Below are 56,930 nucleotides of genomic sequence, written 5' to 3'. Positions count from 1 at the left end.
GCCTTCCGCGTCCTGCGGGAACGCGCAGGCAAGCTGCTTGCGCGTGTCGAACAGCATCCACCACACGTCCGACACGAACGGCCCCTGGTCGTTGGTCTCGATCGCCACCGCGCCGAGTGCGGACAGCGCGATTCCGCGTATCGCGCCTTGCGGGTCGATTGCGCTGATCTGCGTGTCGGTCGCGGTGACGGTCCATCCGCCCGGCTTGCCGATCGAGCGGATCGGCACCGTGCCGGCATTCGACGCATCGGCGGCGCCGTTTTCGGCCGCGGCGGAAACCTCGCCCGCCGCGACAGCGCCTCTCATCTTGCGCTCACCGACCCACGGCAATGCCGCCGCGCCGACCATCGCCGCGATCCACAGGTAGTACCCGAATCCGAAATCGCTGATCGTTTCGACCCGTGCGTCGGTCGGCAGCGTGTGCCACGCGAGCGCGAGCACCACGACGATGCCGAGCAGCCCCGACACCGTCCGGTTCGGCTTGACCAGCGCGGCGACGAGCAGCGGATTGCCGAGCCAGGCGAACTGCAGGTCGAGCATCCCGAGCCAGCCGAGCGCGAGCACCGTGTAGCCGTGCCACCAGCTCACCGCACCGGCCCCATTGGGCGGCTCGGCGAACGCGGGCAGCAGCAGCGACGCGACATACACGGCGATGACGACGATGCGCGCGCGTTTCAGGGAAGGAGGTGAAGCGGTGCGGGTCTGCATGTCTGCCTTCTTGTTTCTTGTCGTGCAGGGGCGTGCGAAACGATGAATGCCTGACGGCCATGCCGGCATTCACAAAGCGAAGCGGGTGTCACAAGTGTCGAGTGCGATTGTGTGCGATTCGCGCGGCGATGTCGAACCACCTCAAAGCGCCTCGACCAGCAACCGGTTGCTCTTCTCGCAATACTCGTGACAAGCGGCCCGCGCCGCGATCGACGCCCCGTGCACGAACTTCGGCGCGTCCGCCCGCCGCGACATCGACACGACGATCGACGGCGGCGACGGCTGCAGCGGTAGCTCGACGACCTCGCCGCTGGCGATCAACGCATCGACGAACAGCACCGGAATTGCCGCCACGCCGTAGCCGTCGCGCACGAGCTGCACGATCACCGAGATCGACGGCGAGCCGGTGATGCGCGTCTCCGACAGCGGCACGCCATGCGCGTGCGCCAGCGTGCGCACGATGTCCTCGAGCGCGCGGTGGGGCGCGGTGCCGCGACCGTAGGTCAGGATCGGCTGGCGCAGCACCTGCCGTGCGAGGCCCGTGCGCGTGGTCGGTAGCAGCCCCGCGCGCGCGATCCAGCGCACCGGATAGTTCGCGAGCGCGTCGCAGACGACCGATGCCTCGTCGCTGCCTTCCACGCGAATGATCAGGTCGAGTTCGCCGGCCATCAGCCGGCGCTGCAGCACGACGCTGACGTCGACGGTCAGGTCGATCTCCAGCTGCGGATAGTCGGCGGCGAGGCGGCGCAGGTAATGCGGCAGCCAGCTGTGCACGACCGTCTCGATCACGCCGAGCCGCAGCTTGCCGCGCAGCGCGCTTTCGCCGGCAGCGGCGGCCTGCAGCTCGTGCGTGGCCTCGACGACGGCCTTCGCATAGCCGAGCAGATATTCGCCGTTCGGCGTGAGCCGGAACTCGCGGCTGTCGCGATCGACGAGCACGGTCTGCAATTCGTCCTCGAGCGCCTTCAGGCGCTGCGAGATCGCGGCCGGTGTCGCGTGCAGTGCGGCGGCCGTCGTGCGGAAGTTGCGCAGCTTCGCGAGCGTGACGAAGGTTTCGAGGAAACGCGTGTTCATGGCGATCGGGCGGACGGTGGATGCGCAGCTTGCCGGTGAAGAAAAGTGAACGGGACCGGGGAAAACCCCGAGATCCGTTAAGAAATTCTATACACGCGGTGCAAAAAAACTCGTTGGCGACGAAATTTTTTCTTTTCTATTCTTCGCCGTATCCGCTGACGCAACCGTCATCCCGACGACATATCGATCTGCCAACGACCATCATGACGCCTACCGAATTCCGCCAGTCCGTACGCAACGGCGCATTCCGCAGCCCGACGGCCGGCCAATGCGGCCCGTTCGCGCAAGCGAACCTCGCGATCCTGCCGGACGCGTACGCGCACGATTTCCTGCGCTTCTGCCAGGCGAACCCGAAGGCGTGCCCGCTGCTGGGCGTGGGCGAACCGGGTGCGTTCCGGCTCGACGTGCTCGGCGAGGATCTCGACATCCGCACCGACGTGCCGAGCTACAACGTATACCGCGACGGCCGCCTGACCGAGCGGGTCGAATCGATCGAAGCGCTGTGGCGCGACGATTTCGTCGTGTTCGCGATCGGTTGCTCGTTCTCGTTCGAGGACATGCTGGCGCGCGAAGGGATCGGGCTGCGCCACATCGAGGAGGGGCGCAACGTGCCGATGTACCGCACGTCGATTCCGAATCGCCGCGCGGGGATCTTCGGCGGCCAACTGGTCGTGTCGATGCGCCCGCTGCGCGGCGCTGACGCGGTCCGCGCGGTGCAGATCACGAGCCGGTTCCCGGGCGTGCACGGCGCGCCGGTCCATATCGGCCATCCGGGTGAGCTCGGCATCGCCGATCTCGGCGCCCCCGATTTCGGCGACGCGGTGACGGTGCGCGACGACGAACTGCCGGTGTTCTGGGCGTGCGGCGTGACGCCGCAAACCGCGCTGATGGAGGCGAAGCTGCCGCTCGCGATCGCGCATACGCCCGGCTACATGCTGATGACGGACATCACGAACGCGTCGCTGGCCGTGTTCTGATCCGGCTGGCGCCGGCGGCCCGCACGGTTGCTGGTCTGGCCCCGACGGGGCGGCGCGCCGCGACCGCAGACGATCCGGCCGACCGGAGGGCGGCGCGCAGCCGCAGCCCGGCGATCGCTAGCACGACGTACGACACACCACGCACCACGCACCACGCACCACGCACGACACGCACGACACGCACGACACGCACGACACGCACGGTTTCGACCGCACATTTCGACAGGAGCTTCACCATGGAAAGCAAGACCCTCGCGGCGCCCGCCGCCGACCCCTCGGGCCCCGCGCGCAACGGCCTGTTCGGATGGTATGCGGACGCGCAGCCGCGCGAGCGACGCGCGTTCTGGAGCTGCAAGGTTGGCTACATGCTCGACGGGATGGACACGCAGATGCTGTCGTTCGTGATCCCGACGCTCGTCGCGACCTGGGGCATCTCGCTCGCGGACGCCGGCTTCATCGGCACGATGACGCTGCTCGCGTCGGCGGCGGGCGGCTGGATGGCGGGCATCCTGTCCGACCGGATCGGCCGCGTGCGCACGCTGCAGCTGACGGTGCTGTGGTTCGCGGTGTTCACCGCGCTGTGCGGGCTCGCGCAGAACTACCACCAGCTGCTCGCGGCGCGCGCGCTGATGGGCTTCGGCTTCGGCGGCGAATGGACGGCCGGTGCGGTACTGATCGGCGAAGTGATCCGCGCGCGCGATCGCGGCAAGGCGGTCGGCCTCGTGCAGTCGGGCTGGGCGATCGGCTGGGGGCTGTCCGCGCTGCTGTATGCGCTGCTGTTTTCGGTGCTGCCGGCCGAGCAGGCCTGGCGCGCGCTGTTCCTCGTCGGCCTCGCGCCCGCGCTGCTGGTGGTCGTGATCCGTCGCTACGTGAAGGAGCCCGACGTCTACGAGAAGGAGAAAGCCACGCAGGCGAAGGTGGCGGACGCGCCGCGCCTCACCGAGATCTTCGCGCCGAAGCTGCTGTCGACGACGCTGCGCGCGGCGCTGCTGACGACCGGCGCGCAAGGCGGCTACTACGCGATCACGACCTGGCTGCCGACGTTCCTCAAGACCGAGCGGCACCTGACCGTGATGGGCACCGGCGGCTATCTCGCGATGATCATCCTCGGCTCGTGGGTCGGCTACCTGACGAGCGCATACCTGACCGACCGCCTCGGCCGCAAGCCGAACTTCATCCTGTTCGCGGTCGGCTCGATGGTGATCGCGTTCTCGTACACGTCGCTGAACCTGACCAACGCGTCGATGCTGTGGCTCGGCTTCCCGCTCGGCTTCTTCGCATCGGGCATCTTCTCCGGGATGGGGGCGTTCCTCACCGAACTGTTCCCGACTCGCGTGCGCGGCTCAGGGCAAGGCTTCTGCTACAACGTCGGCCGCGCGATCGGCGCACTGTTCCCGTTCCTGATCGGCGCGCTGTCCAAACAGTACGGGCTCGGCATGAGCATCGGCATCTTCGCGGTCGCCGCGTACGGCGTGGTGATCGTCGCCGCGCTGACGCTGCCTGAGACGCGCGGCCGCGAACTCGACGCTGCCTGACCAACCCCGGCGGCAGGGCCGCCGGCCCTTCGTTTTTCTTCCCCCTCGATCGACACCGTGACACGGCGCGCGACGCGCGCCGTGCGGCGGCGCTCGTCTTTCGAATCAACGACGCATCGAGTTCATCGCCATGACTGATCGACACATCTTCCCCGTTTCCTCCGACGCCGCGCGCTGGCAATTCTGGATCGACCGCGGCGGCACCTTCACCGACATCGTCGCGCGCCGGCCCGACGGCTCGCTCGTCACGCACAAGCTGCTGTCGGAGAACCCCGAGCAGTATCGCGATGCGGCCGTGGCCGGCATCCGCCACCTGCTCGGCCTCGCCGACGGCGAGCCGATTACGCCCGAACGCGTCGACATGGTGAAGATGGGCACGACGGTGGCGACCAATGCGCTGCTCGAACGCAAGGGCGAACGCATTGCGCTCGCGACGACGCGCGGCTTTCGCGACGTGCTGCGCATCGCGTACCAGAACCGCCCGCGCCTGTTCGACCTCGACATCGTGCTGCCCGATGCGCTGTACGAGACCGTCGTCGAAATCGACGAGCGGATCGGCGCGCACGGCGACGTCGTCGTGCCGCTCGACGTGCAGGGTGCGCAAGCAGCGTTGCGCCGCGTGTTCGACTCGGGCGTGCAGGCACTGGCCATCGTGCTCATCCACGGCTATCGCTACACGGCGCACGAACGCGCGCTGGCCGACCTCGCGCGCCGGATCGGCTTCACGCAAGTGTCGGTGTCGCACGAGGTGTCGCCGCTGATGAAGATGGTGTCGCGCGGCGATACGACCGTGGTCGACGCGTACCTGTCGCCCATCCTGCGCCGCTACGTCGAGCAGGTCGCGCACGAGATGCCCGGCGTGAACCTGCAGTTCATGCAGAGCAGCGGCGGCCTGACGCGCGCCGATGCGTTCCAGGGCAAGGACGCGATCCTGTCCGGCCCGGCCGGCGGCATCGTCGGAATGGTGCGCGCCGCGCGCGCGGCCGGCTTCGACCGCGTGATCGGCTTCGACATGGGCGGCACGTCGACCGACGTGTCGCACTACAACGGCGAATTCGAGCGCGTGTTCGAGACGCAGGTGGCCGGCGTGCGGATGCGCGCGCCGATGATGAGCATCCACACGGTCGCGGCCGGCGGCGGCTCGGTGCTCGGTTTCGACGGCGCGCGCCTGCGCGTCGGGCCCGAATCGGCCGGCGCGAACCCGGGGCCGGCCGCGTACCGGCGCGGCGGCCCGCTGACGGTGACCGACTGCAACGTGATGCTCGGCAAGATCCAGCCCGATCACTTCCCGCGCGTATTCGGCCCGCATGCGGACGAACCGCTCGACCGCGACGCCGTGGTCGCGAAATTCGCCGCGCTCGCCGACGAGATCCACGCGGCGACCGGGCGGCGCGACACGCCCGAGGCGCTGGCCGAAGGGTTCCTGGAAATCGCGATCGGCAGCATGGCGAACGCGATCAAGAAGATCTCGGTGCAGCGCGGCCACGACGTGTCGCGCTACGTGCTGATGACGTTCGGCGGCGCGGGCGGCCAGCACGCGTGCGGCGTGGCCGACGCGCTCGGGATGACGCAGGTGTTCGCACATCCGCTCGCGGGCGTGCTGTCCGCCTACGGGATGGGGCTTGCCGACCAGACCGCGATGCGCGAGCGCGCGGTGGAGGCCGTGCTGTCCGATGAATCGTTGCCGGCGCTGAATGCCGCGCTCGACCGGCTGACCGACGAAGCCGTCGGCGCGCTGCTCGAACAGGGCGTGCCGCCGGAGCGCATCGCGACCGAGCGTCGCGTGCACCTGCGCTATCAGGGCACCGATTCCGCGCTCGACGTGCCGGCCGGCAGCGTCGCGGCGATGCAGCGGGCGTTCGAAGCCGCTTACCGGCAGCGTTACGCGTTCCTGATGCCCGGCACGCCGCTGGTCGCCGAACTGGCATCGGTCGAGGCGATCGGCCGCTCCGATGCGCCGGTCGAGATCGCACCGCTCGTGCCGCGCGACGAGGGCGCGGCGCCGCACGCGCACGGCGCCGTGCGTTTCTATTCCGGCGGCCAATGGCATGACGCGGCGCTGTACGTGCGCGACACGCTGCTCGCCGGCGACGCGATCGATGGCCCCGCGATCGTCGCGGAGAAGAACGGCACGACCGTCGTCGAACCCGGCTGGCGCGCGCGGATGACCGCGCAGGGCAATCTCGTGCTGACGCGCACGACGCCGCTGCCGACGCGCCGCTCGCTCGGCACCGACGCCGACCCGGTGCGGCTCGAGATCTTCAACAACCTGTTCATGTCGATCGCCGAGCAGATGGGGCTGCGGCTGCAGAACACCGCGTATTCGGTGAACATCAAGGAGCGGCTCGACTTCTCGTGCGCGATCTTCGACGGCGACGGCAACCTGATCGCGAACGCGCCGCACATGCCCGTGCACCTGGGCTCGATGGGCGAGAGCATCCGCACGGTGATCGAGCGCAACCGCGGCCGCATGCGCGACGGCGACGTGTTCATGCTGAACGACCCGTATCACGGCGGCACGCATCTGCCGGACGTGACCGTCATCACGCCGGTGTTCGCGGACGGCTCGGACACACCGCTGTTCTACGTCGGCTCGCGCGGCCACCACGCGGACATCGGCGGCACCACGCCGGGCTCGATGCCGCCCGATTCGACGCACATCGACGAAGAGGGTGTTCTGATCGACAACTGGCAGCTCGTGTCGGCGGGCGCGCTGCGCGATGCCGACACACGCGCGCTGCTCGCGTCGGGCCGCTATCCGGCGCGCAACGTCGAGCAGAACATGGCCGACCTGCGCGCGCAGATCGCGGCGAACCAGAAGGGCGTCGACGAACTGCGGCGGATGGTCGAGCAGTTCGGCCGCGACGTCGTGCTCGCGTTCATGCGACACGTGCAGGACAACGCGGAGGAGGCGGTGCGGCGCGTGATCGGTGCGCTGCAGGACGGCGCGTACCGCTATCCGCTCGACAACGGCGCGGAAATCCATGTCGCGATCCGCGTCGATCGCACGGCGCGCCGTGCGGAGATCGACTTCACCGGCACGTCCGCGCAGCTCGACAACAACTTCAACGCGCCGAAGGCCGTCTGCATGGCCGCGGTGCTGTACGTGTTCCGTACGCTGGTCGGCGACGACATCCCGCTGAACGCCGGCTGCCTGAAGCCGCTGACGGTGATCGTGCCGGCGCGATCGATGCTGAACCCCGAGTATCCGGCGGCGGTCGTGTCGGGCAACGTCGAGACGTCGTCGGCGATCACCAATGCGCTGTACGGCGCGCTCGGCTGCGTCGCATCGAGCCAGGGAACGATGAACAACTTCACGTTCGGCAACGATCGCTACCAGTACTACGAGACCATCGCCGGCGGCAGCGGCGCGGGCGACGGTTTCGCGGGCGTCGGCGCGGTGCAGACGCACATGACGAACTCGCGGCTGACCGACCCGGAGGTGCTCGAATGGCGCTTCCCGGTGCGGCTCGACTCGCATCGGCTGCGCGCGGGCTCCGGCGGCGGCGGACGCTGGCGCGGCGGCGACGGCGCGGTGCGGCGGATCCGCTTCCTCGAGCCGATGACCGCGTCGATCCTGTCGAACAACCGGATCCACGCACCGTTCGGCGCGGCGGGGGGCGAGGCCGGCGCGCTCGGCCGCAACACGATCGAGCGGGCGGACGGCACGGTCGAGACGCTCGAGCACGTCGGCCGCGCGCAGATGGCGCCGGGTGACGTGTTCGTCGTCGAAACGCCGGGCGGCGGCGGTTACGGCGTGGCGGGCTGAGCGGCGCGGCGAGGCAATGCAACGCGCGGAAGCGGTGCGGCGGCGCGCCCGCCGGACGGTTTTTGCGCGTCGCGGCCGGGTAATCGCACCGGTTCCATCACATGCCGCCGCCGTGCCTGCGCGAGGCGGCGATATAGTCGCTCGCACTGATCGGCCCGCTATTGCACGAGTCATGGGAATAATGACGCGCATTCCCGCATGAGCGGAAATGGAAATTCCCCATTCCGCGTGCCGCCCAACGCGATCCGACCCCGCCAGAAGGCAATTGGGGGCAGATCGTTGACGGGCGATGGCGATTCCCCGAAAACGCCCGCCTGGCAAGGCGCGCCGAGGGATCCGCCGGCCCCGCTCAGGGCCGCTGCGAGCACCCGCGCGCCGGTCGCCGATCACGAAAAATCCCGCGTGCCAATCGAGTGCCGATTCCTTGACACCCCGTGTCAAATGTGAGTGCCAATCCTTGTCGTCATTTGATAAGATGGCTTCCATCATTCGCTTGGAAACCTGCGCGCGACATGCGCGAACGCCGGTTCGCATTGGTTGGAAACAAGTACGGAACGAGGGCCGCTGGCACAGTCATCACGACTGCCCCGCCGGGTACCCGCGCAGCGCGCCCGGGGATCGGTGGCGGCCGGCTCGCCTCCGTCTACACTGTGCGTTTTTTCTGGATCGGGGCGTGTCCATGGATGACGAAAACGATAGCGCCGTGCTCGAAGCGCATCTCGGTACGCGTAGCCCATGCTGGCGTCTCGGCAGCGACAGCAATGCGCTCGAACTGGCCGCCGTTCGCGGCATGACCAATGTCGCGGTGGCACTGACCGGCGAGCAGGCTGCGCGGATCCGCGTGCTGACCGGCGTCACGTCGCACCTCGTGCTCGAACTCGCGCTGTTCGGCGATCCGGTCAGCCTCCATCTGGTCGGCCGGAAGGTCGATACCGCCAATTGGGCCGGCACGGCCTCCGCCTATTCCGATACCGCGTCCGTCGCGAGCGACCTCGCGCACGGGCTCGCGTTCGCCGAGCAGGTCGTGTCCGAAGTGAATTCGCTCGTCGTGATCCTCGACCGCAACGGCATGGTGCAGCGCTTCAACCGCCTGTGCGAGGAAGTGACGGGCAAGCGCGAGGTCGACGTGATCGGCCGCAGCGCGTTCGAGCTGTTCATGAGTCCCGAGCAGGGGGCGCAGTCACGCAGCAACATCACCGGCTTTTTCGAGAGCAACCGCTCGTTCGCGGTCGAGCGCTACATCAACACGGTCAACGGCCCGCGCCTGTTCCAGTTCCGCAACAAGTTCGTGCAGAGCGGCAGCGGTGTCGACGAGCAATATCTGATCTGCTCGGGCATCGATGTCACCGAGGAGCGCAAAGCGCAGCAGCGGCTCACCGAGCTCGCGAATACCGACGTGCTGACCGGCTTGCCGAACCGTCATGCAATCAGCGAGCGCATTCGTGTCGCGCTGGCCGCGGACCGCACCGACGTGCGCGGCCAGGTCGGCATACTGTTCCTCGATCTCGACAACTTCAAGCGCGTCAACGACCACTACGGGCACATCACCGGCGATCGCCTGCTGCAGGACGTGTCCGCGGTCATCGGCGGCTGCCTGCCGTCCGGCGCGACGCTCGCGCGGCTCGGCGGCGACGAATTCCTGGTGCTGTTCGAGCACGGCACGCGGCCGCTGCTCGAGGCGACCGCGCAGATCATCCTCGAGCGGCTGCGTACGCCGATCCACCTCGGGCTGGTGGAGGTCTACACGAGCTGCTCGATCGGCATCGCGATGTATCCGCAGCATGGCGATTCGCTCGAAACGCTGATCCGCAGCGCCGACACCGCGATGTACGTCGCGAAGGAAGAGGGCAAGCATACGTACCGCGTGTTCTCGCTGGAGATGAACCAGAAGGTCGCGAAGTACATGTGGCTCGACACGAACCTGCGCAAGGCGCTCGAGGAAGAGCAGTTCGTGCTGCACTACCAGCCGGTCGTCGACATCGCAACCGGCGACGTGCACAGCGTCGAGGCGCTGATCCGCTGGCAGTCGCCGGATCGCGGGCTCGTCGCGCCGATCGAGTTCATCCGTTTCGCGGAGGAGTCGGGGCTGATCGGGCCGCTCGGCCGCTGGGTGATGCGCACCGCGGCCGCGCAGGCCGCCGCGTGGAAGGCGAAGGGGCTCGGCGTGCGGATCGCGGTGAACGTGTCGGCGCGGCAGTTGCAGGACATGAACATCGTCGACCAGTTCGCGTCGATCCTCGACGGCGCGGGGCTGAAGCCGAGCCTCGTCGACATCGAGCTCACCGAAAGCAGCTTCATCGAGGACGAGGAATCGGCGCACGAGCTGATGAAGCAGTTCCGCCAGCTCGGCGCGGAGATTCACCTCGACGATTTCGGCACCGGCTATTCGTCGCTGTCGCAGTTGTCGCGGCTGCCGCTCGATTCGATCAAGCTCGATCGCACCTTCATCACGGGCATCGACCGCAACCCGCGCTCGCAGGCGCTGGTGCGCTCGGTCGTGTCGCTCGCGAAGGCGCTCAGTTTCTCGGTGGTCGCCGAAGGTGTCGAGACGCACGCGGAAGCCGAATTCCTGAAACAGATCAACGTCGATCACGCGCAGGGGTTCTACTTCGCGCGGCCGATGCCGGCCCAGGCGTTCGAGGCCTGGCTCGCGGAAACGAGAAAGCTCAGGCTGATCGCCTGAGCTCCACCGCATGACGGGCGCCGCTGCTTTCGCGGCGGCGCTTCGCTCACATCACACCGTGCGCAGCTTCGACACGCGCCGGTTCTGCAGCATCACCAGACGTTCCATGTAAGCGAGATCCTTCGGCTCGATCGTGAACGCCGCGTGAACCCATTGCTCGGTGATGTCCATCAGCTCTGAACGCGTGAGATTGAACACGCGCTCGCGTGCGCGCAGCATCGCGCGGATGCCGTTCAGCTTCGGCTTCATCACGTCGATGAAGGTGCGCGTTGCGAGATACGCGTCGCCCGCGTCGAACGTCTGGTCGATCAGCCCGCGATCCTCGTACCACTCGGCCGCATGCGCCTCGCCGGACGAGATCAGCGATTCCGCGACCCCTCGGTCCGCCTTCCGTGCGACCAGCGAATAACCGCCCATGCCCGGGAACAGGTTGAACGCGATCTCGGGAAAGCCGAGTTTCACGCCCTTCTGCGCGAGCATGTAGTGGTGCGCGAGGGCGGCCTCGAAGCCGCCGCCCAGCGCGCTGCCCTCGACCATCGCGATCGAGATCGAACCGGTGCCGAAGCCCGTGTAGATCTCGTACACGCCGTCGATGCACGAGCGCGCGTAGGCCATCAGCTGGTCGCGGCGGCCGCTGCGGATCGCGTCGACGAAGAAGCTCAGGTCGCCGCCGACGTTGAACAGCTCGGGGACGAGCGAGCCCGTCACCCAGAAGTCGAACGGCAGGCCCGAGTCGCGTGCGACGCGCGCGAGATGGATGATGTCGGTGACGAGTTGCTGGTTGAAACACGGCCGCGGCTCCGATCGCAGCATCATCCACATGACGTTGCGGCCTTCTTCGTAGAACGCGGTCAGTTGCGTGAGTTCGCCGGCTTCGTAAAACGGACGGCACGCCGGATGGGATTGGAGTTGCATGGTATGTCCTCGTGAGATGTGGTTTTCAAGAACCGCCGCGGCCGGCGTCGTGGAAACATGCCCCCGGGCGGCGCCGGCCGCGAGGCACCGCCATTGTTGCGCGCGCACAAATGTCGAATTGCGCGGAGCAACGCATGAACGGGACGCGAGTGGGCAGCGCGTTCGGCGCGAACCGTGCGAGCCATGCGAATGACGCAATCGATGTGATCGTTCGGCGGGAAAACGACGACGAGGAAGGCCGGGATTGGGCGCGGGGTCCGGGGCGCGCGGCGGTGAGGGTGGTCGGTGTGACGATGCGGTGAGCGTTCGCGCGACCGGGCCGTCGGCCGGTGCGGTTACGCGGCCGAGGGGCGGCGCGACATGTCGGTCGCTTACGCGTTGAAAGCGGCGCCGCGCCGTCGGTCGCGTCTCATGGAATGTGCGGACTGGTGCGGCGGCCGGGCGTCGGCTAGCGTTAGAGGATGACGCCGCCGCGCCCGGCGTTCCGGGAGGGGACCATGACCGCATTCCAGAAGATGTGGCAGCTGCTCGTCGGAAAGCCGCTGGACCCGCTCGATCCGCGCACGCGCCACGCGATCGCCGTGACGCCGTTGCTGGCCTGGGTCGGGCTCGGCGCCGACGGGTTGTCGTCGTCGTGCTACGGCCCGGAGGAGGCGTTCCTCGCGCTCGCGCACCACACGCCGCTCGCGCTGTTTCTCGCGTGTGCCACCGCGGCGACCGTGCTCGTCATCACGCTGGTCGAGAAATTCACGGCCGGCGGCTGGCTCACGGTGCTCGTGACGAGCGCGGTGATCGCGCTGTGCTTCATGATCAACCGCCACTACGCGTACACGCGCGCGCAGCTCGCGAAGGAGGACGCGCTGTTCTCGGGGGCGCCGCCGGAAGTCGACGAAGCGACCGCGCCCGGCAAGCCCGATCCATCGCAACCGACGGCCGTGCTGCTGGTCGGCAAGCATCGCGGCGCGAGCATGCATGCGCTGCTTTGGGTCAACCGGCTGTTTCCCGGGCACTTCCGCAACGTGATCTTCCTCGCGGTCGGCGAGGTCGATGCGAAGGCGTACGACGGGCACGAACATCTCGAACGGCTGCGTCACTCGATCACCGAAGCGCTCGAATACTACGTCGCGCACTGTCGCCGCCACGGCATCGCCGCCGACTACCGGATCGCGTTCGGTACGAATCCCGTCGTGGAATTCATGAACCTCGCATCGTCGACGCTCGACGACTATCCGAACGCCGTGTGCTTCGCGAGCAAGCTGATCTTCAGGCGCGTGAATTTCCTGACCGCGTGGTTGCACAACCAGACACCGGTCGAGTTGCAGGCGCGCCTGCATGTCGAGGGCAAGCAGATGGTGCTGCTGCCGATGAACGTCGGGTAGCGGTGGCGCGGCAAGCGCGTGAGCGACTGCCGGTGGCAGCCGTCAGGGTTGATGATGCCGATGCGGGCGGTTGGGCCGCCGCAGCGGCGGATGACGGAATTTGGCTCTCAGCCGGTCGCGCCCCGGACGCTTGACGAAGAACAGCACGGCGAGCGCGACGAACGCCAGCAGCACGACGATTTCCACGATCCCGTTTTCCATGGTGCCTCCTCGTCGCGCGCGGACGCACGCGATGACGCTTCCATGTCTCATTGTAGGTCGGCGCGCAACGGCTTGACGCGTGCGGATGCGGCGCCCACACTGGCCGACACGAGGGGTGCGCGGTCAGCCCTGTCCGCTGCGTGACCGCGCTTTCCTTGAACCGCGACGAGGTGCGATGTGGTGCGCTTTTCTGTCGGCCTGGCCGGCTGGATGCTGGCATGCGCCGCCGCGTTCGGCGCATCGAATGCCGTCGGTGCGACGCCGGGCGCGGGCCCGGCCGTGGACGCAGCGAACGACGTGGCCGACGAAGCGCCCGTCACGCTCGTCAGCGATGTCCACGAATTCGTAATTCAGCACGACGGTTCGCTCGACGAGCACGACGATTCGACCTTGCGCGCGAACAACGCGAACGGCATCGATGCGGTCGCGCAGCGCTACGTGTGGTTCGACAAGAACCTGGAGAAGGTCGACCTGCTCGCGGCCGAGACGATCGATCGCGACGGCGTCGCGCATCCGGTCGGCCCCGACGGCATCCGCGACGTCCAGGAGCCGCGCTCGGCCGGCGCGCCGACGTTCCAGGACGGGTTGCTGCGCACTGTCGTGTTTCCGGGCATCGAAGCCGGTTCGAGCACGCGCGTGGCGTTCCGCAAGACGCGCACGAAGCCTGTCAATCGCGGCTACTTCGGCTATTACGTCGAGCCGTCGCGCGAACCGGTCGACAATCAGCGGTTGATCTTCGACGTACCAGCCGACATGCCGCTGTATGCGGACGCGCGCGGCTACGTCGCGCTACCGCCCGTGACCGCGAACGGCCGCACGCGCTACGAATTCGACTACCGGCACGGCCCTTACGAGCGCATCGAGAGCGGCGCGGTCGGCTACCCGACCTACGGCGACCGGCTCATGGTGTCCACCCTGCCCGACCACGCGGCGTTCGCCGCGCGCTACCGCAACGCGGCCGTCGACCCGAGCGCAAACGATCCGGCCGTCGTGCAACTCGCACGCGCGCTCACCGCCGACGCCGCCGATCCGCACGACAAGGCGCGCATCCTGTACGACTGGGTGCAGGCGAACGTGCGCTACGTCGCGCTCTTTCTCGGCGAGACGGCCGCCGCGCCGCATCGCGTGACCGACATCCTGCGCAACCGCTACGGCGACTGCAAGGACCACGTCGCGCTGTTCGGCGCGTTGCTCGCGGCGGTCGGCATCCGCAGCGAACCGGTGCTGATCAATCTCGGCTCCGTGTACACGCTGCCGTCGGTGCCCGGTTACGGCGGCGGCGCGATCAATCACGCGATCACGTGGCTGCCCGATCTCGGCCTCTACGCCGACACGACGACGGCCGGCATCGCGTTCGGCTACCTGCCGCCGATCGTGATGGATCGGCCGGCGCTACTCGTCGACACCGGCGTGCTGTCGCGCACGCCCGCCATGCAGCCGAAGCGCCGCACCGCGCGCGTGGCGATCGATGCCGCGCAACCGGGCGCCGCGCGGTTTCACGCGCTCGTCGAGGACGACGGCTGGACCGCCGAGCTCGAACGCACGCTGTTTCGCCGCGCAGCGCCCGACCGCATCCGGCAGCTCGCGAACGAACGCCTGCGGCAAAGCGGGCTGCGCGGTAGCGCGCGGATCACGACGAGCGATCGCCGTGCGACGGGCGGCCCGTTCGATGTGACGTATGACGGCACGCTCGATCACTTCGTGTGGCCGGACGGCACGACCGCCGTGCCCGTGCTGTCGAGCCTCACGGGCGGCATCGCGACGCAGGTCGAGGGCTGGCTGGCCGAACCCGTACGCACGCAGCCGTGGACGTGCATCGGCGGCCGTTTCGAGGAGACCGGCCAGATCGCGCTGCCGGCCGACGTTGCGGTGAGCGACCTGCCGACCGATGCGGCCGTGCACGACCGCTTCGTCGACTTCGCGTCGCATTACGTGTTCGATGCGGCCACGCGCATCGTGCAGGTCACGCGGCGGATGACGGCCGAATTCGGCCGCCAGGTCTGCACGTCCGACGAATTCACGGCGCTGCGCGCGTCGCTCGAACGCATCGAACGCGACACGCAGGCGCAGATCGTCGTGCGGGCGAAAGGGCATTGAGCGGGCAGCGGCAATGAGCGCGTCGCCGTCATCGGCCGGCGCGCAGGAGCGACATCATGACGGAACGGGAACACGAGATCGCCGACCTGGCGAAGGAATTGCTGGGCCGGATCGTGCAGGGCGCGATGACGAACGGCGAGCCGGTCGATGCGCAACAGTGCGCGGCATTGGCCGTGGAGTGCGCGACGGCGCTGGTGGACACGCTCGACGCGCACAGCGGTTGAACGCAATCGTCACGGGCGACGGCGCATCGAGCGATGCCGGCGTGACTCGGCAGGCGTTCGCTTGGCCCCGCGCTGCACGCGAAGCGTTACACGTCACACGTCGGCGTGCGTGTCGCCTTCGGCACGCACGGCGCCCGGCGGCCTGCCGACCACGCGCTTGAACGCACGGCTGAACGCGGCCAGCGAACCATAGCCGAGCCGGTACGCGACGGCTTCGATCGTCTCGCCCTCGCGCGCGATCCACTGCGCGGCGAGCCGCATCCGCAGCTCGGTCAGGTAGCGCACGGGCGTCATCCCGGTCGCCGCGAGAAAGCGCTCGGCGAACACCGAGCGCGACACGCCCGCTTCGGCGGCCAGCTCCGCGACGCTCCAGTTGCGGCCCGGGTCGCGATGCAGCGCGACGATCGCGCGGCCCAGCTTCGGCTCGCGCAGCGCCTGCACCCAGCCCGCCGCGTCGCCGCATCCGCACTCGACCCAGCCGCGCACGATGAACGCCGCGACCACGTCCGCGAGCCGCGCGAGGATGCCCGCGAAGCCCGCGCGCTCGGAGCACGATTCACGTTCCATCGCGTCGAGCATCGGGCGGATTTCCGGGTAGCGCGCGAGCAGCGTGCCGACGTGCATGAACTCGGGCATCGCGCCGACCAGCGGCTGCATGCCGCCGAGGTCGAGCTCCATGCATGCGCTGAAGATCAGCGCGTCGCCGGCGCCCGGCTCCGTCGTTGCGCAGGCCGCGGGCGACGTGCCGGCCGATGCCACCGATGCGACCGTATCGCAGATCTTCGCGGCTTCGAAGCCGTGGATCTCGCGGCACGGCGCATCCGGATCGGACACCAGCGCATGCATGCGCCCGTGCGGCAGCAGGATTGCATCGCCGGCCTCGAGCCGCATCGTTGCGCCGGCTTCGTCGCGCAGCAGCACGGGCCCGCGCCCGACGAAATGGAACTGCGCGCGGCCCGGCGCCTGGCCGAAGCTCAGCCCGAACGGCCGTGCGACCTGGATGCGGCGGTACTGGACGCCGCTCAGGCGCATCCCCAGCAGCAGCTCGCTGACGAGGTCGTGCACGTCGGGGACGGGAGGAAGCAGGGGCTCGGACATCGCGAAATTCGGACGATCGATCAATAAGAACGGATTGTATGTCATAGACCGTCCTGTCGTCGTTCCTTACGATACGCCGTCATCAGTATTTTCCCTACACGACTCGGAACGACGCATGAATCCCGGAATCTCCTCTGCCGCCAGCACGGCGGCCCCCCGCGAGCCGGCCTGGGGCGCGGTCTTCGCGATGACGCTTGGCGTGTTCGGTCTCGTCACCGCCGAATTCCTGCCCGCGAGCCTGCTCACGCCGATGGCCGACAGCCTCGGCGTGACCGAAGGCGTGGCCGGCCAGGCCGTCACGGCCACCGCGACGGTCGCGCTCGTCACGAGCCTGCTGATCTCGGCGCTGACGCGCACGATCGACCGCCGGCGCGTGCTGCTCGCATTCTCGCTGCTGCTCGTCGCGTCCAATCTCGCGGTCGCGTTCGCGCCCAACCTGACGACGCTGCTGATCGGCCGCGTCGTGCTCGGCGTCGCGCTCGGCGGCTTCTGGACGATGGCGACCGCCACCGCGATGCGGCTCGTGCCGACGGCGATGGTGCCGCGCGCGCTGTCGATCATCTTCAGCGGCGTGGCGGTCGCGACGATCGCCTCCGCGCCGATGGGCAGTTATTTCGGGCACCTGATCGGCTGGCGCAACGTGTTCCTGATCGCGGCCGGGCTCGGCGGTCTCGCGTTCGCGTCGCAGGTGATGACGCTGCCGTCGATGCCGCCGAGCGGCACGACGCGGCTGCGCACGCTCGTCGACGTGCTGCGCCGGCCGACCGTCGGCCTCGGGATGTTCGCGACGATCCTCGTGTTCACCGGTCATTTCGCGTTCTTCACGTATCTGCGGCCGTTCCTCGAACAGGTCGCCGGCGTTGGCGTGAACGGGCTGTCGGCGATCCTGCTCGGCTACGGCATTGCCAATTTCGTCGGCACGTCGCTCGCGGGCCGCGTGCTCGAACACCGGCTGCGGCCGATGCTGATCGGGATGCCCGCGCTGATGGTCGTGCTCGGCGTCGCGCTCGTTGCGCTCGGCCGCGCACCGATGATCGACGCGGTGCTCGTGGCGTTGTGGGGGATGGCGTTCGGCGGCGTGCCGGTCGCTTGGTCGACGTGGGTCACGCGCACCGTGCCCGATGAGGCCGAAAGCGCGGGCGGGCTGATCGTCGCGGCGATCCAGCTCGCGATCGCGACGGGCGCGGCGGCAGGCGGCGTCGTGTTCGACGCGAACGGCGCGGGCGGCGTGTTCCTGGGCGCGGCCGCGGTGCTGGCCGTGGCGGTCGCGACGATCGTGACCGGCGTGCCGAAGCGGGTGGGCGTGGCGCCGGCGCTCGCCGAGTGAGATGCATGCGGGCGATCGACGCGAGCGCGGATCGGCCTGCTGTTCGGACCGGGGAGAAACCGGCGTGTCTGGATGAAGTGACCCGCGCGGGCACGCTGCACGTTGCGGCGCGCCCGCTGTCACCGCGTGCGCGCCGCGTCAGCCGCGCGTAGCCGGATCCTCCGACAGCGCGCGCAACTGCCCGCGCAACACATCGACTTCGCCCGCTGCGAACGGCCGTTCGATCTCGGCGTGCGTTTGCTGCCATCGCGGGAATGCTTCGGCCAGCAACTGATGGCCGGCCGGCGTGAGTTCGAGCAGGCGGCTGCGCTTGTCGTTCGGATCCTGCGTGATTTTGAGCAGCCCGCGCCGCTCGAGCGGCTTGAGCGCGGCGGTTAGCGTGGTGCGGTCCATCGCGAGCAATGACGCGACCGATTTCATCGCGGCCGGCTGCGGCCGGTTCAGCGACATCAACAGCGAAAACTGGCCGTTGGTGAGATCCAGCGGACGCAGCACATCGTCGAAGATGCGCGCGAGATTACGCGCCGCGCGCTGCATGTGCAGGCACAGGCAGCAATCGCGCACCATCAGCGTCGTTTCGAAGGGGAGCTGTTCTTTGCGTGCCATGTTGCAATTGTGTTGATATCAACCTATTGTGTCAAGGGCGGGGAGCGGCAGCCCGTCGTTCCCGCCATCGGACGGAGGAAGCATGAGTGCGCAACAACAGTTGTATCTCGCGGTATTCCTCGGCAGCAAGGATAGCCCGGGCATGAAGGCGTGGATGGCGCTGCCCGAGGACGAGCGGCGTGCGCGGGAGCGCGAGGGGATCGCCGCGTGGCACGCGTGGGTCGACCGGCATCGCGATGCGATCGTCGAGCTCGGCGGGCCGCTCGGCAAGACCAAGACCATCGGCGCGGGCGGCGTGACGGACACCACCAATGCGATGAGCGGCTTCACCGTCGTGCGCGCCGCATCGCACGACGCGGCCGCCGCGCTGTTCGAAGGCCATCCGCATTTCACGCTGTTCCCTGGCGACGCGATCGACGTGATGCCGGTGCTCGCGGTGCCGGGCATGTGAGCGGCGACAGGCGCTGCGTGCGCGGTCGTCGCGGCCGATGGGCCGTCGCCTGCGCGCGGCGATTTTCCCCGACATTATCGATGGAGACATTGCGATGAAGCTTTACGGATTCGCCGGCACGCGCTCGCAACGCGCGCTCTGGGGGCTCAAGGAACTGGATGCGGATTTCGAGTTCGTGTCGGTCAACCTGCTCGAGGGCGAGCACAAGCGGCCCGATTTCCTGCGCCTCAATCCCGCCGGCAAGGTGCCCGTGCTCGTGGACGGCGACCTGGTGATTCCCGAGTCGGCCGCGATCGTGCTGTATCTCGCGGACAAGTACCCGGAGAAGGCGCTGTTGCCCGTCGATCTGGCGCTGCGCGCGCAGGCCTATCGGTGGGTGATGTTCGCGGTGACGGAGCTTGAACAGCCGCTGTGGCGGATTACGCGCCATTCGTTCCTCTATCCGCCCGAAAAGCGCTCGCCGGCCGATATCGAGCTGGCGCGTGAGGATTTCGCGACGATGGCCGCGATCCTCGACAAGCATCTCGAAGGACGCGAATTCATCGTCGGCGACGCGTTGACGGTGGCCGATTGCGTGACGGTCTACCTGATCGACTGGGCGAGCGAATGCCACCTGATCGAACCGTTCCCGCAATTGCGCGCGTATCTCGAGCGGCTTTATGCGCGACCGATGGCGCCGCAACGGATCGCGGACGCGCGCAAGGCGGCGTGAAACGGTAGTCGGTCGTGCCGATGGGGGCGATCGACCTCGACCGCGCGAACTCGCAGTCTTGCGGGCTCGCGGTTACGACGCGTCGACGGGGCCGCCGAGCGCACGGCACAGCGCCGACAAGTCGCGAACGGTCAGATGCGGGGACGGGGCACGTCGCGCGGCGTGCTCCGCTTCCGTCCCCGGGTGGCGCACGACCCATGCTGCCTGCAGCCCCGCATTCAACGCGCCGACGATATCGAGGTGAAAGTCGTCGCCGACGTGGAGCAGTTCCGCCGCAGGCACGCCGAGTTTCGCGGCGGCCGCATGGAAGATTTCCGGCTCGGGTTTCGCGAACCCGCACGCACGCGCGCTGAGCGTTTCGCGGAAGAACTCGCCGCCGCCGGTCAGCCGAAGGTCCGCATTGCCGTTCGTCACCGCGATCAGCGGAAATCGCGCGCTCAACCACTCGAGCGCCGGCAATGCATCGTCGAAGAACTCGACCTGGTTTCGCATGGAATAGAACACGTCGTACGCGCGGTCGGTCAGCGTGAGGTCTTCGTTCGCGCGTTCGAGCGCAAGCCGGATCGATCCGATGCGCAACGCGCGAAAGTCGCTGACGAGGTCCGGCCGCGAGCGTTCGTATTCGATGCGCAGCTGGCCCAGTGCCTGCGACGTGGGCACGACGCTCGCGGTAGCAGGCGCGTGCGCGATCAGCCACGCATGCAGCGACGCCTCGGCCCGTTCGACGGACGGTCCGAACGGCCAAAGCGTGTCGTCGAGATCGAACGAGAGGGCGGAAACTCTGGATAGGCGCATGGCGATGGAAGATACCACGCAGTGCCGTTCACCACGGCCACGGGATCGAACGTCCCGCGTCGTTTTCGAGGGCCTGCCGGTACAGGAAACGCGCAACGGTCAGGTCTTGCAGCGCGAGTCCCGTCATGTCGAACACGGTGATCTCGTCCGGCGATCGATCAACGGGCACGGTGCCGGCCAGCACGTCGCCGATTTCAGCACGCGGCAGATCGGGCGCCCATTGGCATTCGCCGATGCTGCGCGCCTGCTCGCGATCGTCCACGAAAATGCGCGCGCGCGCCAATACGCCTTCGGGAAGCTCGCGCTTGCCCGCGGTGTCCGCGCCGACGCAGGTCAGGTGGGTGCCGGGCTGAACCGCGTCCGCGTCGAACAGCGGGCCGCCGCCCGGCGTTGCCGTGATGACCACATCGCTGTCGGCCACGGCATCGTTCCGGTCCCGTGCGACACGGATGTCGCAACGTTCGCGAAATGCCGATTCGAACACCGCGTCCGGTTCGCCGCTGACGTTCACATACTGCACCGAGCATCGTTGCGGCAGCAGACTGAGCGCGTAGTCGAGCTGGACGCGCGCCTGCACGCCGGTGCCGAACACGCAGATGCGGGTACTGTCGCGGCGTGCCAGCGCCTGCAGGCCGAGGCCGCCGGCCGCACCGGTCCGGGCGGTGGTGATCGCATTGCCGTCCATGATGCAGAGCGGACGGCCGGTGGCCGGATCGAACAGCGCGATCGTCGCCTGATGCGGCTCGCCGCCCCGGGTTCGATTACCGGGCCAGAAACCGGCTGCCTTGAAGCCGAGCAGATCCTGGCCCGCGACGTCGCCGGACTTGATGCCGAACACGCCGCCGGTGTGCAATCTTTCGCGCACGACCGGGAACACGCGCCCCGCACGTCGACTGTGCAGCACGAAGGCTTCGCGCACCGCCGCCATCACCGGTTCGGCTTGAAGGGCCGGTTCGACGACATCCCGGTCGAGAAGAAGGAGGTGGGCGTCAGTCGGCATGGTGGGAGAGCCTGTCGGATGCGATGCGAATCGCGATCTTTAAAGTTTGTATAGTTTTGGAAAAATAGTCAATTCCGATCGGGCGACGGTGCGGTGGCCGGTTTCTTCGTTCGACATCCGCCGCTGCACCGGTCGTCGCCTTCAGGTGTCCTACCATCCGTAGAAGCGCGGCCAGGTCTGCACGGTGCCGTCGCTGCCCAGCGCGTGGTATTCCGGGTGCTGCGCACCGGTCGCGCATGCGTGGTTCGGGAGGATCCGCAAACGGGTGCCGATCGGAAACCGCTTTGCGATCGCGGTGTCGGCCATTCCCGCGCGAGACACGATGCCGTGCTCCTGGTTGGCCGCGCTCATCACGTACTCGCCGAGCACTTCACCGTCTTCGGTACACACCTGCCCGTAGCCGAAATCCCGCGCCTGCCGCTGCGTGCCGCGATCGCGGCTCATCGCCATCCAGCCCGCGTCGACGATGGCCCAGCCTTTTTCTTCCTGGTGTCCGATGACGGTGGTCAGCACCGACAGCGCGATGTCGGACAGCGCGCACACTCCGACGTTGTGCATCACGAGGTCGAACAGCACGTACACGCCCGCGCGGACTTCCGTCACGCCGTCGAGGTGCTCCGCGGACAACGCGGTCGGCGTCGAACCGATGCTCACGATCGGGCAGGGCAACCCCGCGGCCCTGAGGCGTTCCGCGGCGCGCACGGTCCGGCTGCGCTCCTGTTCGGCGATCGCGACCAGCGCGTCGCGGGTGTCGTAGTCGTAGCTGGAGCCGGCATGCGCGAGCACGCCGCCGAGCGTCATCCCGCCGTCGACCAGCGCGCGGCCGACGTCGATCAGCAGGTCGTCGTCGGGCACGATCCCCGAGCGGTGACCGTCGACGTCGACTTCGATCCAGACTTCGAAACGCTCGCCGTGCTCGCGCCCGAATTCGGCGATGGCGTGCGCGGTCTGCAGGCTGTCGGCGACGATCTTCAGGTCGCAGCCCTGCCGGCGCAGCGCGAGCGCCTGGCCGAGCCTGGCGGGAATCATCCCGACCGCATAGACGATGTCGCGTACGCCGCCCGCGAAGAATTGTTCGGCCTCCTTAAGCGTCGACACCGTGATGCCCTGCGCACCGGCCGCGATCTGCGCGTCGACGACATGCTGGCATTTGGTGGTCTTCACGTGCGGCCGGAACCTGACGCCGAGCGCGTCCAGATGCGCCTGCATGCGCGCGATGTTATGACGCATGCGACCGACGTCGATCAATGCGGCGGGGGTATTCGGAAGCGGGATGCCCATGGTGCGTTGCCTCGGTGGTTTGCCGACAGCGAACACTGTAGGGTGTTTGGCCAGCAGCGTGTTTAACGTGTGCCAAATCGATCATTAAGCGCGATTTAATCGCGGGAAGCCGCTCATGCCTTGCCGCGCCACGGCGGCGGATCGAAAAATCGCGTCGCGGCTTCGAGGAAGACCCGTTGTCGCGCGGAGCGGCCGGTGCGCGACGGCAGCAGCGCGGTCACTGGCGCGGGCGGCAGATGCCAGTCGGGCAGCAACCTGACCAGCTTGCCGCTGGCCAGCAGCGGCGCGACGTCCCACTCGGAGCGTTCGACGATGCCGAGCCCGCCCAGTGCCCAGTCGGTGATGACGGTGCCGTCGTTCGACGAAAGCGCGCCCGTGACGCGAATCACCGCCGATCGCCTGGATTCGCCCTTGCCATCGCCGGCTTGCGAGAAGCGCCAGCGCGGAACGTCCTCGTCGTTTTCGCGCAGGCACAGGCAGTCGTAGCGGGCGAGATCGGACGGATGGTCCAGTTCGTTGATGCGCCGCGCGTAACCGGGGCTCGCGCACAGGAAGCGCTCGTTGGGCGCGAGCGGATAGCCGATCCACGACGACGACTTCAGGCTGCCGACATGGACGACCACGTCGGCCCCCGACGCGCTGGTCAGCGGACTCTCCGACAGGTGCAGCGAGATTTCGAGCTTCGGATGCGCGCGTTGGACGTCACGCACGATCCGCGCGACGTACTTGCGCCCGAAGCCGAACGGCGCGACGACGCGCAGCGTGCCCTGCACGTCGCCGTGATCGCCGGAGATGTTGGCCGACAGTGCCTCGACACGCTCGAGAATCCCGACGGCTTCCTGGTACAGCCGCTGACCCTCGTCGGTCAACGCGATCCCTTTCGGCCGCCGCACGGCGAGCCGGACATTGAGTCGCGCCTCCATCCGCTGCAGGCGGATCGTGACCGCGGGCGGGGTGAGGTCGAGCAGGCGCGCGGCGGATGCCAACGAGTGCGACGCGCCGATCGCGCGCACGAGTCGAAGATCGTCGAGGTCGAGCATTTCGTATCTTTTAATGCTGATGTTGCCGAGCATTAAACACCACATCGCATGATGAATCCATCGACGCATGTTCGGATATCGACAAGCGTTTGTGAGGATCGACGTGCGGGAATGCCTGCCCGGCGAACGGGATTGGCGTTGACCGGGCCATCGCGCAGGGAAAGCGGGATGACGCTGCGTCACCCCGCACGCCGCTTCGTTCACTTCACGCGTCGAGCCCGAAAATCAACGACCGATGCGCGCCCACGCCGGCCGCGACGCCGGATGCCGACGCGAACGTCGCATTCGTCATCAGGCTCGACGCATCGCCGGCCGCGAACACACCGGGAACGCTCGTCTGCTTCCACGTATCGACGCGAATCGCCGTGCCCAGCGGCCCGTCGTCGAACGCACAGCCGAGCTGTCGGGCGAGATCGCTCGCCATCTCCGTGCGCGCGCCGATGAACAACGCATCGATCGGCACGACTTTCCCGTCGGCGAGCCGCAGCGCGTCGATCCGCGGCGCTTCGCCGAGGATCTCGACGACCGGCGACCGTTCGATACGCACGCCTCGCGCGGCGAGCAATGCGGCTTCCTCCTCGTTCGCTTCGACTACGCGTTGCGTGAACCACGTCGTCGGTCCCCAGTCAGGAATCAGGATCGCCTGATGCACGGAAAGCGGATGCGTCGCCAGCACGCCGAGTTGCCGGCCCGACACCTCGTAGCCATGGCAATACGGACAATGCAGCACGGTGACGCCCCAGCGTTCCGCGAGCCCCGGCAGCGCGGGCAGTTCGTCGCGGATGCCGGTCGCGAGGATCAGCCGCTCGGCGCTTGCACGGCTGCCGTCCGCCAGTGTCACGTGAAAGCGGCCGTTCGCATCGCGCTCGGCGGTGCGCGCCTCGCCGGCGATCCGCTGCACGGTCGGATAGGTCGCGAGTTGCGCGGCGGCTTCCGCGACGATCTGCGCAGGCGGCTTGCCGTCCTGCCCGAAAAATCCGTGCGCATGTTCGGCAAAACGATTACGCGGCCGCCCGGCATCGATCACGAGCACGCGGCGCCGTGCGCGTGCGAGCTGCATCGCGGCCGACAGCCCGGCAAAGCTGCCGCCGATCACGATCACTTCATGATGGCTCTGCATGTGTTCACTCCTTTCCTGAATCCGTATCAAGCGAAGAACGTGCTCCGATGGCGGCCAACTCATGAAACACGAGAAGTTGCATGATAGGCCGATGGTATCATTCATGCAACTTCATAAGTTTCGAGAGTGGGAGCCAACCGTCCGTGAGAACCGATAGCCGTTTGTCGCGCATGCTGCATGCGCTGATCCACATGGACCAGGCCGACGGCCCGCTGACGTCGGAGGCGATCGCGGCGATGCTGTGCACGAATCCGGTCGTCGTGCGGCGATTGCTCGGCGGGCTGCGCGACTGCGGCTACGTGCAGTCGGAGAAAGGGCATGGCGGCGGGTGGGCGCTCAGCGTCGCGCTCGACGACATCACGCTGCTCGACGTCTATCGCGCGGTGGGCGAGCCGCCGGTATTTTCCGATCTGGTGGCCGAGGATGCACCCGAATGCCTGGTCGAACAGGCGGTCAACGCGCATCTGTCGGCCACGCTGAAGGAGGCCGAAGCGGTGCTGCTTGCGCGCTTCGGGGAGGTCACGCTCGGCATGCTGTCGCGCGATTTCGAGGCGAAGGCGGCGCGCCGCCGCAAGCCGCGCTGACGCGCCGCAACATCGCGACCGTCACCCGACCGTCACCCTGTAGCCGGCAGTCCGACGCAATCCGGCGCGGCGCGAAACCCGCGCGCCGCCGCGTTCTGTCCCCCAACTTCTGCCCGGTTTGCCCGCCACAGGGCAAAATACGGGTTTTCCGCACCCGAGAGGGCGCGCCCGAATCATGCGCCGGGCGGTGGCAGTGCGCAATCGCACGCCGCCACCGGGCGCCCAGGCAAGATGCTCGCCGTGTCGCGAGCCCACAGGAGTCCAGACCCCATGCCCGAATCCAACCTGTCCTTCTTCGGCCGGCTGTCGCTGGCCGTCGGCACGTTCTTCTCCGTGCTCGGCAACCGCGAGTTCGCGGCCGGCGTGCTGCGCGTGCGCGACGGCGCGCCGGCACCGGTCGCCCCGGCGCCGGTTGCGCCGGCCCCCGCCGCGGCTCCGGCGCCCGCGCCCGTGAAGGCCCCGGCCCCCGAGCTGCGCGAAGCGAGCCCGCAAGCCGCGCTGCAACTGCTCGGCCTGTTGCAGCGCGATGCGCGCTTCATCGACTTCGTCGAGGAAGACATCGCCGGCTATGCGGACGCCGACATCGGCGCTGCCGCACGCCTCGTGCACGACGGCTGCCGCGCTGCGCTGCGCGAGCACTTCACGATCGTGCCGGTGCGCGATGAAGCCGAAGGCAGCCGCGTGACGCTGCCGGCCGGCTTCGACGCGACGGCCGTGCGCGTGACGGGCAACGTGGTCGGTTCCGCGCCGTTCACGGGTACGGTCAGCCATCGCGGCTGGCGCGTGGCCGACGTGCGCCTGCCGAAGCTGACGGGCAGTCACGACGCATCGGTGGTTGCACCGGCGGAGGTGGAACTGTGAGCGATCCGCGCTATTCGATCGGTATCGACCTCGGTACGACCCATTGCGCGCTGTCGTACGTCGACAGCGCCGCGAGCGACGGCGAAAAGATCACGCAGCAGGTGCTGCCGATCGCGCAGCTGACCGCGCCCGGCGCGCTGGAGTCGCGCGACCTGCTGCCGTCGTTCCTCTATCTTCCGCATGAAAGCGAGCTGACGCAGGGCGACCTGACGCTGCCGTGGACGGCCTCGCGCGGCTTCGCGGTCGGCGAAATGGCGCGCACGCGCGGCGCGGGCACGCCAATCCGCCTCGTCTCGAGCGCGAAGAGCTGGCTGTGCCACCCGGGCGTCGACCGCCGCGCGGCGATTCTGCCGAGCGATGCGCCGCCCGAGGTGTCGCGCGTGTCGCCGCTGGAAAGCTCGATCCGTTATCTGACGCACCTGCGCGAAGCGTGGGATCACGCGCATCCCGACGCGCCGTTCGCCGACCAGGACGTGACGGTCACGATCCCCGCGTCGTTCGACCCGGCCGCGCGCGAACTGACGGCGGAAGCCGCGCGTGCCGCCGGCTATTCGCGGATGACGCTTCTCGAGGAGCCGCAGGCGGCGCTCTACAGCTGGATCCAGAAGAGCGAAGGCGGCTGGCGCAAGCAGGTGCAGGTCGGCGACCTGATCCTGTGCGTGGACGTCGGCGGCGGCACGACCGACCTGTCGCTGATCGCGGTGGTCGAGCGCGAAGGCAACCTGGAACTGCATCGCGTGGCGGTCGGCGAGCACATCCTGCTCGGCGGCGACAACATGGACCTCGCGCTCGCGCACGTGGTCGCGCGCAAGCTCGCGCAGCAGGGCACGCAGGCCGATCCGTGGCAACTGCGTGCGCTGACCTACGCATGCCGCTCCGCGAAGGAAACGCTGCTGTCCGACCCGACGACCGATGCGGTGCCGCTCGTCGTGCCGAGTCGCGGCTCGAAGCTGATCGGCGGCTCGATCCGCACGGAACTGACGCGCGCTGAACTCACGCAGACGATCCTCGAAGGCTTCTTCCCGCAGGTCGATGCGGCCGCGCGCCCGGTGAGCCGCGCGCGCGTCGGCCTGACGCAACTCGGCCTGCCGTATGCGCAGGACGCGGGCATCACGCGCCATCTCGCGGCGTTCCTCGGCCGCCAGGTCGCGGCGCTCGACACGCTCGAAGGCGTGCAGCGCACGCTGCCGCAAGGCGCGACGTTCCTGCATCCGACGGCCGTGCTGTTCAACGGCGGCGTGTTCAAGTCGACGCTGCTCACGCAACGCGTGCTCGATACGCTCAACAGCTGGCTCGCCGCCGAAGGCGCGCCGCCCGCCCGCCTGCTCGAAGGCGCCGATCTCGATCTGGCGGTCGCGCGCGGCGCGGCTTACTACGGTTACGTGAAGCGCGGCCGTGGCGTGCGTATTCGCGGCGGCACGGCGCGTGCGTACTACGTCGCGATCGAGTCGGCGATGCCCGCGGTGCCGGGGCTGGAGCCGCCGGTGCAGGCGCTGTGCGTCGCGCCGTTCGGGATGGAGGAAGGCTCGGACGCGGCGCTGCCGCCGCAGGAGTTCGGCCTCGTCGTCGGCGAGCCGGTGCAGTTCCGCTTCTTCGGATCGTCGGTGCGCCGCCAGGACCAGGTCGGCACGCTGCTCGATTACTGGTCGCCGGAAGAACTTCAGGAACTCGAGGAAATCCAGGCGACGCTGCCCGCCGAAGGGCGCACGGTCGGCGAGATCGTGCCCGTGAAGCTGCATGCGCGCGTGACCGAAGCCGGCACGCTCGAACTCGAGGCGATCCCGAGCGGCACGGACGAGCGCTGGAAGGTCGAGTTCGACGTGCGCGGCGCCGCCTGAGCACGATGAAGCGCTATACGGTCGGCATCGACCTCGGCACGAGCAATACGGTCGTCGCGTACGTCGAAGCCGGCTCCGACGCGATCCGCGTGTTCGACGTCGAGCAACTGGTCGGCCCCGGCGCGGTGGCCGCGCAGCCGCTGCTGCCGTCGGTGCGCTATCACCCGGCGGCCGGTGAGCTCGCGGCGGACGCGCTGAGGTTGCCGTGGCAGGCGGCCGGCGCGCGCGACGCGGCCGCCCGTTCGGGTGGCGGCCGTGACGGCGCCGCTGGTGACGCGCTGCCGCCCGTGATCGGCCGCTATGCGCGCACGCTCGGCGCGCAGGTGCCGGGCCGGCTCGTGACGAGCGCGAAGAGCTGGCTGTCGCACGCATCGGTCGACCGGCTCGCCGCGATCCTGCCATGGGGCGCGGCCGACGGCGTCGACAAGGTGTCGCCGGTCGACGCGAGCGCCAGCTATCTCGCGCATGTGCGCGACGCGTGGGATGCCCGTTTTCCCGATGCGCCGCTCGCGAAGCAGGACGTGATCCTGACGGTGCCCGCGTCGTTCGACGACGGCGCGCGCGCGTTGACGGTCGAGGCCGCGCGGCGCGCGAAGCTGCCCGCGCTGCGGCTGCTGGAAGAGCCGCAGGCCGCGTTCTACGACTGGCTGTACGGCCGGCGCGAAACGCTGCGCGACACGTTCGCCGACGCGCGGCGCGTGCTGATCTGCGACGTCGGCGGCGGCACGACCGATCTCACGCTCGTCGATGTCGCACCGGGCGACGGCGGCGAGCCGACCTTTACGCGCGTCGGCGTCGGCAATCACCTGATGCTCGGCGGCGACAACATGGACCTCGCGCTTGCGCGCCTGGTCGAAACGCGGCTGACCGAGCCCGGCACGCGGCTGTCGGCCGCGAGCCTGTCGCAGCTCGTCGAGCGCTGCCGTGCCGCGAAGGAGCGGCTGCTCGGCGACGATGCACCGGCGTCCGTCACCGTCACGCTGCTCGGCGCGGGCAGCAAGCTCGTCGGCGGTGCACGTTCGGCCGAACTGACACGGCAGGAAGTCGAACAGATCGTCGTCGACGGTTTCTTTCCGCAGGTCGAGGCCGGCGAACTGCCGCGCCGCGCGCGGGCGGCGATCGTCGAATTCGGGTTGCCGTATGCGAGCGACCCTGCCGTCACGCGGCACGTCGCCGCGTTCCTGAACCGTCACGCGGAAGGCCCGCTGCCCGACACGCTGCTGCTCAACGGCGGCGTGTTCCGTGCGGGCGCGCTCGCGGGCCGTCTCGCGCAGACGCTCGGCGCGTGGCGCGGCGCGCCGCTCGACGTGCTGCACAACGCGCATCCGGACGTGGCCGTCGCGCGCGGCGCGGTGGCGTATGGCCTCGCGCGCGCCGGGCATGCGCCGCGCATCGGCGGCGGTTCCGCGCGCAGCTATTTCCTCGTGCTGGACGACGGCGCCGGCGACGCAGCCGCGCGCGGTGTCTGCCTGCTGCCGCGCGGAGCGGAAGAGGGCCGCGAGATCCGGCTGGAGGATCGTACCTTCGCGCTGCAGCTCGGGCAGCCGGTGCGTTTCCACCTCGTGTCGACGGTGGCCGACACCGCGTACCGGCCCGGCGATCTCGTCGCACTCGACGGCGGCGATTTCGTGCGGCTGCCGCCGATCGCGACGGTCGTCGAGCGGCAGGCGGGCAGCGATGCGCGCGAAACGCCGGTGAAGCTCACCGCGTCGCTGACCGAGGTCGGCACGCTCGAAATGCATTGCATCGCGACCGACGACGCGGCACGCCGCTGGCGGCTCGAATTCCAGTTGCGCGGCGACGCGCCGGCGCACGGCGGCGACGATGCATCCGCGCGGCATCCGCGTCTCGACCACGCGATCGAACTGATCGAGCGCTCGTTCGGCAGCAAGGCCGCGGACGTCACGCCGAAGGACACGCGCCGGTTGCGCGCGCAGCTCGAACAGGTGCTCGGCCCGCGCGAAGAGTGGGACGTCGCGCTCGCGCGCGAACTGTTCGACGCGCTGCTTGCGCGGGCGCGGCGCCGCCGTCGCTCGGCCGATCACGAACGCGCGTGGCTGAACCTCGCCGGTTATTGCCTGCGCCCGGGCTTCGGCCATCCGCTCGACGCATGGCGCATCGAGCAGCTGTGGCCGCTGTTCGACGACGGCATTCAATACGTGAACGACGGGCAGGTGTGGTCCGAGTGGTGGACGCTGTGGCGGCGCGTGGCCGGCGGCCTCGACGACGATGCGCAGACGCAGGTGCGCGACGCGATCGCGTTCCTCGAACCGTCCGACGACAAGCGGCGCAAGCTGCCGTTCGATCCGGGCAAGGTCGGCCCGGCCGACATGACGCGGCTGTCCGCGTCGCTCGAACGATTGCCCGTCGAGCGCAAGGTCGAGCTGGCCGAGCGCCTGATCGCGCAATTGCAGAAGCCGGCCGAGCGTGCGCTGTGTGCGTGGGCGCTCGGGCGCATCGGTGCGCGCCGGCCGTTCTACGGCAGCGCGCATAGCGTCGTGCCTGCGGAAGTCGTCAATGGCTGGCTCGACGCGCTGTTCGCGCTCGACTGGAAGCAGGTCGAGCCGGCCGCGTTCGCGGCCGCGCAGATTGCCCGGATGACGGGCGACCGTTCACGCGACCTGCCGGACGATACGCGCGACGCGGTGATCAAGCGTCTGTCGGCCGCGAATGCGTCGGCCGCATGGATCGACATGGTGCGCGAAGCGATCGCGTTCGACGAAGCCGACACGGCGCGCGTGTTCGGCGAAACGCTGCCGGCCGGGTTGAAGCTGCTGGCCGGGTGAGTGGCGCGATGTGCTCCGGTATCGTTCGGATACCGGAGCATTTCGCGGCGTTGCCGATGCGGGGTGACGCGCGCCGATTCAATGCCCTTCGAACAAAAAACGGCTGCCGTTGCATTGCATCGGCAGCCGTTTGCGCTTTGTGAGCCTGTCGGTCAGATAGGCGGCGTCGTCTCGCGTGGCAATGCGGCCGACTCCGCGGCGATCGCATCCGGCACGGCCGCCCGCCGCGCGAGATGAATCCCCGCGAGCATGCAGCGCACCGATCCGCCGGCCAGTTCGATCGTCGGCACGTCGAGCGGCAGCAGCCGCGCGGAGCGCTCGATCACCGCACGCTGGTCAGGTGTGAGGCAATCGAACGCACGTCGCGACAGCGCAAGCACGCGCCCGTTGCTTCCCGACAATTCCAGCGTATTGCCTGCGAAATTCGCGATCTGCGACTGATCGAGGGCGATCACCGCACGTCCCGTTTCGGTCAGGCGTTGCGCGATCTCGACGCGGCGCCGGCCGTCGGCGATCAGGTCGAGGCCGACCATCGCGAACTCCGTCGCGACGCTCATCATCACGTTCGTGTGATAGATCGGGCGCCCGTCGGCGTCGGCCGTATCGAAGCAGATCGGCTCGAAATTGAAATGCGTGCAGAAGCGTTCGAGCGCGACCGGATCGGCACGGCGCGACCGCGCGGTATAGGCGATCCGCGCGACGTGGTCGAGCACCATTGCGCCGGTGCCTTCCAGGAACACGTCGTCGTATTCGAGACCCGAATAGTCGATCACGTCCTGCACGCGATACTCGGCCTTCAGCATCTCGACGATGTCCGCACGCCGCTCGCGGCGGCGGTTCGGGCTGTGCATCGGATACAGCGCGACGTGGCCGCCCGGATGCGTCGAGAACCAGTTGTTCGGGAACACGGAATCGGGCGTGTCGCGCTCGCCGTGGTCGTCGAACACGTGCATGCGCACGCCCGCATCGGCGAGCGTCTGCGCGGCGGCCGTGACTTCGTCGCGTGCGGCGGCGGACACCGACGACGTGTCGGTCGAGCCGCCGCCGCTCGTGCGCTGGAACGCGTTGTCGGCCGCGGTCTGCGGGTTCGGCAGGAAACGGTGCGGCCGGATCATCACGACGGCGGCCGGCGCCTGGATCGATACGAGATTCATGGAAGGCAGGAGCGAAAGGCAGGGAGCCGGGCTGCGCACGGGCCGCCCGGCGTTGACGGTCAGCGCGCGAATGCGGCGACGGCTTCGGTGACGAACGCCGCGTGACCCTGCGCGATCGCGGCCGGGTCTTCGATCAGCGCGAACAGGTTCTTCGGGTCGACGGCCGGCGGAATCAGCGCGATCTCGACCCCCGCGTTGTGCTGCTGCGCGAGCGCGTACAGGTAGCGCAGCGCCGAGTAGTCCTCCAGCGCGAAGCCGACCGAGTCGAACACGGTGACTTCGTCCGCGCGTTCGCGGCCGGTCGTTTCGCGTTGCAGCACGCGCCACAGTTCGGTGACAGGGAAGTCGGCCGGCATCTGCTGGATCTCGCCTTCGATGCGCGACTGCGGCTCGAATTCGACGAACACGCGGCCCGCCTGCAGCACGCCCGCTTCAAGCTCGGTCTTGCCGGGGCAATCGCCGCCGACCGCGTTCAGGTGCATGCCGGGCTCGATCATGTCGGCCGTGACGATCGTCGCGTACGCCTTGTCGGCGGTGACGGTCGTCACGATGTCGGCGCCGCGCACGGCGTCGGCGGTCGATGCGGCGCGCACGACGCGCAATTCAGGGTATGCGGCGAGGTTCTGCACGAGCTTGTCGGTCGCGAGCGGATCGACGTCGAACACGCGGATTTCGTCGATGCCGAGCAGCGTGTGGAACGCGATCGCCTGGAATTCGCTCTGCGCGCCGTTGCCGATCAGTGCCATCGTGCGCGAGTCGGGGCGTGCGAGACCCTGCGCGGCGAGCACCGACGTGGCGGCCGTGCGCAGCGCGGTCGTCAGCGTGAGTTCGGCGAGCAGCAGCGGGTAGCCGGTATCGACTTCGGCGAGCGCGCCGAATGCCATCACCGTGTGCATCCCGCGCGTCGCGTTGACGGGGTGGCCGTTCACATATTTGAACGCGAACAGCGACGCGTTCGCGACGGGCATCAGTTCGATCACGCCGTCGCGCGAGTGGCATGCGACGCGCGGCGACTTGTCGAAATCGGCCCACTGCAGGTAATCGGCGCGCAGCGTGTCGACGAGTTCGCGCAGGAACGTCGTGACGCCGGTTTTGGCGATCAGGCGGGCGGTGGCGGGAACGTCGAGGAAGCGAGTCATCGGTCTGTCTCCATTGTCTTTGCCGGTACGGGTGTCCTGGCATTCCGGTCGACCGGGCGATGCTTCGGTGCGGGCGCGGGCTTGCTGAAAAGCGGCGGCACGGCGTATTCGGCCGGTCGATGGAGTCATTATTTCCGGGAGTCGAGCCAACAAAAAGACGGCAAAAGTGGCAGATTTATCGATAGACTTGTCAAAATGCCAGCCATATCCGGCAGTTTGCCCGGTTCGCGCTGGTCGGAATGCGCAGCCTCCGGCACGCTGGCGGCCGGTTCACGCTCAACAGGAAGGCCCCTTCATGATCACGCTCGACGACGTCGACCGGCAGCTGATCGCGCTGCTGCGCGACAACGCGCGACTGCCCGTCGTCACCCTGGCGAAGGAATTGCGCGTCGCGCGCGCGACCGTGCAGAACCGGCTGACGCGGCTGGAGAAAAACGGCGTGATCGTCGGTTACACGGTACGGCTCAAGCCGGCGGCCGAACGGCACCGGATCCGCGCGCTGATGTCGATCGCGGTGCAGGGCAATCGCGGCGCCGAGGTGGTGAAGGTGCTGCGCGGGCATCCGAATGTCGCGTCGATCCACAGCACCAACGGCCGCTGGGATCTCGTCGCCGAGCTGCATGCCGATTCGCTCGAGCATTTCGATCGCGTGCTCGGCGCGATCCGGCTGATCGACGGCATCGCGAGTACCGAGACGAGCATTCTGCTGTCGACGCACAAGGCGTAGCTATCCAGTTGCATTGCTATTGCTGAAGTTGCGATGCTGCGGATGTCAGGAAACGCGCCGACGTCGACACGTTGTGGTGGCCGTTCTGCGGCCGCCAGTATGAACCGGCTGGTGGCGCGACATGAGGGGCACAATGCCGACGACGATCGCGACAGCGACGACTGAGCGTCTGTCGCCATGTGGCGTTCGATCGGTCGTATGTCAGATCATACGGTAACCTAAGCTTTGCCTGCGCGCTGCGTCGCCGCCCTCGGAAACGTCATCACCACCGCGAACCCGCCGGCATCCGGAAACGCGAACCCGATGCGCCCGCCGTGCGCCTTCATCACTTCCTGCACGATCGCGAGCCCGAGCCCCGACCCGGTTCGACGCTCGCCGCCGTCCGGCGCGATCCGGACGAACGGCTGCAATGCCGCCTCCCAATGCTCGCGCGGAATCCCCCGCCCGTTGTCGGTGACGGTCAGCGTCACCGCTTGATCCGCGTTGCCCGCGCTGGCGACCGACACGACGATATCGTCTGCATGTCCATGCAGCAGCGCGTTGTGCAGCACGTTCGACAACGCCTCTTGCAGACTGATCGCATCGCCGTCGATCCACGCATGCGGGGCGTCGCTCGCGAACGCGACGGCCACATCGCGCGTGTCCGCGAGCGGAATCGTGCGGCCGAGCACGTCCTTCGCGAGCGCGACGAGTTCGACGGGTTGCAGCGGCACGACCTCGGTACGATGAATCACCATCGCATGATTGAGCAACTGCCCGGTGAGGCGGCCGACGTCCGCGCTGGTCGCGCGCAGCGCGTCGAGCCGTGCCGCATGGCGCGCGGGATCGGATTCGCCGTCGAGCAATTCGATCTGCGCGTCGAGCCGCGCGAGCGGCGTGCGCATCTGGTGTGCTGCGTCGGCGATGAAGCGCTGCATTGCGTTGATGCGCTCGGCCAGGCGGTGTATCAACCCGTTGATCGAGCCGATGATCGCGTCGATCTCGCTCGGCGTGTCGACGGCCACGGGCCGCAGGTCGGCCGGGTCGCGCGCGGCGATGAGCGTGCCGATCTGCGCGAGCGGGCGCAGGCCGCGCCGGATCGCGAGGCCGCTCGCGCCGATCGCGAGCACGCTCATCAGCAGGATCAGCGTCCACACCTTGATGCTCATGTCGTTCGTGAGCTGCTGGCGCGCGTTGGTGGTTTGCGCAACGGTCACGAGCGCCCAGCCGGGCGTGCTTTCCTCGGGCATGTAGCGCGCGATGGTCGCCGTGCGGATCCGGTGCCCCTGGTAGACGGCGTTCGCGAACGCGGGGCCCTGTTTCGCGGCGGCGAGCGTCGCGGGGCTCGCGAGATCGTTGTAGCCGGCCACGACGACACCGCGCGAATCGACGACCTTGTAGTAGACGAGGTCGTAGCGCGACAGCGTCGACAGCGCGGCGACGGGCGGGTTCAGCGCGAGCACGCCGCCTTGCACGTAGAGGTTCTCCGCGACCTGGATCGACGCGCCGGCGAGCAACTGGTCGTACGCGCGTTCGGCGGCGACGCCCGCGTAGTAGCGCGCGATCGCCGCGAGCGCGAGCGCGCCGGTCGCGACGACGAGCGCGATGAACAGCAGCGTGCGCCCGAACAGGGTCTTCGGGAACCAGTCAATGCGCGGCAATCTGATACCCCATCCCGCGCGCGGTGCGGATCTCGACCGAGCTGCCCTGCAGCTTCCTGCGCACGCGTGTCACGTACTGCTCGACCGCGTTCGCGGTCGGCTCGTTGCCGAAGCTGAACAGCTGGTTCAGCAGTTCGTCCTTGGAGAAGATCCGCTGCGGGCGGCTTGCGAGAATCTCGAGCAGCGCGAATTCCTGGCGCGACAGCGACAGCGGCTGGCCGTCGAGTTCGGCAAGCCGGCTGCTGCGGTCGATCACGAGGCCGCCGAGCGTCAGCACGTCATTCGCATGGCCGCTGTTGCGGCGCAGCAGCGCCTGCACGCGCGCATCGAGCTCGCGGTAGTCGAACGGCTTCACGAGATAGTCGTCGGCGCCGAGGCCCAGGCCGCTCACCCGGTCGTCGATCGCGGAACGTGCGGTAACGAGCAGCACCGGCGTCGTGCTGCCCGACGCGCGCAGGTTGCGCAGCACCGAGAAGCCGTCGAGGCCGGGCAGGTTCGCATCGAGCACGACGAGGTCGAAGCGCTCGACGCGCAGCAATCCGTTCGCGGTCGAGCCGTCGGTTTCGAGATCGACGGCATGGCCGAGCCGCGCGAGGCGGCTGCGGATCGCCGCGCCGATTTCGGCATCGTCCTCCACGACAAGAATGCGCATGGTGCCGTTTGCAGGTAGATGAGTTAGGGGTTTTCCCGGGGCCGGGATGTCAGCATTTTCTCAGACTCGCTCGATAACCTGTGTTCAGCCGGAACGAGCGATGACGGCATTAATACCAGAGGAGACGGCAACATGCAGCATGTCACGGGCACGACGAAGGCGCGGCCGAATGCACGGCGAAGCCTGACGCGGGCTGCCGCGTCGTCGCTTGCCGCCCGCGGTACGCAGGCGTGCGCATGACGACGTCGCCCCGCCGCCGCGCGTTGCTCGCCGCCGGCCTCGGCATGCTTGCCGCACCGTCGCTGGTGCGCGCGAAGCCGCGCACGGTGCGGATCTCGAAAGGCTACGGCGTGCTGTACCTGCCGCTGCTCGTGATGGAGAAGCAGCGCTTGTTCGAGCAGCACGCGGCGCGGCACGGCGTGCGCGAGGTCGCGGTCGACTGGGTGCTGCTCGACGGCGGCAATTCCGTCAACGACGCGATGATGGCCGGCACGCTCGATTTCGCGGGCGCCGGCGCGCCGGGCTTCATCGAGCTGTGGGCGCGGGCACGGGGGATTCCGAACGTCGAGGTGATCGGCATCAGCGGATTGTCCACGACGTCGCTGTCGCTCAATGCGAATCGGCCGGGTCTCGCGTCGCTGCGCGACTTCACGCCGTCCGACCGGATCGCCGTACCGGGCATCCGCACGTCGCTGTCGGCGGTCGTGCTGCAGATGGTCGCGAGCCGCCAGCTCGGCGCGAAGCATTTCGCGCAACTCGATTCGATCACCGTGAACCTGCCGCATCCGCAAGCGATGCAGGCGCTGATCCGCCGCGAGAACGGCGTCACGGCGCACTTCACGTCACCGCCGTTCTCGACCCTCGAGTTGCGGCAGCCGGGCATTCATCGCGTCGTGAATTCGGTCGACGTGCTCGGCCCGCTGACGCTCGACGTCGTGTTCGCGCCGAAGCGGCTCGTCGATACCGAGCCCGCGCTGGCCTCGGCATTTCTCGGCGCGCTCGACGAAGCGAACCGCCTGATCGCGCAGGACCCGCGCGCGGCGGCCGCGCTGTATGCGGCCTCGTCGGGTGTCGGCGTGTCGCACGACGACGTGATGCAGATGCTCGCCGCGCCGGACACGCGGTTCTCGGTGCGGCCGAACCAGCTGATGGACTACGTCGAATTCCTGTATCTCGCCGGCACGATCAAGGCGAAGCCGCGCGCGTGGCACGAGATGTTCGCGCCGATGCTCGACGACTACCGGACCGGCTGATCGCCGCCGTCCGTCGCCGGATCCCGATTTCATCGAACACTCCCACGCCCGCGCGTGCATCGCGCGCGGCGCCGATTCAACCGACAAGCAACCGATTCACGGAGGAGCCCGCAGTGAATACCACCGAAACCCTGGACCCCGCGTCCGCCGAAGAGCAGCGCATCATGTCGAAGATGGCGCGGCGCCTGCTGCCCATCCTCGTCGTGATGTTCCTGATCGCATTCATCGACCGGCAGAACGTCGGCTTCGCGAAATTGCAGATGGTGCACAGCCTCGGGATGACCGAGGCCGCGTTCGGTCTCGCGTCGTCGCTGTTCTTCATCGGCTACCTGCTGTTCGAGGTGCCGAGCACGCTCGCGCTGCATCGCTATGGCGCACGCGTGTGGCTTGCGCGGATCATGCTGACGTGGGGCCTCATCACCGTGCTGATGGGCTTCACGACGTCGATGCCCGCGTTCTGTTCGCTGCGCTTCCTGCTCGGGATCGCGGAGGCCGGCTTCTATCCGGGCGTGATCTATTACCTGACGCTGTGGTTTCCGCAGAGCTACCGCGCGAAGGTGCTCGGCATCTTCACGCTGGGCAGCGCGCTCGCGAACATGCTCGGCTCGCTGGTCGGCGGCGTGCTGCTGGGCCTGAACGGCGTGTGGGGGCTCGCGGGCTGGCAGTGGGTGTTCGTGGCGACGGGCATCCCGGCGGTGATCGTCGCGATCGTCGTGTTTCGCGTGCTGCCGGCGTCGTTCCGCGATGCGCCGTTCCTCGACGAACGCGAGAAGCAGATCGTCGCGGCCGCGCTCGAACGCGAGAAGCCGGTGCAGGCAGAACATGCCCAGCCGTGGAAGGCGCTACTCGATCCGCGCGTGATGCTGTTCGCGGCGACCTACATGCTGATGTCGACGTCGTTGTACGGCGTCACGTACTGGCTGCCGACGATCGTCAAGTCGTTCGGCGTGTCGAGCAGCACGAACGGCTTGTTGAGCATGCTGCCGTGGGCGCTCGCGGTATTGCTGCTGCTGTGGCTGCCGTCGAAGCTGCGCCGCGCGAAGAGCATCCTGCGCACGATCGCGATCGTCGCGGCGCTCGGTGCGCTCGGCTTCCTGCTGAGCCTCGTGCTGCCGTCGACGCCGTTGCGCTTCATCGCGCTCGTGCTCGGCGGTGCGTGCATCCCGCTGCTGTATCCGTGCTTCTGGTCGATGCCGCCGCGCTACTTCACCGGCGCGCGTGCGGCGGCGAGCGTCGCGGCGATCAACTCGATCGGCAACCTCGGCGGCTTCTTCAGCCAGAACCTGATGCCGTTCGCGGGCAAGGTGACGGGCACCGCGTTCGGCCCGATGATCGTGCCGATCGTGTGCCTCGCGCTGCTCGGGATCGGCGCGCTGGTCGCGTGGTCGCGCTCGGAGCGGGCGATGTCCAGATCCAACCTGGGACGATGCTGAAAGCCGCACGCGCAGCGATGGAGACCGATCAGGCGAATGGCAGCGATCGGCGAAAACGTTCGAACAACTCACCATCCTGACCGTTCGTCATCAGCGGGAAGGGACGACGACTGACCCCCGCAGCGGCATTCCGCCGCTGCATCCTCACCCTTACCCGTGCGTCCGCGACGCCCCCGGTGCTTCATGCGCGATCGCCACATGCGCCGACGCCACCGGGATGTCCACCTCCACCGTCGTTCCCTCGCCGAGCGTCGTATCGATCCGCAGCGTGCCGCCGACGAGATACGCGCGCTCGCGCAAGCCGACCAGCCCGAACGATCCCGACTTGCGCGGCGCACCGGGATCGAATCCCGCACCGTCGTCTCGAATCGTCAGCGTGATCGTCTCGTCACGATAAACGAGCGCCACGGTCGCGCTCGACGCAGCCGCGTGCCGCGCGACGTTCGCGAGCGCTTCCTGCGCGATGCGGAACACGGCCGTCGCATACGGTTCGTCGAGGTGCAATTCGCCCGGCTCGACGTGCAGCGCGCACGCCATGCCGTGTCGGTGCCGGAAATCCTCCACGAGCCATTGCATCGCGGCCGCAAACCCGAGGTCGTCGAGCATCAGCGGGCGCAGGTCCGTCGCGATGCGCCGCGTGGCCGTCACCGCGCCGCGGGCGAGCGCATGCATCGCCGCGATCTTGCGCGCCAGCGTCGCATCGTCCTGCGGCACGCGGTCGAGCAGCCATTCGAGATCGTTCTTCAGCGTCGCGAGGGTCTGCGCGAGTTCGTCGTGCAGTTCGCGTGCGATGCGGCGCTGTTCGGCCTCACGTGCGCTCGCGCTGATCGCCGCGATCTCGCGCAGCTCCTCGCGCGACGCCTGCAGCGCCCGCTCCGCGCGCACGCGCTCCTCGACTTCGCGCCGCAGGTCACGGTTCGACGCGCTCAACTGCGCGGTGCGGGCCGCGACGCGCTGCTCGAGCCGTTCGTTCGCCTCGTTGAGCTGCGCGCTCTTCTGCACGACGAGCAGGTGCTGATAGCGCGCGCCGGCCAGCGCGCGCACCGTCTGCGCATGCAGCCGGCCGTTCTCGAACAGCAGCGCGAACAGCACGACACCGGACGCGACGAGCCCGTAGGTCCGCCCGGCGTAGAAGCCGAGGTCGAAGCGTCCGTGGTTCAGCATCGACGACAGCGCGATGTCGAACAGCCATGCGACGAGCACGATCATCACCCACAGGTCGAGCACGGAATGATGGCGCCGCTGCCGCCACATCAGCACGAGCGCGGCAAGATTCAGCGCCCAGACGACCGCGATCGCGTTCGTCATCGTCGAGGCCATCCGGTTGCCCTGCATGATGCGGGGCAGCAGGTCGTGGCCGGCGGTCGCGAGCAGTGCGAGCGCGCCGGTCGCGCCGGCCGTCAGGGCGATGCAAAGCAGCAGCGGAATCGCCGCGCGGCGCTGCTCGAGCGACGGCGGATGCGCGCGCGGGGCCGCGCGCAGCAGCGCGTATGCGGCGACTGCCAGCGGAAAGCCACCGTGCCAGAACAGATAAAGCCACGCGGTGGTCTGTTCACCCGCGCCGAGCAGGCCCGTCGGCGCGAACAGCCCCGGAAAGGTCAGCATGTGCGTGCCGGCCATGAAGCCCGTGAACAGGTAGCCGCCGGCGAGCGCGAGCAGCGATTTCTCGCGCAGGATCGCGTACTGGCCGAGCAGCAGGCCAGCCGTCACCATGTCGTTGACGACGATCGCCGACTGGTACACGGGGATGAAGCCCAACACGTGGGCAAGCGGCACGCCGGCGAACGGCGCGAGGGCGACGAAGATCATGGCCGACACGACGACTGTCGCAATCGCGAGGCACCGCTCCCGCCGGTCGGGCGGCAGCGACGACATGAACAGGCGCGACGGCTCCGACGTGTCGTCGTCATCGGCCGCGGCCGGGCGGAAGCGCAATGCGGGCATCATGCGTCGTCGATGCCGAGATCGAGATCGTGGCGCATCGCGTAGCGCACCAGCGCGGCTTCGTGCGGCAGCTCCATCTTCTCGAGGATGCGCGTCTTGTAGGTGCTGACCGTCTTCGCGCTCAGCGTGAGGTCCGCCGCGATCCGCGTGACCGTCTGGCCCGCGACGATGCGGCGCATCACGTCGAGTTCGCGATCGGACAACCGCTCGTGCGGCAGGATTTCGGACGGCGCGCGCATCGTGCGCGCGAGGCTCTCGGCCGCCGACGCGCTCACGTACACGCCGCCGGCCGCGACCTTGGTGACGGCCTGGACGAGTTCGGCGGTCGCGCTGTCCTTCGTCAGGTAGCCGGTCGCGCCGGCCTTGAACGTGCGCGCCGCGTACTGGGTTTCCGCATGCATCGTCAGCACCAGCATGCGCAGCGATGGCACCTGCGTCTTGACCAGCCGGATCAGCTCGATACCGGTCGGCGCGGGCATCGACAGGTCGAGCAGCAGCACGTCAGCGGCGCAACGCTCGGCCAGCGCGAGCGTGGCCGCGCCGTCGCTCGCCTCGCCGACGATCTCGAAACCGCCGGCCGTTTCCAGGATGTGACGCAGTCCGTCTCGCATGACTGCGTGATCGTCAGCCAGAATTACCCTGATCATCTAGCGGCCCTCTTTTGGATGATTCGGCGGCGGTTCTTCTGATCAATATATGCCGCCGAATCGGGAAGTGGTGCTCCCGCGGGACATTTTTGAGACATCTGGGGGTCGAATGTGTCTTGAAGCGAAATAATCGTCGTGAAATGGCTCGGGCGGTAGGGGCAGACGGGGAGGGTATTCCCGAGGAATCGTCACGGCCGGGCAGACGGCGTGCCTCGCGGCCCACCCTGATTCAGGGATAAACTGGTGCCCGATTGCATCGTCCAGACCCGAGGAGCCGCCACGATGATCGATCTTGCCGACATCCTGCCGTCCGCGTTGCCCGCCGCCGTCGCGTGGGCCGACGCGCAGGCGGCTCACGGGCTCGCACGGGGCGTGCCGCTGACGCCCGCGCAGGCCGACGACGCGCGTACCGTGGGCGTCGCGCAACCGGAGCGAATCCGCGTCGTGGTCGCCGACCGGCTGCCGTTCCCCGACACGCCGGCGCTGGGCGCGATCGCGCGCGACACCGGTCTGCTGTCGCCGGGGACGATCGGCCTCACGCTCGGCCATGCGGTGTTCGTGCTGCGCGGCCACGACACGCGACGCCTGCTCACGCACGAATTCCGCCATGTGCATCAGTACGAGGAAGCCGGGTCGATCGGCGCGTTTCTCGCGCGCTATCTGCACGAGATCGCGACCGTCGGCTACCACGACGCGCCGCTCGAGGCCGACGCGCGGCAGCACGAGTTCGACTGACGCCACCGGCCGGCGCGAACGCGCACACACGCCCATGAACCTTCCTCACGCCATCGCCGGCCCGATGCGGAACCGTCGCGCCGCCACGCCGCGCGGCCCGCGATGAGCGCCACGATCCACGCGTGGCTCAGTGCGATTGGCGCGCACCCGGCGCTGGTGCTGGCGATCGTGTTCGCCACGGCCTGTGCCGAGGCGATCGCGTTGATCGGCACGGTCGTGCCGGCCGGTGCCGTGATGTTCGCGGCCGGCACGCTGATTGGCGCGGGCGCGCTCGACGGCTGGACGGTCGTCGGCGTCGCGGCCGCCGGCGCGATCGTCGGCGACGGGATCAGCTACGAGCTCGGACGCCACTACGGCGGTGCGATCCGGAATGGATGGGTCCGGCTGGGCTACGCGGATGCGTATGCGCGCGGCGAGCAGTTCGTGCTGCGCCACGGCACGAAGAGCATCGTGCTCGCGCGCTTCCTGGCGCCGGTGCGCGCGGTCGTGCCGGTGGTCGTGGGGTGCGCGACGCTGCCGCGCCGGTCGTTCTATCCGGTCAACGTCGTGTCGGCGCTGATCTGGGCGCCGGTGCACATCGCGCCGGGCATCCTGTTCGGCGCGTCGGCGCTGCTGGCCGCGGCGATCAGCGTGCGGGTCGCCGCGATTCTGCTGGTGGTTGCCGCGCTGGTCGCGCTCGTGTGGATCGGCGTGCGTGTCGCGCTGCGGCGCGGCTGGCCGCTGCTGCACCACGCGCTCGTCGCGGCCATGTACGCGTGCATACGCCGCTGGCCGCGGTTCGGCGCGCGGGTGCACGACATGTTCGTGCGCGTGCGCCGCCTGCCGGGCGCGGTGCCTGTGTTCGCGCTGCTGTTCGTCGGCTGCGTGTGGCTGTTTGCCGGCATCGTTCAGGACGTCGTCGCGAACGATCCGCTGATGCACGCCGACATCGCGCTGTATGCGTTCCTGCAGAACCTGCGCACGCCGCCCGTGGATGCCGCGATGCGCGCGCTCGCGGTGCTGCACGGGCACGATACCGGGCTGATCGTCGCGGCCGCATTTCTCGTCTGGCTGATGATCCATCGCTGCTGGGTGACGTCAGCATGGTGGCTCGCGACGGTCGGCATCGCGGTCGTGCTCGTGCCGGCGTTCGGCGCCGGCTTGCCCGGCACGATGCCCGCGAACCTGCCGCCCGGCGCGCTGCACATGCCGCTGCCCGACGCCGATGCGGCGTTCGCGATGCTCGCGAGCAGCGGCATCGGCTGGGTGCTCACGCGCGACCGGCCGGCGCTGTGGCGCATCCCGGTCGTGACGGCGGTCGTGCTGTGGATCGTGCTCGGTGGTTTCGCGCGGCTGTACGTCGGCGATACGTGGTTGTCGGGCTTGCTCGGCGGCTGGAGCCTCGGGCTCGCGTGGTTCGCGATGCTGGCGGGCGCCTATTCGTACTGGCGCGTGCGCGAGCACGTGCAGCCGCGGGGCGCACTCGTCGCGGTGCTCGTCGTGCTCGCGACGACCGGCGTCTGGACCGTGCCCGCGCAATGGCAGCTCGATCGGGCGGCGCGTCCGCACGTGGGCGACGTCGTCGCGATGACCGTGGATCAGTGGCTGCGGGGCGGGTGGCAGCGCGTGCCGACGCGGCGCTCCGAGATCGGCGGCGATCGCGAGGAATATCTGCCGCTGCAATGGTGCGCGACGTCGGACACGCTCGATCGCCATCTGTCGCTGGCCGGCTGGCAGCGCGCGACGCCGTGGTCGCCCGCCACGACACTGCGCTGGCTGCTGCCGCAGGCGCCGGCCGATGCGCTGCCCGTGCTGCCGCGCTACACGCATGGCCAAAGCACGCGCCGGGTGTTCGTGCGTGTCGATCCGGCCCGTCCGGACAGCCGCCTCGTACTGCGGCTGTGGCGTTATCCGTATGTGCTGCAGGACGCGCTCGGCACGCGGCCGCTGTGGTACGGCGCGCTGTATCGCGAGACGCTGCATCGGCCCGCGCGACTGATGACGATCGTGCGCACGACGACCGTCGACGATGCGGCGACGATCGCGCAGGCGCTGAAGATCGAGCCGACGATCGAGCAGCCGCCTGCGGGGATGAGCGCGGCGCCGGCCGCGATGCTGCTCGTGTGGATGGTGCAGCCTTGAAGCGCGTGCGGCGCATCGGGCGTGCGCCGGTTGCGCGGGGACGACGGACAGGTGCAGGCGGACCGTCTTGAGTGCCGCGAGCAGAAGTCGATCGGCTTGCCCCACGCAACGGGCATGTCCATGTGCACGCCGGTCGTGTATTCGCCAAGCGTGAAGCACTTGCCGGCAACGCCGGAACTTCACGGCGTCGTCGCCGTCGCCGCTACCCGCTGCGCAGCAAACCCTGCCAGCGTGCGCAACGCGTCCCGCGCCGAGCGCAGGTAAAACGCCTGCAGATGAAATACGTGCCAGCGCGCGGTATGAATCTCGAGCCGGCACGGCACGCCGCAGGCGAGCGCATGCGTCGCGAGTCGCTGCGCATCCGACAGCAGCACTTCCTGATCGCCGGCCTGCACCAGCATCGGCGGCAAGCCGCGCAAATCGGTGTCGAGCGGGCCGCGCGCCGCAGCCGAGCCTGCGCCGTGATACCAGCGCAACCCCTGCTCGAGCCAGCCGCGCCGGATCATCGGATCGTCGTGGCGGCGCGATGCGAGCGTTTCGCCACCCAGCGTCGGGTCGGTCACGGGCGAGATCAGCAGCAGCGCGGCCGCGGCCGGCTCGCCGCGCTCGCGCAGCGCGATGGCCAGTGCCAGCGAGAGCGCGCCGCCGGCCGAATCGCCCGCAATCACGATCCGGTGCGGCGCGTAGCCCTGCACCCGCAACGCGTCGTATGCGGCCAGCGCGTCGTTCAACGCCGCCGGGCTCGGATGCTCGGGCGCGAGCCGATAGTCGGGTACCCACACCGGCAGGCCGGCTTCGGCCGCGAGCCGGGTCGTCACGCCGCGATGGGTATGGGGGCCGCCGAGACAGAACGCGCCGCCGTGCAGGTAGAGGATCGCGCCGCCCGCGTCGCCGTGCTTCGGCGCGATCACTTCGACCGGCACGCCGGCGGCGGACGTCCGGTAGCGCAGCGTGCCGCTCGCACCCGGCATCAGCGGCGACAGCAACGCGACGACGCGGCGCTGCATGCGCGCGCCGAACGGCGGCCCGATCAGCGGCCGGAACGCGACGCGCAGGAAACCGCGCAACGACGCGGCGGCAAGCGCTTCCACGCGGCCGGCGGGCGGCGTGATAACGGTGCCGTGCGTCGGCGTGACGGCGCCGTGTGCCGGCGTGGCGGTGTCGGGCAGCGGCTGCGTGAAGCGGTACGCGGACAGTCCCGTGAAGCGCGTGATCCATCGATAGGTCAGCGTGAAGCCGGGCCAGTTCGTGCTGTTGTGGCCGGACGCATCGACGTACCAGCTCTTGCAGCCGCTCCACACCGAGCCGTCGAGCCGCTGCTGCACGTGCGTGTTGTAGCGCCGGTAGCGGCGCGGATCGACGTCGATCGCGCGTGCGCCGTCGCGCCGCAGCGCGCGCACGCAGCGCATCACGTGCGCGATCTGGCTTTCGAGCATGTAGACGATCGAGTTGTGGCCGAGGTTGGTGTTCGGGCCGTACAGCATGAAGAAGTTCGGGAAGCCCGGCACCGTGAGCCCGAGATACGCCTGCGCGCCGCGTCGCCAGGCGTCGTTCAGGTCGAGGCCGTCGCGGCCGGTGATGCGCATCGGCGACAGGAACGCAGTCGCCGCGAAACCGGTGCCGTAGACGATCGCGTCGACCGGATGATGCACGCCGTCGTCGGTCTCGATGCCGGTCTCGGTCACGCGCCGGATGCGCTGCGTGACGAGCTCGACATTGTCGCGGTCGATCGCGGCGAGGTAGTCGCTCGACAGCAGGATCCGCTTGCAGCCGATCGGATAGTCGGGCGTCAGCCGTTCGCGCAGCGCAGGGTCGCGCACGTCGCGCGCGAGCAGCTTGAGAAACGGCCGGCCGACCGCGACATCCATCAGCCCGTGCAGCCGCGTGAACGCGATCGCACGCGATTCATAGCGCACGTAGATCGACGCGCGATGCAGCTTCATTGCCCACGGCAGCCGGCGGAACAGCGCCCGCTCCCACGGACGATACGCGCGGTCCGGACGCGGCATCACGTAGGCCGGCGAACGCTGGAACACGACGAGGCGCTCGACGTCGCCGGCGATCGCAGGCACGAACTGGATCGCCGATGCGCCGGTGCCGACCACGGCGACGCGCTTGCCCGCGAGCGGATAGTCGTGATCCCAGTGCGCGGAGTGGAAAGCGCGGCCGCGAAACGTGTCGATGCCGGGCAGGTCGGGCATCGCCGGGCGGCTCAATTGTCCCGTGCCGCTGACGAGCATGGCGGTGCTGAGCGTCGTGCCGTCGGCGAGCGTGACGTGCCACAACGCACGGGCCTCGTCATACTGCGCGCGCTGGACGTCGGCGCCGAAACGCAGATGGCGCGCGAGGCCGTACTTGCGCGCGCAATGCTGCAAGTACGCATGGATTTCGGGCTGCGGCGCGAATACGCGCGACCAGTCCGGGTTGGGCTCGAAAGAGAACGAGTACAGATGCGAGGGCACGTCGCACGCGGCGCCCGGGTAGCGGTTGTCGCGCCATACGCCGCCGACGTCGTGCGAGCGTTCGACGATCACGAAGTCGCGAATGCCGGCGCGTTGCAGTGCGATTGCCATGCCGATGCCGGCGAAGCCGGCGCCGATGATGATCGCCGACAGCGGCGCGGCCGGTTCGGCGGAACGGGAGGCTTCAGGCGACGACATGGCGGGTCTCCTCGGTATGAATCGCATCGTGCGAATCACACGATGCAGGAACGGCGTCGCGATGCGCTGGCGCAAGCGCCGCTTCGCATTCCGCGTTGGCGGATGATCGTGCCGGCACGCGTCGCACGTCTCGAATCAGGTCGACGGCCTTCTCGGCGATCATGATCGTCGGCGCATTGGTATTGCCGCCGATCAGCGTCGGCATGACGGACGCATCGACGATGCGCAGCCCCGTGACGCCATGCACGCGCAATTGCGGATCGACGACCGCGAGCGCGTCGTGTCCCATCCGGCACGTGCCGACCGGGTGATACACGGTGTCGGTGCGCCGGCGCAGCACGTCGCGGATCTCGTCGTCGGTCGTCACGTTCGCGGTGAACATGTCGCGCGTGATCCATTCGGCGAGCGCCGGTGCTTCCATCAGCGTGCGCGTGAGCCGGAAGCCGGCGACCATGTCGTCGAGGTCGCGCGGATCGTCGAAGAACGCGGGGTCGATGCGCGGCGCGGCGAGCGGATCGGCGCTGTGCAGCGTGACCGAGCCGCGGCTGCGCGGCCGCAGCAGGCACACGTGGCACGACAGCCCGTGGCCGGCATGCAGCCGGCGCGCATGATCGTCGACGAGCGCGACGACGAAGTGCAACTGGATGTCGGGCGCATCGAGGCCGGGCCGCGTCTTGAGGAAGCCGCCGCCTTCCGCGAAATTCGACGTCAGCATCCCGCGCCGTTCGCGGCGAAAACGCGCGAACTCGCGCAGCATGCGCAGGCCGCCGCGCGCGGACACGCCCATCGTGTCGACGCCGCGCACGCGGTAGCCGAGGATGAAGTCCGGATGATCCTGCAGGTTGCGGCCGACGCCGGGCAGGTCGGTGCGCACCGGAATGCCGAGCCGCTGCAGTTCGCGGGCCGGACCGACGCCCGACAGCATCAGCAGCTGCGGCGTCTGCAGCGCGCCCGCCGCGAGCACGATTTCGCGCCGCGCGCGCAGCGTGCGAACCTCGCCGCGCTGCCGCACCTCGACACCCGTCGCGCGCGTGCCGTCGAACAGGATGCGCAGCACCTGCGCGTGCGTTTCGACCGTCAGGTTGTCGCGGCGGCCGATGTGCGGCAGCAGGTATGCGCGCGCTGCGCTCCACCGCTCGCCGTGCTTCTGCGTGACCTGGTACAGGCCGACGCCTTCCTGTTGCGCGCCGTTGAAGTCGTCGGTGAGCGGCAGGCCGGCCTGTCGCGCCGCTTCCAGGTAGCGCGCATGGAACGGGTTGCCGGTGCGCAGGTCGCTGACCCACAACGGGCCGTCGCGGCCGTGAAAGGCGTCGTCGAAGCGCTCGTTGTGCTCGCTCAGGCGGAAGTACGGCAGCACGTCGTCGTAGGACCAGCCTTCGTTGCCGAGCGCGGCCCAGCCGTCGTAATCGACGCGATGGCCGCGAATGTAGACCATCGCGTTGATCGCGGACGAACCGCCGAGCGCCTTGCCGCGCGGCTGATAGCCGATGCGCCCGCCGAGCCCCGGCTGCGGCACCGTGTCAAAAGCCCAGTTGTTCACGCGGGTCGGCAGCATCACGACCGCGCCGGTCGGCGCGTTGACGATCGCGTTGTCGCCGCGGCCGCCGGCCTCGAGCATGCAGACGGTGACGGCCGGGTCCTCGGTGAGGCGCCCCGCGACGACGCAGCCGCCCGAACCGCCGCCGACGACGATGTAATCGAACGTTGTGCTCATGAAATCGTCTCCCGATGGTCGATGGTTCACGCGCTGCACGCCTGTGCGTGCAGCGGCGGGTCGAAGCGCCTGTCGGACGGCGCGCTGCAGCTGCAGCTGCAGCGCCCGGTGTCGTTGCGGGACTCGTGCCGCGCGCGCGAGCGTGGTCCGCGATGCCAGCGGTCGAATGCGTTGCGCGGGAGTTCGAAGCGGGCGGCGAGGTCGGATGGGCGACTCGGTCGCATGGTGTCTCCTCCGGGGGGCGTTGGCGTCGTTCACGCGACGACTGATGACGCCGATGGTGCGGGCCGCATGGGAAAACACCAATGCTGCTTCGGGACAATTGTTTTAGTATTTGGGCCAAGTCGGCGCTTCGAGGGTTTCTCCGCATGAGCTTCTGGGACTTCACCCGGAGTCCGGCCAGCGCGCGGCTGCTGGTCGATTTCGGCGACGAACGCGGCGTGCCGCGCACGAAGTTGCTGGCCGGCACGGGCCTCGTGGACGCGCAGCTCGACGATCCGAAGGTCGAGGTGACGGCCGCGCAGGAACTGCGGTTGACCGGCAACCTGCTGCGCGCGCTCGGGCGCGCGCCGGGCCTCGGGTTCGAGGTCGGACAGCGCTATCACTTCTCCGCGTACGGCGTGTGGGGCTACGGGCTGATCGCGAGCGCGACCGCGCGCGACGCGCTGGCGCTCGCGATGCGCTTCCTGCCCCTCACGTATGCGTTCACGGTGATCACGTACCGCGAGGAGCCGGAGACGGGTGTGCTGAATTTCGGCGCGCCCGAGCTCGATGCCAGCCTGAGCCGGTTCCTCGTCGAGCGCGACATGGCGGCCGCTGCCGTGCTGCTGCAGGAGATCGGCGGGGGCGATTTCGCGTTGTCGCGCTTCACCATGCAGGCTGCTCGTGCGACGAGCGCGTCCGCTTCCACGCCCGTGCTGCGCATCGCCGGCGTCGAGCCTGCGTTCGGCGCGCGCGCGAACAGCCTTGCATTCGATCGCGCGTTTCTCGATCGGCCGCTGCCGCATGCGAACCCGCTGACGGTTTCGATGTGCGAGCAGATGTGCAGCCAGTTGGTCGACGCGCGGCGCGCGCGGGTCGGCACGTCGGAGATGGTGCGGCAATATTTGACGGCGGCGCCCGGTAACGTGCCGTTCTCGCTCGAGGACATGGCGCGGCTGATGAGCACGAGCCCGCGCACGCTGAAGCGCCGTCTGCAGGAAGAAGGCACGACGTTCCGGGTGCTGCTCGCGCAGGCGCGCGGCATGATGGCCGAGACGCTGCTCGGCGATGCGCACTTGTCGCTGACGGAGGTGGCCGAGCGGCTCGGCTTCAGCGACCTGTCGAGTTTCTCGCAGGCGTTCAAGCGCTGGTATGGTGTCCCGCCGGGCGCTTATCGCAGCGGCCTGTTGCGCGACGGCGGCCCGCAATGACGCTTCGACGCCATGTCGCGCCACGCGCGTCGACTCGCACACGCGCATTCCCCGATCCCTTCACGAGAGAACCCGCATGATCACGCTTCGCCCGATGACCGAAGACGATTTCCTCCGCTTCTGGCCCACGTACCACGCGATCGTCACCGCGCAGGAAACCTATGCATTCGATCCGGCGGCGACGCGGGAGGCCGCTCGCGCGCAGTGGCTCGACGCGCCGCTCTGCACGTGGGTCGCCGAGGAGGATGGCGTGCTGCTCGGCTCGTACTACCTGAAGGCGAACGCGGCCGGGCCCGGCAATCATGTGTGCAACTGCGGGTATATGGTTGGCGAGGCCGCGCGCGGCAAGGGCGTCGCCCGCCTGATGTGCGAGCACTCGCAGCAGGTGGCGCGCGAACGCGGCTTTCTTGCAATGCAGTTCAATTCGGTGGTCGCGACCAACGAGGTGGCGGTGGCGCTGTGGCAGAAGCTCGGCTTCGAGATCGTCGGCCGCTTGCCGCGCGCGTATCGCCACGCGCGGCTCGGCTTCGTCGATTGCCTGGTGATGTACAAGTGGCTCGGCGACACGGCGGCCGCCCAAGCCTGATTCGACAGTCAGACGGCGAACGCGCCGTCGAACACGATCCGCTCGTCGAACGCGAGCGTGCCGCGCGCGAAGATCAGGTCGAGGTGGTGGCTGCCGTTCGCGCCGCCGCCGAGGCCGAGATGCAGCCCCGGATGGCGTTCCTCGAACCCGGCGTTGCGGCCGTACAGCGCGCGGATGCCCAGATTCGTGCCGATGCCGAATTCTTCGATGCGCCGGTGATTGTCATGCCGGTCGAGGTACGACGCGAAGTCGCGCCGGAAGCCCGCGTCGTCGCTGTCGAAATCGACGATCAGGCTGTCTTCGACGTGCAGCGTCGCGAGCCGCTCCGTCACGCGGTACTTGATCGCGAACGGCACGGTGCCGAGGAACGTGCCGCTGAATACGATCGAGCCGTGCAGGTCGGTGACGTGCGTCGCGATCTCGCCGGGCACGACGTCGAGATTGCCCATCCCGTCCACGCTCGTCCATTTCTGGTCCGGTGAAAGCGAGCCGGTCAGCGTGTTGCCGGCTTCGTCGATGAAGTGGATCCGCGATGCGCGCGCGGCCGCTTCGATCAGCCGGCCGTTGCGCGCGGCGATGTCGTCGAGCGATTCCGCGAACGCTTCGTCGAGATGTGGGCCGTAATCCTTGAACAGTACCGACTTGCTCCAGTGCTCGACGATCGCGGGACGGATCGCGGCCAGGAACGGCGGGCCGCTCGGCGACGGTGTCGGCAGGCACGACGAGTCGTACAGCAGCACGAACAGATCCGCGCGCGCGAGCGCGGCGGCGATGTCGGCGGGCGGGGTGGTTTCGAGGCAGAGGGTCGTCGCGTCGAACGAGTCGGGCAGGGCGGAAAACGCGCGCAACGCGACGTCGCGGTTGCGGGTGTCGTAACCGACCAGGAGTTTGCCCGTTTCGCCGCGTGCGAGCTTGTCGCGCAGCGCCGGGTGGCAGCCGAGCGCGCGGTGCAGGTTCAGCATGCGTGTCTCCGGAAGCGGCGGAAGGGCCGCGGCCCTTCCGCGGGAACGGGCTGGCCGCTCAGACTGGCCAGAGCGCGGTGCCGAACGGCACCACGGCATCCTCGACCATCATGTCGACGGCCTCGGGGTGCGTGTCTTCCTGCATCCAGTCAAGCAATTCGATCTGCCGGGTTTCCTGCATGTCAATTCTCCTGTGGTGAACATGAGCGATTCAACATGAAAGCGCGGTAAAGGGATTACCGCCGCTCGTCCGGAATTTTTTGAATACCGGGCGAGTGGCGTCGATATTAGTCTGATGATTTAGCGAATGCAACGCGTTGCATCGTTTTTAGCTGTGGTGTGCTAAACAAGCGGATTCGCTGCGTATCGTGCGATGAAGGCGAATGAATCGGATCGTGAAGGCCGTGGATTATTTTTTTGAATATCGAGGCCGTCAATGATGAATTCATTCATGTGATTCATTTAAATTGCGAGTGCAATCGCGGCGATCGTTTCGGGTTTCATCATTCACGAATGATGCGCACGCGGCTGGCGTTCATGTGAATTGTCCGCAAGCAGTCGACGAGCCGGCTCCGGCGGCTGCCACGATTTTCTGGCACCATCTGACGACTTCGCGTGCGGGCCGCAGCCGCGCGCGCACCGCCGTCCCGGCGGCACGATTCGAACCACGATGGAGACACGCGATGCGCACAGCGCCGCAACCGGAGCACGCCGGCCGAGCAGGGCCGCATGCCGGCGCCGCCGAATCCGACCGGATGGCAGCATGGCGGCTCGCGATCTGCCTGTCGCTCGGCAGCGCGATCGCGCTCGGCCTCGCGCGCTTTTCGTATGCGTTGCTGCTTCCGCCGATGAAGGTCGATCTCGGCTGGAGCTTCGCGCAGGCCGGCGCATTGAACACCGCGAACGCGGCCGGCTACCTGATCGGCGCGCTCGTCTTCCCGTTCCTGTCTCGGCGCTGGCGCACCGGCACGCTGCTGGCGGCCGGCTGCGCGCTGACCGCGGTGCTGATGGCCGCATGCGGGTTCTCGTCCGGCATGAACGCGCTGCTCGTCGAGCGGCTCGCGACAGGCGTCGGCAGCGCGCTGATCTTCATCAGCGGCGGCGTGCTGGCGGCGCGGCTCGCGTCCGCGTCGCCGCGCGATGCGGGGCTGCTGCTCGGGCTCTATTACGGCGGCACGGGGTGGGGCATCGTCGCGTCGTCGCTGCTCGTGCCCGCGACGCTCGTACATCGCGCACACGGATGGCAACCCGCGTGGTTCGCGCTCGCGGTCGCGTGCGTGCTGTTCTCGGCGATCGCCGTGGCGGCGGCGCGTCGCATCGAGCATGCGCACGCGGCACCGGCCGTGCGGCGCGACGGCGCCGCGCCGGCGGCGAGCGCGAGCCCCGCGCGCTTCGCGCTCGCGCTCGCGGGCTACGGACTGTTCGGCGTCGGCTATATCGGCTACATGACGTTCATCGTCGCGCTGCTGCGCGGCACGGGGATGAGCGGCACGGTCGTGTCCGCGTTCTACGTGATGCTCGGCGTTGCGACCATCGTGTCGGCGCGGCTGTGGTCGGGGTTGCTCGACCGGATGCGCGGCGGCCAGGCGCTGGCCGTGCTCAATGCGTTGCTCGGCGTGGCGACGCTGATGCCGGCGCTGTTCGCGCATCCGGCGGCCGCGTTCGCGTCGGGCGTGCTGTTCGGCGCGACGTTCCTGTCGGCGGTCGCGTCGACGACCGCGTTCGTGCGCCACAATCTGTCGCCGGAAGGCTGGGCGAAGGGCATCAGCGCGTTCACGACGATCTTCGCGTTCGGGCAGATCGCCGGGCCCGTCGCGATCGGCTGGGTATCCGACAGCGCGGGGCTCGCGCGCGGGCTCGTGTATTCGGCGCTGACGCTGTTCGCGGGCGCGGCGCTCGCGGCGGGACAGCGCGCGTTGCGGGCGGCGTAGCCCTGCGCGATCGGCGAGCGCGGCACCATTTCGTTACCCCGACCGTTACCGCACGCAGGCGGTACGCGATACGCGATGGAACGCGCGGCTGAAGTAGATGAGGCTGTCGCCGTCGTTGCGCACGCGAATCGACGTCGCCTCGATGAACATCACCGAATGCGAGCCGACTTCCTTCATGTCGGCGATCGTGCCTTGCAGGCTCGCGAGCGCATCGCGCAGCACGGGCACATCCTGCTCGCCGCGATCCCACACCGGCAGCTCGAAGCGGCGCTCCATCGGCAACTCGGTGAGTCCTGCGAAATGCCGCGCGAGCAGTTCGTGCTCGGCCGGCAGCACGTTGATGCACACATGACGATTGCGCTCGAAGGTCGCATGCATCGCGCTCGACCGGTTCAGGCACACGAGCAGCGTCGGCGGCGCGTCGGTGACGGAACAGACGGCGCTCGCCGTGATCCCGCAGCGGCCGTGCGGCCCCGCGGTGGTGATCACGTTGACGGCCGCGCCGAGGTGGGCCATCGCTTGCCGGAAGGCCTGTTGCGCGGCGGTGGGTTCGGCGCGCGCCGGTTGCGGGGTATCGGTCGGTGCTGACATGGGCGCTCCTGGGTGAATGAGGTGGCGATCGTGCGAGCCGTCGATGCGGCATCGAATCGTCGACGATGCAGCAAGCGTACGTCGCGAAAAAGCCGGCGAACATTCGCACGAGTGACGATGAAGATGGCGTTCCCGCCAACGCATCTAAAGGTTCTACCTAGATGCGCGGCACGGCGCGCGGAAAAAAGTGCGATGGAGCATTGATGCGGCACGTGAAGGGGTATTCAGCGCATTTTCTGCTCGTTATGATGTGCCGCACACCCCGACGAACGACGCCTGCCTCACCCGCGGCGCGTGCGATGCCGATACCGATATCTTGCGAGACACCCCGATGACGTCACCCGCTCCGATCGTATACATCGTCGACGACGACAGCGGCATGCGGACGTCGCTCGCCTGGCTGCTCGAGTCGGTCGGCATCGCGTCCGAAGGCTTCGCGAATGCCGCCGATTTTCTCGCGCGCTTCGACGTGAACCTGGTCGCGTGCCTGGTGCTAGACGTGCGGATGCCGGAGAAAAGCGGTTTCGACGTCCAGGCGGAACTGAACGCGCGCGGCGCGACGCTGCCGGTGATCTTCGTGAGCGGACACGGCGATATCCCGATGTCCGTGCGCGCGCTGCAGAACGGCGCGATCGATTTCGTCGAGAAGCCGTACAACTCGCAGCAGATGCTCGAGCGCGTGCAGCGCGCGTTGCGGCTCGCGCAGCAGCGGCACGCGGTCGGCCAGCGGCATCGCGAGCTGCGCCAGCGGCTCGACGCGCTGACCGCACGCGAGAAGGAGGTGCTGCGCGGCGTCGTCGACGGCAAGGGCAGCAAGCAGATCGCGTCGGATCTGTCGATCAGCGTGAAGACCGTCGACGTGCATCGCGCGAGCATCAAGGAGAAGCTCGGTGCGACGTCGATCGCCGCGCTGGTGCGCGACGTGATGGTCGTGTGGGGGGGCGACGGCGACACGCCGCGCTAGATGCACGAATGCGCGCCGTCGCGCGCGCCGCGTTCAACGCATGTATAACCCGCCGTTGATGTCCCAGCACGCGCCGTTCGCGAAATGCGCGTCGCCCGACGCAAGCAGCACCGCCGCATCCGCGACGAAACCGGCCGATCCGAGCTTGCCGCCCGGCAGGCTCGCGAGCACCTGCCGCAGCTTTTCCGGCGCGACGCTCTCGTAGACGATCGGCAGGTCGAGCGGGCCCGGCGAGATCGCGTTGACGGTCACGCCCTGCGCGGCGAGGTCGCGCGCGAACACCTTGGTCAGCGTCAGCGTGCCGCCTTTCGCGGCCGCATAGTGCGCGCCCGTCGCCGAGCCGCCGTTCTGCCCGGCGAGCGACGCGATGTTGACGATGCGGCCCGCGCCGCGTGTCGCGAAGTAGTGGCCGAACACCTGGCAGCCGAACAGCACGCTGCGCAGGTTCACGTCGATCACCTGGTCGAACTGCTCGGCCGTGATCTCCATCGCGGGCACGACCTTCGATGCGCCGGCATTGTTGACGAGCACGTCGATTGCGCCCCAGCGCACGACGAGCGCATCGCGCGCGGCTTCGAAATCGCGTTTCGACGTGACGTCGAGCGGCAGCGCGATCGCGCGTTCGCCGCTCGGGTCGATTTCGCGCGCGTGCGCATGAATGGCGTCGGCGGCGATGTCGGCCAGCGCGACGCGATAGCCGGCCGCGAGGAAGCGTTCGGCGATGACGGCGCCGAGCCCGCGCGCGGCGCCGGTGACGAGGACGACTCGGTCTGACATGGTGCGTGATTCCCTGGTTCGCGGGCGCGTGGCCGAAGCGGCACCCGCATCGTGGTTCATGCGGCAAGCGCCGTTTCGAATTGTGCCGCAATCGCGCACACCTGTTCGTCCGCGCCCTTGCGGCCGACGATCTGCAACCCGGCCTTCAGCGGTGTTCCGGCGAGCGGCAGCGGCAGGCTGAGCGCCGGATGGCCGCTCAGGTTGAACGGCCGGATCAGCGACGACATCGCGATGACCGATACGCCCTCGCGCGCCTGTTGAAGCGTGATCGGCAACGCGGGCAGCGTCGGCAGCACCAGCACGTCCGCGCGTTCGAGCGCGGCATCGACCTGAGCGGTGAAGCGCGCGCGTACGGCTTCGGCTTGCACGAGCGCGGCCGGTGTCGTCTGCGCGGCCATGCGCAGCCGCGCATCGAGATCCGCGCCGAGCTTGCCGGTGTCGACGAGATGCCCGAATGCGCGCGACGTTTCCGCGTTGATGACGGCGAGCCCCGCGGCGAACGCGGCAGGCAGTTCGTCGAGCGCGACATCGTGCGTGCGCAGGCCCGATGCGCGCACCGCCGCATCGAGCGCGGCGGCGATGGCCGGATCGGCATCGGCGATCACGTGCGCGATCGTGCAGCCGGCAACGGGCGCTGTCGCGCGCGTCGGATCGAAGTCCGGTGCAATGGCGGCCATCACGGCTGCGAGCGTGCGGACGTCGCGCGCGAACGGTCCGACGCAATCGAGCGTGGTGTCGGTGGGTGCGACGCCGCGCCGCGACACGCGGCCGAACGTCGGCTTCAACCCGACCACGCCGCAGCAGGCGGCCGGCCCGCGAATCGAGCC

The 56,930-nt window shown here is 68.7% G+C and carries 46 protein-coding genes and 1 pseudogene (2 of these 47 cut by a window edge); 23 read left to right on the top strand and 24 right to left on the bottom strand.

The window, feature by feature from the left end; translation table 11 throughout:
• A protein-coding gene (locus tag ACT2FV_RS08700) for a hypothetical protein (RefSeq protein WP_444503651.1) crosses the window boundary here: on the bottom strand, positions 1-708 show its 5' portion. 159 nt of this gene lie to the left of the window's left edge; the window shows 708 of its 867 coding nt (coding positions 1-708); its start codon is at positions 706-708; its stop codon lies beyond the left edge, outside the window.
• A 141-nt stretch (positions 709-849) separates the two neighbouring features.
• Positions 850-1,782 (bottom strand): LysR family transcriptional regulator, encoded by a 933-nt coding sequence (locus ACT2FV_RS08695; RefSeq protein WP_124901466.1) that lies wholly within the window; start codon positions 1,780-1,782, stop codon positions 850-852.
• A gap of 203 nt (positions 1,783-1,985) precedes the next feature.
• Here ACT2FV_RS08695 and ACT2FV_RS08690 point away from each other — a divergent pair, with 203 nt between their 5' ends.
• The 4 genes from ACT2FV_RS08690 (at position 1,986) to pdeR (ending at position 10,746) form a co-directional block, all read left to right on the top strand.
• Positions 1,986-2,759, top strand: coding sequence for a putative hydro-lyase (locus tag ACT2FV_RS08690; protein WP_444503650.1), 774 nt, complete (start codon positions 1,986-1,988; stop codon positions 2,757-2,759).
• 236 nt (positions 2,760-2,995) lie between these two features.
• Complete coding sequence (locus tag ACT2FV_RS08685; protein ID WP_226115460.1) at positions 2,996-4,294, top strand: MFS transporter; 1,299 nt, start codon at positions 2,996-2,998, stop codon at positions 4,292-4,294.
• Positions 4,295-4,424: 130 nt separating this feature from the next.
• A complete protein-coding gene (locus ACT2FV_RS08680) occupies positions 4,425-8,063 on the top strand; it encodes a hydantoinase B/oxoprolinase family protein (RefSeq protein ID WP_444503649.1) in 3,639 nt (1,212 codons plus the stop codon).
• Between the two features lie 679 nt (positions 8,064-8,742).
• Complete coding sequence (gene pdeR, locus ACT2FV_RS08675) at positions 8,743-10,746, top strand: cyclic di-GMP phosphodiesterase (protein ID WP_124620746.1); 2,004 nt, start codon at positions 8,743-8,745, stop codon at positions 10,744-10,746.
• A 51-nt stretch (positions 10,747-10,797) separates the two neighbouring features.
• On the opposite strand, the gene ACT2FV_RS08670 is transcribed toward pdeR, so the two are convergent.
• Entirely contained in the window at positions 10,798-11,661 is an 864-nt protein-coding gene (locus tag ACT2FV_RS08670; RefSeq protein ID WP_059601177.1) for a crotonase/enoyl-CoA hydratase family protein, read from the bottom strand.
• A 713-nt stretch (positions 11,662-12,374) separates the two neighbouring features.
• On the opposite strand from ACT2FV_RS08670, the pseudogene ACT2FV_RS08665 reads away from it, so the two are divergent.
• Positions 12,375-13,040, top strand: a pseudogene (locus tag ACT2FV_RS08665) (amino acid transporter); the annotation flags it as partial.
• 42 nt (positions 13,041-13,082) lie between these two features.
• Here the strand turns inward: ACT2FV_RS08665 and ACT2FV_RS08660 are convergent.
• Positions 13,083-13,241: a hypothetical protein gene (locus tag ACT2FV_RS08660; protein WP_174909089.1), complete on the bottom strand. Its 159-nt coding sequence runs from the start codon at positions 13,239-13,241 to the stop codon at positions 13,083-13,085.
• Between the two features lie 210 nt (positions 13,242-13,451).
• On the opposite strand from ACT2FV_RS08660, the gene ACT2FV_RS08655 reads away from it, so the two are divergent.
• A complete protein-coding gene (locus ACT2FV_RS08655) occupies positions 13,452-15,338 on the top strand; it encodes a DUF3857 domain-containing transglutaminase family protein (protein WP_444503913.1) in 1,887 nt (628 codons plus the stop codon).
• 56 nt (positions 15,339-15,394) lie between these two features.
• Complete coding sequence (locus tag ACT2FV_RS08650) at positions 15,395-15,562, top strand: hypothetical protein (RefSeq protein WP_175814644.1); 168 nt, start codon at positions 15,395-15,397, stop codon at positions 15,560-15,562.
• Between the two features lie 93 nt (positions 15,563-15,655).
• On the opposite strand, the gene ACT2FV_RS08645 is transcribed toward ACT2FV_RS08650, so the two are convergent.
• The gene (locus ACT2FV_RS08645; protein ID WP_175814646.1) at positions 15,656-16,705 is read right to left on the bottom strand and encodes an AraC family transcriptional regulator; all 1,050 of its coding nucleotides are present in this window, start codon (positions 16,703-16,705) and stop codon (positions 15,656-15,658) included.
• A gap of 70 nt (positions 16,706-16,775) precedes the next feature.
• Between ACT2FV_RS08645 and ACT2FV_RS08640 the strand changes: the two genes are divergently transcribed.
• The gene (locus ACT2FV_RS08640; RefSeq protein WP_059601189.1) at positions 16,776-17,987 is read left to right on the top strand and encodes an MFS transporter; all 1,212 of its coding nucleotides are present in this window, start codon (positions 16,776-16,778) and stop codon (positions 17,985-17,987) included.
• Between the two features lie 138 nt (positions 17,988-18,125).
• Here the strand turns inward: ACT2FV_RS08640 and ACT2FV_RS08635 are convergent, their stop codons facing one another.
• Entirely contained in the window at positions 18,126-18,593 is a 468-nt protein-coding gene (locus ACT2FV_RS08635; protein ID WP_444503648.1) for a MarR family winged helix-turn-helix transcriptional regulator, read from the bottom strand.
• Positions 18,594-18,675: 82 nt separating this feature from the next.
• Here ACT2FV_RS08635 and ACT2FV_RS08630 point away from each other — a divergent pair, with 82 nt between their 5' ends.
• Positions 18,676-19,044, top strand: a complete 369-nt coding sequence (locus tag ACT2FV_RS08630; protein ID WP_124620756.1) for a hypothetical protein — start codon at positions 18,676-18,678, stop codon at positions 19,042-19,044.
• Positions 19,045-19,138: 94 nt separating this feature from the next.
• On the top strand, positions 19,139-19,756 hold the full coding sequence (locus tag ACT2FV_RS08625; RefSeq protein WP_444503647.1) for a glutathione S-transferase family protein: 618 nt from the start codon (positions 19,139-19,141) through the stop codon (positions 19,754-19,756).
• A 72-nt stretch (positions 19,757-19,828) separates the two neighbouring features.
• On the opposite strand, the gene ACT2FV_RS08620 is transcribed toward ACT2FV_RS08625, so the two are convergent.
• The 5 genes from ACT2FV_RS08620 to ACT2FV_RS08600 form a co-directional block, all read right to left on the bottom strand.
• Complete coding sequence (locus tag ACT2FV_RS08620) at positions 19,829-20,551, bottom strand: HAD family hydrolase (RefSeq protein WP_151050807.1); 723 nt, start codon at positions 20,549-20,551, stop codon at positions 19,829-19,831.
• A gap of 28 nt (positions 20,552-20,579) precedes the next feature.
• Positions 20,580-21,551 (bottom strand): ornithine cyclodeaminase family protein, encoded by a 972-nt coding sequence (locus tag ACT2FV_RS08615; protein WP_444503646.1) that lies wholly within the window; start codon positions 21,549-21,551, stop codon positions 20,580-20,582.
• 150 nt (positions 21,552-21,701) lie between these two features.
• On the bottom strand, positions 21,702-22,832 hold the full coding sequence (locus ACT2FV_RS08610) for a DSD1 family PLP-dependent enzyme (protein WP_124620760.1): 1,131 nt from the start codon (positions 22,830-22,832) through the stop codon (positions 21,702-21,704).
• Between the two features lie 113 nt (positions 22,833-22,945).
• Entirely contained in the window at positions 22,946-23,872 is a 927-nt protein-coding gene (locus ACT2FV_RS08605; RefSeq protein ID WP_444503645.1) for a LysR family transcriptional regulator, read from the bottom strand.
• Positions 23,873-24,077: 205 nt separating this feature from the next.
• Entirely contained in the window at positions 24,078-24,992 is a 915-nt protein-coding gene (locus ACT2FV_RS08600) for an NAD(P)/FAD-dependent oxidoreductase (RefSeq protein WP_151050803.1), read from the bottom strand.
• Between the two features lie 143 nt (positions 24,993-25,135).
• Here ACT2FV_RS08600 and ACT2FV_RS08595 point away from each other — a divergent pair, with 143 nt between their 5' ends.
• From ACT2FV_RS08595 to ACT2FV_RS08580, 4 genes are all read left to right on the top strand, one after another.
• Positions 25,136-25,576: an RrF2 family transcriptional regulator gene (locus ACT2FV_RS08595; RefSeq protein ID WP_059601208.1), complete on the top strand. Its 441-nt coding sequence runs from the start codon at positions 25,136-25,138 to the stop codon at positions 25,574-25,576.
• Positions 25,577-25,846: 270 nt separating this feature from the next.
• Complete coding sequence (locus ACT2FV_RS08590; RefSeq protein ID WP_444503644.1) at positions 25,847-26,437, top strand: DUF2760 domain-containing protein; 591 nt, start codon at positions 25,847-25,849, stop codon at positions 26,435-26,437.
• Positions 26,434-28,275 carry an Hsp70 family protein gene (locus ACT2FV_RS08585; protein ID WP_124901453.1) on the top strand — a complete coding sequence of 614 codons (1,842 nt, stop codon included), beginning with the start codon at positions 26,434-26,436 and terminating at the stop codon, positions 28,273-28,275. Before ACT2FV_RS08590 ends, ACT2FV_RS08585 begins: the two co-directional genes overlap by 4 nt.
• A 5-nt stretch (positions 28,276-28,280) precedes the next feature.
• On the top strand, positions 28,281-31,061 hold the full coding sequence (locus tag ACT2FV_RS08580; RefSeq protein WP_444503643.1) for an Hsp70 family protein: 2,781 nt from the start codon (positions 28,281-28,283) through the stop codon (positions 31,059-31,061).
• A gap of 152 nt (positions 31,062-31,213) precedes the next feature.
• Here the strand turns inward: ACT2FV_RS08580 and ctlX are convergent, their stop codons facing one another.
• Both ctlX and ACT2FV_RS08570 read right to left on the bottom strand, forming a co-directional pair.
• Positions 31,214-32,215 carry a citrulline utilization hydrolase CtlX gene (ctlX, locus tag ACT2FV_RS08575; protein WP_444503642.1) on the bottom strand — a complete coding sequence of 334 codons (1,002 nt, stop codon included), beginning with the start codon at positions 32,213-32,215 and terminating at the stop codon, positions 31,214-31,216.
• A 59-nt stretch (positions 32,216-32,274) separates the two neighbouring features.
• Complete coding sequence (locus ACT2FV_RS08570; RefSeq protein WP_059601218.1) at positions 32,275-33,354, bottom strand: ornithine cyclodeaminase; 1,080 nt, start codon at positions 33,352-33,354, stop codon at positions 32,275-32,277.
• A gap of 295 nt (positions 33,355-33,649) precedes the next feature.
• Here ACT2FV_RS08570 and ACT2FV_RS08565 point away from each other — a divergent pair, with 295 nt between their 5' ends.
• Positions 33,650-34,081, top strand: a complete 432-nt coding sequence (locus tag ACT2FV_RS08565) for an Lrp/AsnC family transcriptional regulator (protein WP_059601220.1) — start codon at positions 33,650-33,652, stop codon at positions 34,079-34,081.
• 218 nt (positions 34,082-34,299) lie between these two features.
• Here the strand turns inward: ACT2FV_RS08565 and ACT2FV_RS08560 are convergent, their stop codons facing one another.
• Both ACT2FV_RS08560 and ACT2FV_RS08555 read right to left on the bottom strand, forming a co-directional pair.
• Positions 34,300-35,721 (bottom strand): sensor histidine kinase, encoded by a 1,422-nt coding sequence (locus tag ACT2FV_RS08560; RefSeq protein WP_444503641.1) that lies wholly within the window; start codon positions 35,719-35,721, stop codon positions 34,300-34,302.
• The gene (locus ACT2FV_RS08555) at positions 35,708-36,373 is read right to left on the bottom strand and encodes a response regulator transcription factor (protein WP_124901449.1); all 666 of its coding nucleotides are present in this window, start codon (positions 36,371-36,373) and stop codon (positions 35,708-35,710) included. The genes ACT2FV_RS08560 and ACT2FV_RS08555 overlap by 14 nt, the downstream gene beginning before the upstream one ends.
• 236 nt (positions 36,374-36,609) lie before the next feature.
• Here ACT2FV_RS08555 and ACT2FV_RS08550 point away from each other — a divergent pair, with 236 nt between their 5' ends.
• A complete protein-coding gene (locus ACT2FV_RS08550) occupies positions 36,610-37,626 on the top strand; it encodes an ABC transporter substrate-binding protein (protein ID WP_059601225.1) in 1,017 nt (338 codons plus the stop codon).
• Between the two features lie 113 nt (positions 37,627-37,739).
• Positions 37,740-39,059, top strand: a complete 1,320-nt coding sequence (locus ACT2FV_RS08545) for an MFS transporter (protein WP_151049970.1) — start codon at positions 37,740-37,742, stop codon at positions 39,057-39,059.
• 150 nt (positions 39,060-39,209) lie between these two features.
• On the opposite strand, the gene ACT2FV_RS08540 is transcribed toward ACT2FV_RS08545, so the two are convergent.
• Together ACT2FV_RS08540 and ACT2FV_RS08535 are read right to left on the bottom strand one after the other, a co-directional pair.
• Entirely contained in the window at positions 39,210-41,006 is a 1,797-nt protein-coding gene (locus ACT2FV_RS08540) for a sensor histidine kinase (protein WP_444503640.1), read from the bottom strand.
• A complete protein-coding gene (locus tag ACT2FV_RS08535; protein WP_444503639.1) occupies positions 41,003-41,650 on the bottom strand; it encodes a response regulator in 648 nt (215 codons plus the stop codon). Before ACT2FV_RS08535 ends, ACT2FV_RS08540 begins: the two co-directional genes overlap by 4 nt.
• A gap of 282 nt (positions 41,651-41,932) precedes the next feature.
• On the opposite strand from ACT2FV_RS08535, the gene ACT2FV_RS08530 reads away from it, so the two are divergent.
• Both ACT2FV_RS08530 and ACT2FV_RS08525 read left to right on the top strand, forming a co-directional pair.
• Entirely contained in the window at positions 41,933-42,385 is a 453-nt protein-coding gene (locus tag ACT2FV_RS08530; protein WP_124620809.1) for a hypothetical protein, read from the top strand.
• Between the two features lie 102 nt (positions 42,386-42,487).
• The gene (locus tag ACT2FV_RS08525; RefSeq protein WP_151049965.1) at positions 42,488-44,506 is read left to right on the top strand and encodes an LssY C-terminal domain-containing protein; all 2,019 of its coding nucleotides are present in this window, start codon (positions 42,488-42,490) and stop codon (positions 44,504-44,506) included.
• 179 nt (positions 44,507-44,685) lie between these two features.
• On the opposite strand, the gene ACT2FV_RS08520 is transcribed toward ACT2FV_RS08525, so the two are convergent.
• Both ACT2FV_RS08520 and ACT2FV_RS08515 read right to left on the bottom strand, forming a co-directional pair.
• Positions 44,686-47,166: a flavin-containing monooxygenase gene (locus ACT2FV_RS08520; RefSeq protein ID WP_151049963.1), complete on the bottom strand. Its 2,481-nt coding sequence runs from the start codon at positions 47,164-47,166 to the stop codon at positions 44,686-44,688.
• A complete protein-coding gene (locus ACT2FV_RS08515; protein WP_444503638.1) occupies positions 47,153-48,880 on the bottom strand; it encodes a GMC family oxidoreductase in 1,728 nt (575 codons plus the stop codon). The genes ACT2FV_RS08520 and ACT2FV_RS08515 overlap by 14 nt, the downstream gene beginning before the upstream one ends.
• A 368-nt stretch (positions 48,881-49,248) precedes the next feature.
• On the opposite strand from ACT2FV_RS08515, the gene ACT2FV_RS08510 reads away from it, so the two are divergent.
• A complete protein-coding gene (locus tag ACT2FV_RS08510) occupies positions 49,249-50,292 on the top strand; it encodes an AraC family transcriptional regulator (RefSeq protein ID WP_124901442.1) in 1,044 nt (347 codons plus the stop codon).
• Between the two features lie 76 nt (positions 50,293-50,368).
• Positions 50,369-50,878 (top strand): GNAT family N-acetyltransferase, encoded by a 510-nt coding sequence (locus tag ACT2FV_RS08505; protein WP_124620821.1) that lies wholly within the window; start codon positions 50,369-50,371, stop codon positions 50,876-50,878.
• Between the two features lie 8 nt (positions 50,879-50,886).
• Here ACT2FV_RS08505 and ACT2FV_RS08500 read toward each other — a convergent pair whose 3' ends face one another.
• Together ACT2FV_RS08500 and ACT2FV_RS08495 are read right to left on the bottom strand one after the other, a co-directional pair.
• Positions 50,887-51,840 (bottom strand): leucyl aminopeptidase, encoded by a 954-nt coding sequence (locus ACT2FV_RS08500; RefSeq protein WP_151049958.1) that lies wholly within the window; start codon positions 51,838-51,840, stop codon positions 50,887-50,889.
• A gap of 58 nt (positions 51,841-51,898) precedes the next feature.
• Positions 51,899-52,021 (bottom strand): hypothetical protein, encoded by a 123-nt coding sequence (locus tag ACT2FV_RS08495; RefSeq protein WP_006752127.1) that lies wholly within the window; start codon positions 52,019-52,021, stop codon positions 51,899-51,901.
• 502 nt (positions 52,022-52,523) lie between these two features.
• On the opposite strand from ACT2FV_RS08495, the gene ACT2FV_RS08490 reads away from it, so the two are divergent.
• Complete coding sequence (locus ACT2FV_RS08490; protein WP_444503637.1) at positions 52,524-53,771, top strand: YbfB/YjiJ family MFS transporter; 1,248 nt, start codon at positions 52,524-52,526, stop codon at positions 53,769-53,771.
• 45 nt (positions 53,772-53,816) lie between these two features.
• Here the strand turns inward: ACT2FV_RS08490 and hpaC are convergent, their stop codons facing one another.
• Positions 53,817-54,362, bottom strand: coding sequence for a 4-hydroxyphenylacetate 3-monooxygenase, reductase component (gene hpaC, locus ACT2FV_RS08485; RefSeq protein ID WP_059601253.1), 546 nt, complete (start codon positions 54,360-54,362; stop codon positions 53,817-53,819).
• Between the two features lie 331 nt (positions 54,363-54,693).
• On the opposite strand from hpaC, the gene ACT2FV_RS08480 reads away from it, so the two are divergent.
• Positions 54,694-55,326 (top strand): response regulator transcription factor, encoded by a 633-nt coding sequence (locus ACT2FV_RS08480; RefSeq protein ID WP_151052636.1) that lies wholly within the window; start codon positions 54,694-54,696, stop codon positions 55,324-55,326.
• A 33-nt stretch (positions 55,327-55,359) separates the two neighbouring features.
• Here the strand turns inward: ACT2FV_RS08480 and ACT2FV_RS08475 are convergent, their stop codons facing one another.
• Positions 55,360-56,103, bottom strand: a complete 744-nt coding sequence (locus tag ACT2FV_RS08475; protein WP_444503636.1) for an SDR family NAD(P)-dependent oxidoreductase — start codon at positions 56,101-56,103, stop codon at positions 55,360-55,362.
• A 56-nt stretch (positions 56,104-56,159) separates the two neighbouring features.
• A protein-coding gene (locus ACT2FV_RS08470; protein ID WP_444503635.1) for an amidase crosses the window boundary here: on the bottom strand, positions 56,160-56,930 show its 3' portion. Its footprint extends 354 nt past the window's final position; only the last 771 of its 1,125 coding nucleotides appear in the window; its start codon lies beyond the right edge, outside the window — the gene reads right to left on this strand; the stop codon is at positions 56,160-56,162.

It is taken from the genome of Burkholderia sp. PR2, assembly GCF_052372875.1.
Classification (GTDB): Bacteria; Pseudomonadota; Gammaproteobacteria; order Burkholderiales; family Burkholderiaceae; genus Burkholderia; species Burkholderia diffusa.
The sequence above is the reverse complement of the archived record's forward strand: the minus strand, read 5'-3'. Positions and strand labels throughout refer to the sequence as shown.

Bases quoted from the DNA above. Each gene is read 5' to 3' on its own strand.
- ACT2FV_RS08570 (WP_059601218.1), bottom strand. From the start codon at position 33,354: ATGACTCGCTTCCTCGACGTTCCCGCCACCGCCCGCCTGATCGCCAAA.
- ACT2FV_RS08535 (WP_444503639.1), bottom strand. From the start codon at position 41,650: ATGATCAGGGTAATTCTGGCTGACGATCACGCAGTCATGCGAGACGGA.
- ACT2FV_RS08640 (WP_059601189.1), top strand. From the start codon at position 16,776: ATGAATCCCGGAATCTCCTCTGCCGCCAGCACGGCGGCCCCCCGCGAG.
- ACT2FV_RS08500 (WP_151049958.1), bottom strand. From the start codon at position 51,840: ATGCTGAACCTGCACCGCGCGCTCGGCTGCCACCCGGCGCTGCGCGAC.
- ACT2FV_RS08475 (WP_444503636.1), bottom strand. From the start codon at position 56,103: ATGTCAGACCGAGTCGTCCTCGTCACCGGCGCCGCGCGCGGGCTCGGC.
- hpaC (WP_059601253.1), bottom strand. From the start codon at position 54,362: ATGTCAGCACCGACCGATACCCCGCAACCGGCGCGCGCCGAACCCACC.
- ACT2FV_RS08555 (WP_124901449.1), bottom strand. From the start codon at position 36,373: ATGCGCATTCTTGTCGTGGAGGACGATGCCGAAATCGGCGCGGCGATC.
- ACT2FV_RS08610 (WP_124620760.1), bottom strand. From the start codon at position 22,832: ATGGGCATCCCGCTTCCGAATACCCCCGCCGCATTGATCGACGTCGGT.
- ACT2FV_RS08600 (WP_151050803.1), bottom strand. From the start codon at position 24,992: ATGCAGAGCCATCATGAAGTGATCGTGATCGGCGGCAGCTTTGCCGGG.
- ctlX (WP_444503642.1), bottom strand. From the start codon at position 32,215: ATGAATCTCGTATCGATCCAGGCGCCGGCCGCCGTCGTGATGATCCGG.
- ACT2FV_RS08620 (WP_151050807.1), bottom strand. From the start codon at position 20,551: ATGCGCCTATCCAGAGTTTCCGCCCTCTCGTTCGATCTCGACGACACG.
- ACT2FV_RS08490 (WP_444503637.1), top strand. From the start codon at position 52,524: ATGCGCACAGCGCCGCAACCGGAGCACGCCGGCCGAGCAGGGCCGCAT.
- ACT2FV_RS08520 (WP_151049963.1), bottom strand. From the start codon at position 47,166: ATGTCGTCGCCTGAAGCCTCCCGTTCCGCCGAACCGGCCGCGCCGCTG.
- ACT2FV_RS08495 (WP_006752127.1), bottom strand. From the start codon at position 52,021: ATGCAGGAAACCCGGCAGATCGAATTGCTTGACTGGATGCAGGAAGAC.
- ACT2FV_RS08660 (WP_174909089.1), bottom strand. From the start codon at position 13,241: ATGGAAAACGGGATCGTGGAAATCGTCGTGCTGCTGGCGTTCGTCGCG.
- ACT2FV_RS08530 (WP_124620809.1), top strand. From the start codon at position 41,933: ATGATCGATCTTGCCGACATCCTGCCGTCCGCGTTGCCCGCCGCCGTC.
- ACT2FV_RS08565 (WP_059601220.1), top strand. From the start codon at position 33,650: ATGATCACGCTCGACGACGTCGACCGGCAGCTGATCGCGCTGCTGCGC.
- ACT2FV_RS08695 (WP_124901466.1), bottom strand. From the start codon at position 1,782: ATGAACACGCGTTTCCTCGAAACCTTCGTCACGCTCGCGAAGCTGCGC.
- pdeR (WP_124620746.1), top strand. From the start codon at position 8,743: ATGGATGACGAAAACGATAGCGCCGTGCTCGAAGCGCATCTCGGTACG.
- ACT2FV_RS08670 (WP_059601177.1), bottom strand. From the start codon at position 11,661: ATGCAACTCCAATCCCATCCGGCGTGCCGTCCGTTTTACGAAGCCGGC.
- ACT2FV_RS08515 (WP_444503638.1), bottom strand. From the start codon at position 48,880: ATGAGCACAACGTTCGATTACATCGTCGTCGGCGGCGGTTCGGGCGGC.
- ACT2FV_RS08510 (WP_124901442.1), top strand. From the start codon at position 49,249: ATGAGCTTCTGGGACTTCACCCGGAGTCCGGCCAGCGCGCGGCTGCTG.
- ACT2FV_RS08540 (WP_444503640.1), bottom strand. From the start codon at position 41,006: ATGATGCCCGCATTGCGCTTCCGCCCGGCCGCGGCCGATGACGACGAC.
- ACT2FV_RS08550 (WP_059601225.1), top strand. From the start codon at position 36,610: ATGACGACGTCGCCCCGCCGCCGCGCGTTGCTCGCCGCCGGCCTCGGC.
- ACT2FV_RS08615 (WP_444503646.1), bottom strand. From the start codon at position 21,551: ATGCCGACTGACGCCCACCTCCTTCTTCTCGACCGGGATGTCGTCGAA.
- ACT2FV_RS08580 (WP_444503643.1), top strand. From the start codon at position 28,281: ATGAAGCGCTATACGGTCGGCATCGACCTCGGCACGAGCAATACGGTC.
- ACT2FV_RS08630 (WP_124620756.1), top strand. From the start codon at position 18,676: ATGAGTGCGCAACAACAGTTGTATCTCGCGGTATTCCTCGGCAGCAAG.
- ACT2FV_RS08635 (WP_444503648.1), bottom strand. From the start codon at position 18,593: ATGGCACGCAAAGAACAGCTCCCCTTCGAAACGACGCTGATGGTGCGC.
- ACT2FV_RS08690 (WP_444503650.1), top strand. From the start codon at position 1,986: ATGACGCCTACCGAATTCCGCCAGTCCGTACGCAACGGCGCATTCCGC.
- ACT2FV_RS08645 (WP_175814646.1), bottom strand. From the start codon at position 16,705: ATGACATACAATCCGTTCTTATTGATCGATCGTCCGAATTTCGCGATG.
- ACT2FV_RS08680 (WP_444503649.1), top strand. From the start codon at position 4,425: ATGACTGATCGACACATCTTCCCCGTTTCCTCCGACGCCGCGCGCTGG.
- ACT2FV_RS08505 (WP_124620821.1), top strand. From the start codon at position 50,369: ATGATCACGCTTCGCCCGATGACCGAAGACGATTTCCTCCGCTTCTGG.
- ACT2FV_RS08605 (WP_444503645.1), bottom strand. From the start codon at position 23,872: ATGCTCGACCTCGACGATCTTCGACTCGTGCGCGCGATCGGCGCGTCG.
- ACT2FV_RS08480 (WP_151052636.1), top strand. From the start codon at position 54,694: ATGACGTCACCCGCTCCGATCGTATACATCGTCGACGACGACAGCGGC.
- ACT2FV_RS08525 (WP_151049965.1), top strand. From the start codon at position 42,488: ATGAGCGCCACGATCCACGCGTGGCTCAGTGCGATTGGCGCGCACCCG.
- ACT2FV_RS08685 (WP_226115460.1), top strand. From the start codon at position 2,996: ATGGAAAGCAAGACCCTCGCGGCGCCCGCCGCCGACCCCTCGGGCCCC.
- ACT2FV_RS08590 (WP_444503644.1), top strand. From the start codon at position 25,847: ATGCCCGAATCCAACCTGTCCTTCTTCGGCCGGCTGTCGCTGGCCGTC.
- ACT2FV_RS08650 (WP_175814644.1), top strand. From the start codon at position 15,395: ATGACGGAACGGGAACACGAGATCGCCGACCTGGCGAAGGAATTGCTG.
- ACT2FV_RS08625 (WP_444503647.1), top strand. From the start codon at position 19,139: ATGAAGCTTTACGGATTCGCCGGCACGCGCTCGCAACGCGCGCTCTGG.
- ACT2FV_RS08655 (WP_444503913.1), top strand. From the start codon at position 13,452: ATGCTGGCATGCGCCGCCGCGTTCGGCGCATCGAATGCCGTCGGTGCG.